At 61.1% G+C, this 55017-nt stretch carries 54 protein-coding genes and 1 other RNA gene (2 of these 55 running past the window's edge); 36 read left to right on the forward strand and 19 right to left on the reverse strand.

Going from position 1 to position 55017, the window contains the following annotated elements:
* Nucleotides 1-186, forward strand: partial view of an energy transducer TonB gene (locus AC3WQN_RS03845; protein ID WP_256587196.1) — the end only. 429 nt of this gene lie to the left of the window's left edge; only the last 186 of its 615 coding nucleotides appear in the window; the start codon falls outside the window, past its left edge; it ends in the stop codon at nucleotides 184-186.
* Between the two features lie 58 nt (nucleotides 187-244).
* Here the strand turns inward: AC3WQN_RS03845 and AC3WQN_RS03850 are convergent, their stop codons facing one another.
* On the reverse strand, nucleotides 245-1222 hold the full coding sequence (locus AC3WQN_RS03850) for an NADPH:quinone oxidoreductase family protein (RefSeq protein ID WP_103398731.1): 978 nt from the start codon (nucleotides 1220-1222) through the stop codon (nucleotides 245-247).
* Between the two features lie 158 nt (nucleotides 1223-1380).
* On the opposite strand from AC3WQN_RS03850, the gene AC3WQN_RS03855 reads away from it, so the two are divergent.
* The gene (locus AC3WQN_RS03855) at nucleotides 1381-1788 is read left to right on the forward strand and encodes a flagellar basal body-associated protein FliL (RefSeq protein WP_095081864.1); all 408 of its coding nucleotides are present in this window, start codon (nucleotides 1381-1383) and stop codon (nucleotides 1786-1788) included.
* 46 nt (nucleotides 1789-1834) lie between these two features.
* Here AC3WQN_RS03855 and AC3WQN_RS03860 read toward each other — a convergent pair whose 3' ends face one another.
* Nucleotides 1835-2287, reverse strand: coding sequence for an EVE domain-containing protein (locus tag AC3WQN_RS03860; RefSeq protein ID WP_103398732.1), 453 nt, complete (start codon nucleotides 2285-2287; stop codon nucleotides 1835-1837).
* Nucleotides 2288-2484: 197 nt separating this feature from the next.
* Between AC3WQN_RS03860 and AC3WQN_RS03865 the strand changes: the two genes are divergently transcribed.
* Nucleotides 2485-2631, forward strand: coding sequence for a hypothetical protein (locus AC3WQN_RS03865; protein ID WP_095148672.1), 147 nt, complete (start codon nucleotides 2485-2487; stop codon nucleotides 2629-2631).
* A 3-nt stretch (nucleotides 2632-2634) separates the two neighbouring features.
* Here AC3WQN_RS03865 and AC3WQN_RS03870 read toward each other — a convergent pair whose 3' ends face one another.
* From AC3WQN_RS03870 to AC3WQN_RS03885, 4 genes are all read right to left on the reverse strand, one after another.
* Nucleotides 2635-3273, reverse strand: a complete 639-nt coding sequence (locus tag AC3WQN_RS03870) for a 5-formyltetrahydrofolate cyclo-ligase (protein ID WP_103398857.1) — start codon at nucleotides 3271-3273, stop codon at nucleotides 2635-2637.
* An 87-nt stretch (nucleotides 3274-3360) separates the two neighbouring features.
* Nucleotides 3361-3539: non-coding RNA, 6S RNA (gene ssrS / locus AC3WQN_RS03875), on the reverse strand.
* Between the two features lie 30 nt (nucleotides 3540-3569).
* On the reverse strand, nucleotides 3570-3887 hold the full coding sequence (locus AC3WQN_RS03880) for a cell division protein ZapA (RefSeq protein WP_095081860.1): 318 nt from the start codon (nucleotides 3885-3887) through the stop codon (nucleotides 3570-3572).
* Complete coding sequence (locus AC3WQN_RS03885; protein WP_007982902.1) at nucleotides 3884-4093, reverse strand: TIGR02449 family protein; 210 nt, start codon at nucleotides 4091-4093, stop codon at nucleotides 3884-3886. The genes AC3WQN_RS03880 and AC3WQN_RS03885 overlap by 4 nt, the downstream gene beginning before the upstream one ends.
* Before the next feature lie 127 nt (nucleotides 4094-4220).
* Here AC3WQN_RS03885 and AC3WQN_RS03890 point away from each other — a divergent pair, with 127 nt between their 5' ends.
* From AC3WQN_RS03890 to gcvP, 9 genes are all read left to right on the forward strand, one after another.
* Nucleotides 4221-4775: a YecA/YgfB family protein gene (locus tag AC3WQN_RS03890; RefSeq protein ID WP_103398733.1), complete on the forward strand. Its 555-nt coding sequence runs from the start codon at nucleotides 4221-4223 to the stop codon at nucleotides 4773-4775.
* Between the two features lie 28 nt (nucleotides 4776-4803).
* Complete coding sequence (pepP, locus tag AC3WQN_RS03895; RefSeq protein ID WP_103398734.1) at nucleotides 4804-6138, forward strand: Xaa-Pro aminopeptidase; 1335 nt, start codon at nucleotides 4804-4806, stop codon at nucleotides 6136-6138.
* Nucleotides 6135-7322, forward strand: coding sequence for a 2-octaprenyl-6-methoxyphenyl hydroxylase (gene ubiH, locus AC3WQN_RS03900; RefSeq protein WP_103398735.1), 1188 nt, complete (start codon nucleotides 6135-6137; stop codon nucleotides 7320-7322). The genes pepP and ubiH overlap by 4 nt, the downstream gene beginning before the upstream one ends.
* A 55-nt stretch (nucleotides 7323-7377) precedes the next feature.
* Nucleotides 7378-8595, forward strand: a complete 1218-nt coding sequence (locus AC3WQN_RS03905) for a 2-octaprenyl-3-methyl-6-methoxy-1,4-benzoquinol hydroxylase (protein ID WP_178081876.1) — start codon at nucleotides 7378-7380, stop codon at nucleotides 8593-8595.
* Nucleotides 8596-8760: 165 nt separating this feature from the next.
* Nucleotides 8761-9762 carry an extracellular solute-binding protein gene (locus AC3WQN_RS03910; protein ID WP_095145909.1) on the forward strand — a complete coding sequence of 334 codons (1002 nt, stop codon included), beginning with the start codon at nucleotides 8761-8763 and terminating at the stop codon, nucleotides 9760-9762.
* Nucleotides 9763-9961: 199 nt separating this feature from the next.
* The gene (locus tag AC3WQN_RS03915; RefSeq protein WP_103398737.1) at nucleotides 9962-11578 is read left to right on the forward strand and encodes an ABC transporter permease; all 1617 of its coding nucleotides are present in this window, start codon (nucleotides 9962-9964) and stop codon (nucleotides 11576-11578) included.
* 155 nt (nucleotides 11579-11733) lie between these two features.
* Nucleotides 11734-12816, forward strand: coding sequence for a glycine cleavage system aminomethyltransferase GcvT (gene gcvT, locus AC3WQN_RS03920; protein WP_103398738.1), 1083 nt, complete (start codon nucleotides 11734-11736; stop codon nucleotides 12814-12816).
* A 49-nt stretch (nucleotides 12817-12865) separates the two neighbouring features.
* A complete protein-coding gene (gene gcvH, locus AC3WQN_RS03925; RefSeq protein WP_103398739.1) occupies nucleotides 12866-13249 on the forward strand; it encodes a glycine cleavage system protein GcvH in 384 nt (127 codons plus the stop codon).
* A gap of 142 nt (nucleotides 13250-13391) precedes the next feature.
* Nucleotides 13392-16265, forward strand: coding sequence for an aminomethyl-transferring glycine dehydrogenase (gcvP, locus tag AC3WQN_RS03930; RefSeq protein WP_103398740.1), 2874 nt, complete (start codon nucleotides 13392-13394; stop codon nucleotides 16263-16265).
* Nucleotides 16266-16493: 228 nt separating this feature from the next.
* Here gcvP and AC3WQN_RS03935 read toward each other — a convergent pair whose 3' ends face one another.
* The 5 genes from AC3WQN_RS03935 to AC3WQN_RS03955 form a co-directional block, all read right to left on the reverse strand.
* Nucleotides 16494-16811, reverse strand: coding sequence for a DUF2388 domain-containing protein (locus tag AC3WQN_RS03935; RefSeq protein WP_103398741.1), 318 nt, complete (start codon nucleotides 16809-16811; stop codon nucleotides 16494-16496).
* Nucleotides 16812-16877: 66 nt separating this feature from the next.
* Entirely contained in the window at nucleotides 16878-17327 is a 450-nt protein-coding gene (locus tag AC3WQN_RS03940; protein WP_103398742.1) for an NfeD family protein, read from the reverse strand.
* Nucleotides 17328-17337: 10 nt separating this feature from the next.
* Nucleotides 17338-18258: an SPFH domain-containing protein gene (locus AC3WQN_RS03945; protein ID WP_095081842.1), complete on the reverse strand. Its 921-nt coding sequence runs from the start codon at nucleotides 18256-18258 to the stop codon at nucleotides 17338-17340.
* Between the two features lie 70 nt (nucleotides 18259-18328).
* The gene (gene tfpB, locus AC3WQN_RS03950) at nucleotides 18329-20110 is read right to left on the reverse strand and encodes a type IV pilus assembly ATPase TfpB (RefSeq protein ID WP_103398743.1); all 1782 of its coding nucleotides are present in this window, start codon (nucleotides 20108-20110) and stop codon (nucleotides 18329-18331) included.
* 141 nt (nucleotides 20111-20251) lie between these two features.
* Nucleotides 20252-20590: an ACT-like domain-containing protein gene (locus AC3WQN_RS03955; RefSeq protein ID WP_103398744.1), complete on the reverse strand. Its 339-nt coding sequence runs from the start codon at nucleotides 20588-20590 to the stop codon at nucleotides 20252-20254.
* A gap of 125 nt (nucleotides 20591-20715) precedes the next feature.
* Here AC3WQN_RS03955 and AC3WQN_RS03960 point away from each other — a divergent pair, with 125 nt between their 5' ends.
* A complete protein-coding gene (locus AC3WQN_RS03960) occupies nucleotides 20716-21186 on the forward strand; it encodes an Lrp/AsnC family transcriptional regulator (RefSeq protein WP_103398745.1) in 471 nt (156 codons plus the stop codon).
* Nucleotides 21187-21312: 126 nt separating this feature from the next.
* On the opposite strand, the gene AC3WQN_RS03965 is transcribed toward AC3WQN_RS03960, so the two are convergent.
* Entirely contained in the window at nucleotides 21313-22680 is a 1368-nt protein-coding gene (locus AC3WQN_RS03965) for a CYTH domain-containing protein (RefSeq protein ID WP_095081837.1), read from the reverse strand.
* Between the two features lie 156 nt (nucleotides 22681-22836).
* Between AC3WQN_RS03965 and argE the strand changes: the two genes are divergently transcribed.
* The 12 genes from argE to AC3WQN_RS04025 all read left to right on the forward strand — a co-directional run bounded on the left by argE (nucleotide 22837) and on the right by AC3WQN_RS04025 (nucleotide 35069).
* Nucleotides 22837-23985, forward strand: a complete 1149-nt coding sequence (gene argE / locus AC3WQN_RS03970) for an acetylornithine deacetylase (RefSeq protein ID WP_103398746.1) — start codon at nucleotides 22837-22839, stop codon at nucleotides 23983-23985.
* 134 nt (nucleotides 23986-24119) lie between these two features.
* Nucleotides 24120-25418: an amino-acid N-acetyltransferase gene (gene argA / locus AC3WQN_RS03975; protein ID WP_103398747.1), complete on the forward strand. Its 1299-nt coding sequence runs from the start codon at nucleotides 24120-24122 to the stop codon at nucleotides 25416-25418.
* Between the two features lie 496 nt (nucleotides 25419-25914).
* Entirely contained in the window at nucleotides 25915-27288 is a 1374-nt protein-coding gene (locus AC3WQN_RS03980) for an OprD family porin (protein ID WP_103398748.1), read from the forward strand.
* 283 nt (nucleotides 27289-27571) lie between these two features.
* Nucleotides 27572-28210 carry a peroxiredoxin gene (locus AC3WQN_RS03985; RefSeq protein WP_103398749.1) on the forward strand — a complete coding sequence of 213 codons (639 nt, stop codon included), beginning with the start codon at nucleotides 27572-27574 and terminating at the stop codon, nucleotides 28208-28210.
* Nucleotides 28211-28670: 460 nt separating this feature from the next.
* The gene (gene ssuE / locus AC3WQN_RS03990; RefSeq protein WP_103398750.1) at nucleotides 28671-29264 is read left to right on the forward strand and encodes an NADPH-dependent FMN reductase; all 594 of its coding nucleotides are present in this window, start codon (nucleotides 28671-28673) and stop codon (nucleotides 29262-29264) included.
* A gap of 91 nt (nucleotides 29265-29355) precedes the next feature.
* Nucleotides 29356-30321: a sulfonate ABC transporter substrate-binding protein gene (locus AC3WQN_RS03995; protein WP_103398751.1), complete on the forward strand. Its 966-nt coding sequence runs from the start codon at nucleotides 29356-29358 to the stop codon at nucleotides 30319-30321.
* Between the two features lie 25 nt (nucleotides 30322-30346).
* A complete protein-coding gene (ssuD, locus tag AC3WQN_RS04000) occupies nucleotides 30347-31495 on the forward strand; it encodes an FMNH2-dependent alkanesulfonate monooxygenase (protein WP_103398752.1) in 1149 nt (382 codons plus the stop codon).
* An 8-nt stretch (nucleotides 31496-31503) separates the two neighbouring features.
* Nucleotides 31504-32292, forward strand: coding sequence for an aliphatic sulfonate ABC transporter permease SsuC (gene ssuC, locus AC3WQN_RS04005; RefSeq protein ID WP_103398753.1), 789 nt, complete (start codon nucleotides 31504-31506; stop codon nucleotides 32290-32292).
* A complete protein-coding gene (ssuB, locus tag AC3WQN_RS04010; protein WP_103398754.1) occupies nucleotides 32289-33095 on the forward strand; it encodes an aliphatic sulfonates ABC transporter ATP-binding protein in 807 nt (268 codons plus the stop codon). Before ssuC ends, ssuB begins: the two co-directional genes overlap by 4 nt.
* Nucleotides 33096-33129: 34 nt before the next feature.
* Entirely contained in the window at nucleotides 33130-33345 is a 216-nt protein-coding gene (locus tag AC3WQN_RS04015; RefSeq protein WP_003213899.1) for a TOBE domain-containing protein, read from the forward strand.
* Between the two features lie 180 nt (nucleotides 33346-33525).
* On the forward strand, nucleotides 33526-33846 hold the full coding sequence (locus AC3WQN_RS04020) for a helix-turn-helix domain-containing protein (protein ID WP_103398755.1): 321 nt from the start codon (nucleotides 33526-33528) through the stop codon (nucleotides 33844-33846).
* Entirely contained in the window at nucleotides 33846-35069 is a 1224-nt protein-coding gene (locus AC3WQN_RS04025; protein ID WP_103398756.1) for a type II toxin-antitoxin system HipA family toxin, read from the forward strand. Before AC3WQN_RS04020 ends, AC3WQN_RS04025 begins: the two co-directional genes overlap by 1 nt.
* Here the strand turns inward: AC3WQN_RS04025 and AC3WQN_RS04030 are convergent.
* The 3 genes from AC3WQN_RS04030 to AC3WQN_RS04040 form a co-directional block, all read right to left on the reverse strand.
* A complete protein-coding gene (locus tag AC3WQN_RS04030) occupies nucleotides 35066-35701 on the reverse strand; it encodes a TetR/AcrR family transcriptional regulator (protein WP_103398757.1) in 636 nt (211 codons plus the stop codon). The genes AC3WQN_RS04025 and AC3WQN_RS04030 overlap by 4 nt on opposite strands.
* A gap of 91 nt (nucleotides 35702-35792) precedes the next feature.
* Nucleotides 35793-36545 (reverse strand): carbonic anhydrase, encoded by a 753-nt coding sequence (locus AC3WQN_RS04035; protein ID WP_103398758.1) that lies wholly within the window; start codon nucleotides 36543-36545, stop codon nucleotides 35793-35795.
* A 212-nt stretch (nucleotides 36546-36757) separates the two neighbouring features.
* Nucleotides 36758-38134: a glutamine synthetase family protein gene (locus AC3WQN_RS04040; protein WP_095081821.1), complete on the reverse strand. Its 1377-nt coding sequence runs from the start codon at nucleotides 38132-38134 to the stop codon at nucleotides 36758-36760.
* A gap of 278 nt (nucleotides 38135-38412) precedes the next feature.
* Between AC3WQN_RS04040 and AC3WQN_RS04045 the strand changes: the two genes are divergently transcribed.
* The 8 genes from AC3WQN_RS04045 (at nucleotide 38413) to AC3WQN_RS04080 (ending at nucleotide 47607) form a co-directional block, all read left to right on the forward strand.
* Nucleotides 38413-39204 (forward strand): gamma-glutamyl-gamma-aminobutyrate hydrolase family protein, encoded by a 792-nt coding sequence (locus AC3WQN_RS04045; protein ID WP_103398759.1) that lies wholly within the window; start codon nucleotides 38413-38415, stop codon nucleotides 39202-39204.
* A gap of 38 nt (nucleotides 39205-39242) precedes the next feature.
* Nucleotides 39243-40601 (forward strand): glutamine synthetase family protein, encoded by a 1359-nt coding sequence (locus AC3WQN_RS04050; RefSeq protein ID WP_103398760.1) that lies wholly within the window; start codon nucleotides 39243-39245, stop codon nucleotides 40599-40601.
* 53 nt (nucleotides 40602-40654) lie between these two features.
* Nucleotides 40655-42019 (forward strand): aspartate aminotransferase family protein, encoded by a 1365-nt coding sequence (locus AC3WQN_RS04055; RefSeq protein WP_103398761.1) that lies wholly within the window; start codon nucleotides 40655-40657, stop codon nucleotides 42017-42019.
* Between the two features lie 172 nt (nucleotides 42020-42191).
* Nucleotides 42192-43304 (forward strand): polyamine ABC transporter substrate-binding protein, encoded by a 1113-nt coding sequence (locus AC3WQN_RS04060; protein ID WP_103398762.1) that lies wholly within the window; start codon nucleotides 42192-42194, stop codon nucleotides 43302-43304.
* A 187-nt stretch (nucleotides 43305-43491) separates the two neighbouring features.
* Nucleotides 43492-44586: a polyamine ABC transporter substrate-binding protein gene (locus AC3WQN_RS04065; protein ID WP_103398763.1), complete on the forward strand. Its 1095-nt coding sequence runs from the start codon at nucleotides 43492-43494 to the stop codon at nucleotides 44584-44586.
* Nucleotides 44587-44660: 74 nt separating this feature from the next.
* The gene (locus tag AC3WQN_RS04070) at nucleotides 44661-45803 is read left to right on the forward strand and encodes an ABC transporter ATP-binding protein (RefSeq protein ID WP_095145963.1); all 1143 of its coding nucleotides are present in this window, start codon (nucleotides 44661-44663) and stop codon (nucleotides 45801-45803) included.
* Nucleotides 45800-46720, forward strand: coding sequence for an ABC transporter permease subunit (locus AC3WQN_RS04075; protein ID WP_095145965.1), 921 nt, complete (start codon nucleotides 45800-45802; stop codon nucleotides 46718-46720). Before AC3WQN_RS04070 ends, AC3WQN_RS04075 begins: the two co-directional genes overlap by 4 nt.
* A complete protein-coding gene (locus AC3WQN_RS04080; protein ID WP_095081811.1) occupies nucleotides 46717-47607 on the forward strand; it encodes an ABC transporter permease subunit in 891 nt (296 codons plus the stop codon). The genes AC3WQN_RS04075 and AC3WQN_RS04080 overlap by 4 nt, the downstream gene beginning before the upstream one ends.
* A gap of 427 nt (nucleotides 47608-48034) precedes the next feature.
* Here the strand turns inward: AC3WQN_RS04080 and AC3WQN_RS04085 are convergent, their stop codons facing one another.
* Nucleotides 48035-50446 carry a penicillin acylase family protein gene (locus AC3WQN_RS04085; RefSeq protein ID WP_103398764.1) on the reverse strand — a complete coding sequence of 804 codons (2412 nt, stop codon included), beginning with the start codon at nucleotides 50444-50446 and terminating at the stop codon, nucleotides 48035-48037.
* A 103-nt stretch (nucleotides 50447-50549) separates the two neighbouring features.
* The gene (locus tag AC3WQN_RS04090) at nucleotides 50550-51128 is read right to left on the reverse strand and encodes a DUF6436 domain-containing protein (protein WP_103398765.1); all 579 of its coding nucleotides are present in this window, start codon (nucleotides 51126-51128) and stop codon (nucleotides 50550-50552) included.
* A 109-nt stretch (nucleotides 51129-51237) separates the two neighbouring features.
* On the opposite strand from AC3WQN_RS04090, the gene bipL reads away from it, so the two are divergent.
* Nucleotides 51238-52185 carry a phospholipase BipL gene (bipL, locus tag AC3WQN_RS04095; protein WP_103398766.1) on the forward strand — a complete coding sequence of 316 codons (948 nt, stop codon included), beginning with the start codon at nucleotides 51238-51240 and terminating at the stop codon, nucleotides 52183-52185.
* Between the two features lie 44 nt (nucleotides 52186-52229).
* Here the strand turns inward: bipL and AC3WQN_RS04100 are convergent, their stop codons facing one another.
* Nucleotides 52230-52982, reverse strand: coding sequence for a DUF2059 domain-containing protein (locus tag AC3WQN_RS04100; RefSeq protein WP_103398767.1), 753 nt, complete (start codon nucleotides 52980-52982; stop codon nucleotides 52230-52232).
* Between the two features lie 132 nt (nucleotides 52983-53114).
* Here AC3WQN_RS04100 and AC3WQN_RS04105 point away from each other — a divergent pair, with 132 nt between their 5' ends.
* Entirely contained in the window at nucleotides 53115-53747 is a 633-nt protein-coding gene (locus tag AC3WQN_RS04105) for a 2OG-Fe(II) oxygenase (protein WP_178081875.1), read from the forward strand.
* A gap of 2 nt (nucleotides 53748-53749) precedes the next feature.
* Nucleotides 53750-54235: a 2-thiouracil desulfurase family protein gene (locus AC3WQN_RS04110; RefSeq protein ID WP_103398769.1), complete on the forward strand. Its 486-nt coding sequence runs from the start codon at nucleotides 53750-53752 to the stop codon at nucleotides 54233-54235.
* Between the two features lie 168 nt (nucleotides 54236-54403).
* Here the strand turns inward: AC3WQN_RS04110 and AC3WQN_RS04115 are convergent, their stop codons facing one another.
* Nucleotides 54404-55017 carry the 3' portion of a transporter substrate-binding domain-containing protein gene (locus AC3WQN_RS04115; protein ID WP_103398770.1) on the reverse strand. It continues 160 nt past the right edge of the window, so 614 of the gene's 774 nt are visible here — the last part of the coding sequence; the start codon falls outside the window, past its right edge; the stop codon is at nucleotides 54404-54406.

Below are 55017 nucleotides of genomic sequence, written 5' to 3' on the forward strand. Positions count from 1 at the left end.
CCCTTTCATTACACCCGAGGGCATCTGTCGAGCGTGTTTCACGCAGAGCAGTTACCGGAAACCGAGCGACTGGCGCTGATCGCCAAGTTCAATGCCAGCGTGCCGGACATTGTTGATCGCTGCCGCGAGCATCCATCGCTCAGGTACAAACGAGTGATCCCTGCAGAAATTCGCAAGTTGCTATAGAGGAAGGGGAGAAAGCGACCTGGACACCCTCTGCCGGTATTCAGGTCGCGTGTGCGATTTAGCGGACCTGTACCACCACCTTCCCAACTGCCTTGCGCTGGCCAAGATCGTTGATGGCTTGCGCAGCATTGCTGAGCGGATACACCTGGGACACCAGTGGCTTCAACTTGCCTTCGGCAAACCAGTCGAACAACTGCTGGAAGTTCGTCGCGTTGTCTTGAGGCTGGCGCTGGGCAAACGAGCCCCAGAACACCCCCACCACGGCTGCGCCTTTGAGCAGGGCCAGGTTCACGGGCAGTTCCGGGATGCGGCCGCTGGCAAAACCCACCACCAGCAGCCGACCGTTCCAGGCGATGGCGCGAACCGCCTGGTCGAACAGGTCGCCGCCGACCGGGTCATAGATCACGTCGGCACCCTGACCATCGGTCAGGCGCTTTATTTCGTCCTTGAGGCTGTTTTCGCTGTAGTTGATCAGCTCATCGGCACCGGCGGCCTTGGCCACGGCAAGTTTCTCGGCGCTACTGGCGGCGGCGATGACCCGGGCACCCATGGCCTTGCCGATTTCCACGGCAGCCAGGCCCACGCCACCGGACGCGCCCAGCACCAGCAAGGTTTCCCCAGGTTGCAACTGGCCACGCTGTTTCAGGGCATGCATCGAGGTGCCGTAGGTCATGCTGAAGGCCGCGGCGGTGTTGAAGTCCATGGACGGCGGGATCGGCAACACGTTGTAGCCCGGCACTGCCACCTGCTCGGCAAAGCTGCCCCAGCCGGTCAGCGCCATGACCCGGTCGCCCACCTTGAGGTGGCTGACCTTTTCGCCGACCGCGCTGACCACGCCCGCCGCCTCACCGCCCGGGGAAAACGGGAAGGGCGGCTTGAACTGGTACTTGCCCTCGATGATCAGCGTGTCCGGGAAGTTGACCCCGGCGGCGTGCACCTCCAGCAGGATTTCGTTCTTCTTGGCGACAGGACTGGCGACTTCTTCCAGCACCAGCGATTCGGCGAGGCCGAAGGCTTTGCACAGCACGGCTTTCATCAGGGCTATTCCTTTGGGAGTGATGGCCGATAAGTGTAGGTGTGTGAGTCAAGCGGTCAACGAGCATGCCCCGCCCTGATAGCCAGCCATAAGCTTTGCGCTTGGGCTTGTCGGGGCGGGTCGCTATGCTGGGCCGCAAACCGGATAAGGAGCGAATTGTGAAAGCGTGGATCATGTTGTTGCTGGCCCTGTCTCTGCCTGTGGCAGCGATGGCCGAAGAAGCCAAAGAGGGCGAGGCGCCGAAAGTCAGCTACATCAGCCTGAGCCCGCCGTTCGTGGGTAACTACGGCCTGGATGGCACGCCCAAACTCAAGGTCTACAAGGCCGACGTGGCACTGCGGGTGACGGGTGATGAAGCGGCCAAGGCAGTGAAGGCCAACGAACCGTTGATCCGCAACCAATTGGTTGCCCTGTTCGCCCAGCAAACCACCGAGACCATGAACAACACCGAGGCCAAAGAGAAGCTGCGCCAGGAAGCCTTGAAGCAGACCCAGCAGGTAATGAACGACGAAACCGGTAAGCCGGTGGTCGAGGATCTGTTGTTCAACAACCTGATCATTCAATAAAGCGTGTTGCTTGCCGGCGACTGCCTGTGTGCAATCGCCGCATGGCTTACGAACGCAACGCCAACACTGCCGCCCACTGCTCGGCTGTCACCGGCATCACCGATAGCCGGGAGCCTTTCTGTACCAGCGGCATGTCGGCCAGTGCGGTTTGTTGTTTGAGGTAGTCGAGTTTGAGCACGCGGGGAAACGTCTCGACGTGCGCGACATTGATCGCGCTCCAGGCGTTTTTTTCGGGCGTGGCTTTTGGGTCGTAGTAATGGCTTTCAGGCTCAAGCGCCGTCGGGTCCGGATAGGCGGCTTCGACGATCCGGCCAATCCCGGCAATCCCGGGCTCGGGGCAGCTGGAGTGGTAAAAGAAAAACTCGTCGCCGACCGCCATGGTCCGCAGGAAGTTGCGTGCCTGGTAGTTGCGAACGCCGTCCCAGCGGGCTTCGCCGAGCCGTTCAAGGCCTTTGATCGAGAGCTCGTCGGGCTCGGATTTCATCAGCCAATAGGCCATCTTTTATGCTCCGAAAAGGGCGCTGGGAAAGTCGTTCGGCCATTTTATGACAAACCGACAGTCGGTTGGCGCCAGCGTTTGCGTGTCGCTGCACGTTACCGCAGAATGCCGGACTTTTAAGCAAGACGCGGCAAGCACGGCCTGTAACGGACACCGCTGCTGACATCGTGTGTGATATGCCTTGAGGGGGGCAATCGATGAAACGCAAACCGGATTTACTATGGGTTTTGGTGATTGTGTTCGGTTTGGGCGTCGTGACCACCGGTTACGCGCAAAGCCTGTGGGCGAACAAGACCGATGCGCCGATCGAAGTCGCGCAACAGGTACCACCCTTCAAGCGTTGATGCTCAACTAACAGGTGTCGCGGCCTTCGGTGGCGCCTGGTCTGCAACATACCATCGCCTGTCAGTCACCGTTGCCTGCAAGGGTACGTCCCAGCTCGCTTGAGCCAATTTCTCGACTTTCTGGCATTCATGGGCCAGCCCCAGCAGGATCGGCTTGCGCCAATTCTTGCGGCGCGCCAGGTAGGCCAGGCTGCGGTCATAGAAGCCGCCACCCATCCCCAGTCGTCCACCGCTTTCGTCAAAACCGACCAACGGCAACAACACCAGGTCCAGCGCCCAGACCTTGCGTTGCCGGGCCGGGTTGATCCGTGGCTCGGGGATGCGGAAACGATTGGGCCGCAGCTTTTCGCCGGGACGAACACGCTGGAAAACCATTTTGGTTCGCGGCCAGGCACTGAGCACCGGCAGGTAGGTCGCCTTGCCCCGGCGTTGTGCTTCACGCAGCAGCAAGCGCGGATCGATTTCACCGTCGGTGGGCAGGTACAGGGAGATATGTCTGGCTCGACGAAACAGTGGTTGTTGCGCCAACTGCCGATATAGCCCGCGGGCGGCCTGGCGTTGCTCACTGCGCGACAGGGCGCGGCGGGCCGTGCGCAGCATGCTTCGAAGTTGCGGGCGGGAAAGCGGCGCAGGTTCGGTCATCGTCATGGGCTGTTCGAGTGTCGAGGGCACCAGGACGGTGGCGTCGTAAAAAGCCAATGCCGGCAATAACCAGCATCGGCTTGAATCAGGCTCCCCGGATGAACCGCTGTCAACTTGGCCCTTGAACCCGAAAGTTCAAGGTGGAAGATGCAGTAGGCTTTAAGGCTTTCCGTCTAGCGGACATGCACACCAGCCCAACGTGCAACCTCCAGGGTAGTGCGAATCGGCTCAGGGACATCGTCAACTGGCAAGAACCCCAGGGAGTGGCGCGAGTATACCGCAACCACCCTCAGGAATCAGCCTTTGCTGACATCCGTATCGCTGGACAGCGCCAGGTCCACGCGATCGAGCAGGTCGCGCACTTGCTCGCGGGTCGAGGCGCTGGCCTGCACGTCCGGTCGTTCCTGGCTGTGCAGCAGGTCGTGAGTGATGTTCAGCGCGGCCATCACGGCAATGCGGTCGGCCCCGATGACTTTGCCGCTGCTGCGGATTTCGCGCATCTTGCCGTCCAGGTAACGGGCAGCGCTCACCAGATTGCTGCGCTCTTCCTGGGGGCAAATGATCGAGTATTCTTTGTCGAGGATCTGCACGGTGACGCTATTGCTTGAACTCATGAGTCTTGCTCCAGGGCCTTGAGGCGCGAAATCATCGATTCGACCTTACGCCGGGCGATTTCGTTTTTTTCAATGAGGTGCGCGCGTTCCTCGCGCCAGGTTTTTTCCTGAGCTAGTAAGAGTCCGTTTTGACTCTTAAGTTGCTCGACTCGAGTAATTAGCAGTTCGAGTCTGGCCATCAGCGCTTGCAGGTCGGTGTCTTCCATACGTGTTCCACAGGATTTGTCTGATGGGCGGTAACTGGCGGTCAGCCTTTAATAGTCTTGGCGTGTCTGTCGATGTAGGATACAGGGCTTCATTCTAGACATAGCGCCGCTTGGCGCCTAGCTGCCCATGCCCATTCAGAATTCTCCGTATCAAGCCTTCGCCACCCTGCTGAGTTCCAGCGGTCATCCCGCCTCGCCCGCCGAACTGCACGGCCTGCTACTCGGTCGCAGCTGCGCCGGTGCCGGCTTCGAAGTAGACGGCTGGCTGGTCGATGCCGCCGAACTGCTCGAAGGTGAACCACAAGACAGCGTTCGCAACGCCCTGATCGGCCTGCAGGAGATGGTCAAGGGCGAGTTGACCAGCGACGACATGACCGTCGTTCTGCTGCTGCCGTCCGACGACGCGCCGCTCACCGAGCGCGCGGCCGCACTGGGCCAGTGGTGCCAGGGCTTCCTCAGCGGGTTTGGCCTGAACTGCCGTGACAGCAGCGCGCTGAGCACCGAAGCCAGCGAAGTGTTGCAGGACCTGGCGGCCATCGCTCAGGTGCAAGACGCCCTGGAAGAGTCCGACGACGGCGAAAGCGACTACATGGAAGTCATGGAGTACCTGCGGGTTGCCCCATTGCTGCTGTTCACCGAGAACAGCAAGGCGGCGCCCGCTGCCAAGCCTTCTCTGCACTGATCCGCCTGCAAGGGACCTCCATCTGCCCATGATCCATATCCCGAAATCGGAATACACCCGTCGCCGCAAGGCGTTGATGGCGCAGATGGAACCCAACAGTATCGCAATCCTGCCGGCCGCCGCCGTGGCGATCCGCAATCGCGACGTCGAGCACGTCTACCGGCAGGACAGCGACTTTCAGTACCTCAGTGGTTTTCCCGAGCCTCAGGCCGTTATCGTCCTGATGCCTGGCCGGGAACATGGCGAATACATTCTGTTCTGCCGCGAGCGCAACGCCGAACGCGAACTGTGGGACGGCCTGCGGGCCGGACAGGAAGGCGCCATCCGTGAGTACGGTGCCGACGATGCCTTCCCGATTACCGACATCGACGACATCCTGCCGGGCCTGATCGAAGGCCGTGACCGGGTGTATTCGGCCATGGGCAGCAACCCGGAGTTCGACCGGCACCTGATGGACTGGATCAACGTGATCCGCTCCAAAGCGCACCTGGGTGCCCAGCCGCCGAACGAATTCGTTGCCCTGGATCATCTGCTGCATGACATGCGCCTGTATAAATCGGCGGCAGAAGTGAAGGTGATGCGCGAAGCCGCGCGGATTTCCGCGCAGGCGCATATCCGTGCGATGCAGGCCAGCCGTGCCGGTTTGTACGAGTTCAGCCTGGAAGCGGAGCTCGACTACGAGTTCCGCAAGGGCGGGGCGAAAATGCCGGCCTATGGATCGATCGTCGCCAGCGGGCGTAACACCTGCATCCTGCATTACCAGAGCAATGACGCACTGCTCAAGGACGGGGATCTGGTGCTGATCGACGCCGGTTGCGAGATCGACTGCTACGCCAGCGATATCACCCGCACCTGGCCGGTCAACGGCAAGTTTTCAGCAGAGCAGAAAGCGATCTACGAGCTGGTGCTGGCATCGCAGGAAGCCGCATTCGCCCAGATTGCACCGAACAAACACTGGAATCAGGCGCACGAGGCGACGGTTCAAGTGATTACGGCCGGCCTGGTGCGGCTCGGTCTGTTGCACGGCGATGTCGACGAGTTGATCGCCAGCGAAGCCTACAAGGCGTTTTACATGCACCGCGCCGGCCATTGGCTGGGCATGGATGTCCATGATGTTGGCGAGTACAAGGTCGGCGGTGAATGGCGGGTGCTGGAAGTCGGCATGGCCTTGACCGTCGAACCGGGCATCTACATTGCCCCGGACAACCTGAACGTGGCGAAGAAATGGCGCGGCATTGGCGTGCGCATCGAGGATGACGTGGTGGTAACCAGACAAGGCTGTGAAGTCCTGACCCGGGGCGTGCCGAAAACGGTCGCCGAGATCGAGGCCCTGATGGCCGCGGCACGGACCCAAGCCGCATGAGCCGCGTCAATCTGGCAATCATTGGTGGCGGCCTGGTCGGTGCCAGCCTGGCGCTGGCCTTGCAGGCTGGGGCCAAGAGCCGTGGCTGGAAGATCGTGCTGATCGAACCCTTCGCGCCCGGCGACAGCTACCAGCCCAGCTATGACGCACGCTCGTCGGCGTTGTCGTTTGGCGCCCGGCAGATTTATCAACGGCTGGGCCTGTGGCAGGAAATTTCCCGTCGCGCCGAGCCGATCAAGCAAATCCATGTTTCCGACCGTGGTCGTTTTTCGACCGCGCGGCTGTCGGCCATGGAAGAGGGCGTTCCGGCCCTCGGTTATGTGGTGGAGAACGCCTGGCTGGGCCAATGCCTCTGGCAAGGCCTGGACAAGGACGTGATCAGCTGGCGCTGCCCGGCCGAAGTCACGCGCATGGAACCGCTGGAAGACGGCTACCGCCTGACCCTCAACGATGAAACCTGCCTTGAATGCGACCTCGCGGTACTGGCCGATGGCGGCCGTTCGGGGCTGCGTGAGCAATTGGGGATCGGCGTCAAGAAACGCCCGTATAACCAGAGTGCGTTGATTGCCAACATCACCCCGAGCGAAGCGCACAACGGCATGGCCTTCGAACGCTTCACCGATGACGGCCCGATGGCCCTGTTGCCGCTGCCGGAAAACCGCTGCGCACTGGTCTGGACCCGTCAGGGCATGGACGCGCAGCGCCTGGCCGACCTGGATGAGCGCAGGTTCCTCAGCGAGCTGCAGGGAGTGTTCGGCTACCGCCTGGGCTCGTTGAAACAGGTGGGTGCCCGGCATCTGTATCCCTTGTCGCTGATCGAGGCCGAAGAGCAGGTGCGTCCGCATCTGGCTGTGCTGGGCAATGCCGCCCACAGCCTGCACCCGATTGCCGGCCAGGGATTCAACCTGTCGTTGCGCGATGCCCAGGCGCTGGCTGAAGCCTTGCTCGCCAACCCGGGCTCCCCGGGTGATTTCGCCACGTTGCAGGCCTATCGCGAACGCCAGCGGCTGGACCAGAACCTGACCGTGGGCTTCTCCGATCAGGTGACCCGCTTGTTCGGCAGCACTCAGCCGCTGGTGTCCCTGGGTCGCAACATCGGCCTGCTGGGCCTGGACCTGTTGCCGCCGGCCAAACGCTGGTTCGCCCGGCAGGCCATGGGCCTGGGAACACGTTCCGATGTTTAAGAAAACCCATTACGTGCGGCTCAAGCCGCAAGCGAGACAGGCTTAAAGCATGGACATGCGCGCAGATCTGCTGATTGTCGGGGCCGGAATGGTCGGGAGTGCCTTGGCGCTGGCGTTACAGAACAGCGGGCTGGAAGTCCTGCTGCTCGATGGCAGCCCCCTGAGCGTCAAGCCATTCGATGCGCAGTCGCCGTTCGAGCCGCGGGTGAGTGCCTTGTCGGCTGCCAGCCAGCGGATCCTTGAGCGCCTGGGTGTGTGGGAAGGCGTGGTCAAACGCCGCTGCAGCCCTTACTCGGACATGCAGGTCTGGGACGGCAGCGGCACCGGGCAGATCCATTTCTCGGCCGCCAGCGTTCATGCCGAAGCCCTGGGGCATATCGTCGAGAACCGGGTGGTTCAGGATGCGTTGCTCGAGCGCCTGCACGACTGCGACCTGGGCCTGCTGGCCAATGCCCGTCTGGAGCAGATGCGCCGTTCCGGTGATGACTGGCTGCTGACCCTGGCCGACGGCCGTACGCTGCGGGCTCCGCTGGTGATCGCGGCGGATGGTGCCAACTCGGCGGTGCGTCGCCTGACCGGCGTCGCGACCCGGGAGTGGGATTACCTGCATCATGCCATCGTCACCAGCGTTCGTAGTTCGCTGCCGCACCAGATGACGGCATGGCAACGCTTTACCGATCACGGTCCGCTGGCGTTCCTGCCCCTGGAGCGTGATGGACAACAGGATTGGTGCTCGATCGTCTGGTCGACCACCCCGGACGAAGCCGAGCGCTTGATGGCGCTGGATGACCAAGGCTTCTGCCGCGAGCTGGAGCGCGCCTTCGAGGGCCGCCTGGGCACGGTGCTGAGTGCTGACCCGCGCCTCTGTGTGCCGTTGCGCCAGCGCCACGCCAAACGCTATGTGGCCGAGGGCCTGGCCCTGATCGGCGATGCGGCCCACACCATCCACCCGCTGGCCGGGCAGGGCGTCAACCTGGGTTTCCTCGATGCGGCGGTGCTGGCTGAGGTGCTATTGCAAGCCGCCAGCCGTGGCGAGCGCCTGGCGGACGTTAAAGTCCTCAGTCGCTATGAGCGCCGGCGCATGCCCCACAACCTGGCGCTGATGGCGGCGATGGAAGGGTTCGAGCGCTTGTTCCAGGCCGACCCGCTGCCGCTGCGCTGGTTACGCAATACCGGCTTGAAAGTGGTCGACCAGATGCCCGAAGCCAAGGCGCTGTTCGTGCGCCAGGCGCTGGGGTTGAGCGGTGACTTGCCGGAGCTGGCCAAGGCCTGAGGCTGATGACCCCATCGCGAGCAGGCTCGCGATGGGGCGACGAACATTCATCACGACACGCCTGTCGCGCAACATTTGGTAACGCCTGCGCGGAGGGATCGGTTGAGAAGGCAAATGTGAGTCCTTATCATTTCGACTCACTTCAAATATCGAGAGACCGCTCCCATGTTGGCACCGAAGCGTCTACTGACAGCCATTGCCCTGACCCTGATTGGTACTGCGGCGCAGGCCGCCGACGAGGTAGTGGTCTACTCCTCGCGTATCGATGAGCTGATCAAGCCCGTCTTCGATGCCTACACCGAGAAAACCGGTGTGAAGGTGAAGTTCATCACCGACAAGGAAGCGCCGCTGATGCAGCGCATCAAGGCCGAAGGTGAAAACGCCACCGCCGACCTGCTGCTGACCGTCGATGCCGGCAACCTGTGGCAGGCCGAGCAAATGGGCATCCTGCAGCCATTTACCTCCAAGGTCATCGACGCCAACATCCCGCTGCAATACCGCGCCGCGTCCCATGCCTGGACCGGTCTGAGCCTGCGCGCCCGTACCCTGGCCTACTCCACCGAGCGGGTAAAACCTTCGGAAATGACCACCTACGAAGCGCTGGCGGACAAGCAGTGGGAAGGCCGCCTGTGCCTGCGCACCGCGAAGAAGGTCTACAACCAGTCGTTGACCGCCACCCTGATCGAAACCCATGGTGCGGCCAAGACCGAAGAAATCATCAAGGGCTGGGTCAACAACCTCGCCACTGACGTGTTCTCCGATGACACCGCCGTGCTGGAAGCCATCGCTGCCGGGCAGTGCGACGTCGGTATCGTCAATACCTACTACTACGGTCGCCTGCACAAGCAGAAGCCGGCCCTGCCGGTCAAACTGTTCTGGCCGAACCAGGCTGACCGTGGTGTCCACGTGAACCTGTCGGGCATCGGCCTGACCAAGTACGCGCCGCACCCGGAAGCCGCCAAGGCCCTGGTGGAGTGGATGACCACGCCTGAAGCGCAAAAGATCTTCGCCGACGTCAACCAGGAATTCCCGGCCAACCCGAGCGTGAAGCCATCGGCGGAAGTCGAAGCCTGGGGCAAGTTCATCCCCGATACCCTGCCGGTTGAAGTGGCGGGTCTGCGCCAGGCCGAAGCCATTCGTTTGATGGACCGCGCTGGCTGGAACTGAGCCACCCGGTATACTGCGCGTGTGGCGAGGGGGCTTGCTCCCGCATGGGGGTGAAGCGCCCCCGAATTGATCGTTCCCACGCGCAACCAAGGGACGTCGCCCCGGATGCTTTGCATCCAACCCTTTCAAGCGTGACGCTGAGCGTCACCGGCCATGTGCCCACGCAGAGCGTGGGCACAATCATTTGAGAGACAGTTTTTTGGCCCATCCCGCCCAACGTCGCTGGTACCCCCTGGTCTTCGCCATCGCCGCGCTGGTCCTGTTACCGCTGAGCGTGTTGCTGCTGTCGTGGCAAACCGTCGACCTGCAAATCTGGTCCCACCTGTGGGACACCCAGATGCCACGGTTGCTGGGCAACACCCTGACCCTGATCCTCGGTGTCGGCGTGGGTGTCACGCTGCTGGGTGTGAGCCTGGCGTGGCTGACCAGCCTGTGCGAGTTCCCCGGACGCCGCTGGCTGGATTGGGCGCTGATGCTGCCGTTTGCGATCCCGGCCTACGTGCTGGCGTTCGTCTTTGTCGGCTTGCTGGATTTTTCCGGACCGGTGCAAACCCTGCTGCGGGAATGGCTGGGCAGTGGCTTGCGACTGCCACGGGTGCGCTCTACCGGTGGCGTGATCCTGGTGCTGGTGCTGGTGTTCTATCCCTATGTCTACCTGCTGGCGCGCACGGCGTTCCTGGCCCAGGGCAAGGGCCTGATGGAGGCGGCGCGGGTGTTGGGCCAATCGCCTTGGCAGGCGTTCTGGCACGTGGCCCTGCCCATGGCGCGTCCGGCCATCGGCGCGGGCGTGGCCCTGGCCTTGATGGAGACGCTGGCGGACTTCGGTGCGGTATCGGTGTTCAACTTCGACACGTTCACCACTGCGATCTACAAGACCTGGTACGGCTTCTTCAGCCTGTCGAGCGCGGCGCAACTGGCCAGCCTGTTGCTGTTGGTGGTGATGCTGCTGCTGTATGGCGAACGCCGTGCCCGGGGGGCTGCGCGGGCCACCAATGAGCGTCCGCGAGGCCAGGCGCTCTATCACCTGCGCGGACTCAAGGCGCTGGCGGCGACCACCTGGTGCGGTCTGGTGTTTGCCTGTGCGTTCGTGATTCCGCTGCTGCAACTGCTGGCGTGGTTCTGGCAGCGCGGTCGTTTCGACCTCGACGAACGGTATGCCGGGCTGATCCTGCACACCGTGTACCTGGGGGCCATGGCCGCGCTGATCACGGTCTGCGTGGCATTGTTGCTGGCGTTTGCCCGGCGCCTGGCGCCAACCCGGACGATTCGCTCCGGGATCAGCGTGGCCAACATCGGCTACGCCTTGCCCGGTTCGGTGCTGGCGGTCTCGATCATGCTTGCGTTCAGCTACCTGGACCGCGAACTGGTGGTGCCGCTGTCGGGCTGGCTGGGCGGTGCAGGCAAGCCGTTGCTGCTCGGCAGCCTGTCGGCGCTGCTGCTGGCCTATCTGGTGCGGTTCATTGCAGTGGCTTACGGGCCGCTGGAAAACAGCCTGGCGCGGATCCGGCCGTCGCTGCCTGAAGCGGCCCGCAGTCTGGGGGTCAGCGGACCGCGACTGTTTTTCAAAGTGTATCTGCCGTTGTTGCTGCCGGGCACCTTGAGTGCAGCGTTGCTGGTGTTTGTCGATGTGCTCAAGGAAATGCCTGCCACCTTGCTGATGCGCCCGTTTGGCTGGGACACGCTGGCGGTACGGGTCTTTGAAATGACCAGTGAAGGCGAGTGGGCGCGGGCTTCATTGCCGGCCTTGACCCTGATTCTGGTGGGCCTGTTACCGGTCATCGGCTTGATCCGTCGCTCCGCTCATCGCATCGGTTAGGTGTCAGTCCTACACCTTGCGGCTACAATGCGCGGCATTCGGTGCGGATCGTCCTTCAGACAGGGTAACTGAAACTGGCTGAAAGCCTTATATTTCAAGGCTTTCACTCATGCAGTGCCTGTCCGCACCTTCGCCAAGCCCGGAAGGAGAAACCCATGGGACAGCGTACGCCTCTGTATGACCTTCATCTCGCACTCGGTGCGAAGATGGTCGATTTTGGCGGTTGGGATATGCCATTGCATTACGGCTCGCAGGTCGAGGAACACCATCAGGTGCGCCGCGATTGCGGGGTTTTCGATGTATCCCATATGACCGTGATCGATGTCAGCGGCCCCCAGGCCAAGGCCTGGCTCCAGCATTTGCTGGCCAATGATGTCGAACGCCTGCACAGCAATGGCCGTGCCTTGTACAGCACCATGCTCAATGAGCGCGGCGGGGTGGTCGACGACATGATCGTCTATCGCCTGGAAGACACTTACCGCCTGGTGGTGAACGCCGCCACCCGCGATCAGGACCTGGCCTGGATGCACGCCCAGCTCGGCGACTTTCACGTGCAACTGCACGAGCGCAGCGAACTGGCGATGCTGGCGATTCAAGGCCCGCACGCCCGGCAAAAGATCGCCGAACTGGTGACCCAGTCACGTGGCGCCCTGATTCAGCAACTCAAACCCTTCGAAGGCCAGTGCGACGGTGACTGGTTCATTGCCCGTACCGGCTACACCGGTGAAGATGGCCTGGAGATCGCCCTGCCGGCCGCTCAGGCGCCCGCGTTCTTCAACGACCTGGTGGGGGCCGGTATCTCGCCGATTGGCCTCGGTGCCCGCGACACACTGCGCCTTGAGGCCGGTATGAACCTGTACGGCCAGGACATTCACCAGGATGTTTCACCGCTGGCCTCCAACATGGCCTGGAGCATCGCCTGGGAGCCGACCACTCGTCAGTTCATCGGTCGCGCCGCGCTGGAAGCCGAACAGAACGCTGGCGTGCAACAAAAACTGGTGGGCCTGGTGCTCGAAGAGCGCGGGGTTTTGCGTGCGCATCAGGTGGTGCGTATCGCCGATGTTGGCGAAGGGGAGATCACCAGTGGTAGTTTCTCTCCTACGCTGAGCAAATCGATCGCCCTGGCTCGGGTGCCAATGGCAACCGCCGACCGGGCAGAAGTGGAAATCCGTGGCAAGTGGTACCCGGTCCGGGTGGTTAAACCGACCTTCGTGCGTCATGGCAAAACCTTGATCTAACCTTTTCTGGCGGACAACGACCGCTGCCATTTTTTTGAGGATACAGAACATGAGCGATATCCCAACCGACCTGCGTTATGCCGAAAGTCACGAATGGGCCCGTCTGGATGAGGATGGCGGCGTGAAAGTGGGGATTTCAGACCATGCTCAGGAAGCCTTGGGTGATGTCGTGTTCGTCGAGCTGCCAGAAATCGGCAAAGTGTTCGCCGCCGGTGATGCCGCGGGTGTAGTCGAGTCGGTCAAGGCCGCTTCGGATATCTACTCGCCAGTCTCCGGTACAGTCATTGCCATTAACGAAGCGTTGGCCGACAACCCGGAACTGGTCAACAGCGCACCCTATGACAGCTGGTTCTTCAAACTCGAGCCAAGCGATACCTCTGAACTGAACAATCTGCTCGCTGCCTCTGACTACAAGGCGGCCATCGGCGAGTAATGTTCGCTGCGCAGGGGCGGCCGAAGGCTGCTCCTGCACCGATCGCGTATGACGCCTTCTTCAAGGGCACTGTGACATCGACTGCTATGCTGGTTTGACCGTATCGCATCGACGCAGAGCGCCAATCAAGAGAGAGCCCGTCATGTCCCAGCTGCCCACTTTGAGCCAGTTACGCGACCCCAATGTCTTTCTGCGACGCCACCTTGGGCCGGACACCGCCGAACAGCAGGCGATGCTCGACAGCCTGGGGCTTGGCAGCCGGATCGAGTTGATCGAGCAGACCGTACCGCCGGGGATTCTCCTGAATCGCGAACTGGAGTTGCCGCCAGCGCTGGATGAAGAGGCCGCGCTGGCAAAACTGCGCGGCTATGCCGATCAGAACCAGGTCTGGACCAGCCTGATCGGCATGGGCTACCACGGCACCCTGACGCCCGCGGTAATCCTGCGCAACGTGCTGGAAAATCCGGGCTGGTACACCGCCTACACCCCGTACCAACCGGAGATCGCCCAGGGACGACTCGAAGCCCTGCTCAATTTCCAGCAACTGACCATCGACCTGACGGGCCTGGAGCTGGCCAACGCATCGTTGCTCGATGAAGCCACGGCGGCGGCCGAGGCCATGGCACTGGCCAAGCGCGTGGCGAAGTCGAAAAGCAATCTGTTCTTCGTCGACGAACACTGCCATCCGCAGACCATCTCCGTGGTGCGGACCCGGGCTGAAGGCTTTGGCTTCGAACTGATCGTCGACTCGGTGGATAACCTCAAGCAGCACCAGGTATTCGGTGCGCTGCTGCAGTACCCCGATACCCACGGCGAGATCCGTGACTTGCGCCCCCTGATCGCTCACCTGCACGCTCAGCAGGCATTGGCCTGCGTGGCGGCTGACTTGTTGAGCCTGCTGTTGCTGACTCCGCCGGGTGAAATGGGCGCGGACGTGGTGTTCGGCTCGTCCCAGCGGTTTGGCGTGCCAATGGGTTATGGCGGTCCGCACGCGGCGTACTTTGCCAGCCGTGATGAGTACAAGCGGGCGATCCCCGGACGGATTATCGGCGTCTCGAAAGACGCCCGTGGCAACGTTGCGCTGCGCATGGCCCTGCAAACCCGTGAACAACACATTCGCCGCGAGAAGGCCAACTCGAACATCTGCACCGCACAGGTGCTGTTGGCCAATATCGCCAGTTTCTACGCGGTCTACCATGGCCCGCAGGGGCTCAAGCGCATCGCGCAGCGGGTCCATCGGCTCACCTGCATCCTCGCTGCGGGACTTGAGCGCAAAGGTGTAAGCCGGCTCAACCCGCAGTTCTTCGACACCCTGACCCTGGAGGTCGGTGGCAGCCAGACCGCAATCATCGAAAGCGCCAAGGCCGCGCAGATCAACCTGCGCATTCTCGGGCGCGGGCAGATCGGCTTGAGCCTCGACGAGCAGTGTGATGAAAGCACCGTGGCCAAGCTGTTCGATATATTCCTCGGGGCCGATCATGGGCTGGAGGTGGCCGAGCTGGACAACGAACCGCTGCCGTCCGGGATTCCTCAGGGGCTGATGCGCACGACGCCGTATTTGCGCCATCCGGTGTTCAACGCCCATCACAGCGAAACCGAGATGCTGCGTTACCTCAAACAGCTGGAGAACAAGGACCTGGCGCTCAACCAGTCGATGATCCCGCTGGGCTCCTGCACCATGAAACTCAACGCCACCAGCGAAATGATCCCCATCACCTGGCCCGAATTCGCCAACCTGCATCCCTTTGCACCCAAGGAACAGGCGTTGGGCTACGGGTTGATGATCGAGGAGCTTGAGCGTTGGTTGTGTGCGATCACCGGTTTCGACGCGATCTGCATGCAGCCCAACTCTGGCGCCCAGGGTGAATACGCCGGGTTGCTGGCGATCCGCAAGTACCATGAAAGTCGTCAACAGGGCTCACGGGATATCTGTCTGATCCCGGCTTCAGCCCACGGCACCAACCCGGCGTCGGCGCAGATGGCCGGCATGCAGGTGGTGATTGTCGATTGCGACGAGGCCGGCAACGTCGACCTCGAGGACTTGAAGGCCAAGGCGATGGAGGCCGGCGACAAGCTTGCCTGCCTGATGGCCACGTACCCCTCGACCCATGGCGTATACGAAGAAGGCATCAGCGAAATCTGCGAAGTGATCCACAGTCATGGCGGCCAGGTATACATGGATGGCGCCAATCTCAATGCCCAGGTGGGGCTGGCACGCCCGGCGGACATCGGCGCCGACGTTTCCCACATGAACCTGCACAAGACCTTCTGCATTCCTCACGGGGGTGGGGGGCCGGGCATGGGACCGATCGGTGTCCGCGCCCACCTCGCGCCCTTCGTGGCCAATCACCCGGTGGTACCGATCGAAGGGCCGGACCCGCAAAATGGCGCGGTCAGTGCCGCGCCCTGGGGCAGTGCGAGCATTCTGCCGATCAGCTGGATGTACATCGCCATGATGGGCCCGCAACTGGCCGATGCCAGCGAAGTGGCGATCCTCTCGGCCAACTACCTGGCAGAGCATTTGTCCGGGGCGTTCCCGGTACTCTTCAGCGGGCGCAACGGGCGGGTAGCCCATGAATGCATCCTCGACCTGCGACCGCTCAAGACGCTGACCGGGATCAGTGAAGAAGACGTGGCCAAGCGCTTGATGGATTACGGCTTCCACGCGCCGACCATGTCCTTCCCGGTGCCGGGCACCTTGATGGTCGAACCTACCGAGAGTGAATCCAAGGCGGAATTGGATCGCTTTATCGGCGCGATGCTGAGCATCCGGGCGGAAATCTCCGAGGTGCAGAACGGCAACTGGTCCGCCGAAGACAACCCGCTCAAACGCGCGCCCCATACCCTGGCGGACCTCATCGGTGTTTGGGACCGGCCCTACAGTATCGAAACGGCAGTGACCCCGGATGCACACACCAGGGCCCACAAGTATTGGCCGACGGTGAACCGGGTGGACAACGTCTACGGCGATCGCAATCTGTTCTGTGCCTGTGTGCCGGTGGATGAGTACCGCTGACAGGCGCGGGGTGACGAACGCATGCCCTGTGGCGAGCGAGCTTGCTCGCGCTGGGCTGCGCAGCAGCCCCAAAGCCGGCACCGAGTTGTATCTGCAGCCTGCAATAGTCCTGTCGGGGGGCGCTTCGCACCCCAGCGCGAGCGAGCGCCCTCGCCATGGTCTGAAGTCGATTTCAGCGGATAAAAAAATGCCGCTCATGTGAGCGGCATTCTGTATTGCATCAATGAATCACTGTTGTGCGACGGCGTTCTTCGCCAGGATCGCGTTGGCCAACTCCATGTCGGTGGCCTTCAGGCCCGGGTTGTCGGCGCGTACTTTTTGCATCGCGGACTCGAGGAACGGCCCGCGAATGTTGCCGTCACTGGCGACAAAGCTGCCGGCATCGTCCTGGGCGGCGACGATCATCTTGTGATCCTTGAAGGTCAGGTAGGTGGACGCAGTGGTCGCACCGGAGGAAATGACTTCCTGCCAGAAGCTATCAGCCATTGCAGACCCTGCAGACAGGGATAGCAAGGCGAGGGTGGCAGTGGCCAGTTTGAAACGCATGGGGTGACTCCAGTTTGGGTTAACTGGCGGCTTTGATCGCAGTTACCCCAAACGAGTTCCGTGCCTTCAATCGGCGTGTTCAACCTTGAGCATCACCCCCTCCAGACCCACTACCCGGACCCTGGCACCTGCTGGTGAATCAGGCCCCTTGGCGATCCAGACACCATCCGCCACCTTGATCTTGCCGCGGCCGTCGACGATCGCCTCATGCACCACAAAGACGTTGCCGACCAACTCCTGTCCGCGCAGGTTGAGGTGGGGTTGATCGCTGACCCGAACCACACTGTGCTGGCGGCGCCACCAGTACAGGGCGGTCAGGATCGACAGCACGCCGAACAGCAGGAGCTGCAATTCCCAGGACAGTTGGGGCATGACAAAGGTCAGCACACCCACTGCCGCTGCGGCGAGCCCGATCCACAGCAGGTAACCGCCGGCACCGAACACTTCCAGGATCAGCAGGAGCGTACCCAGCGCCAGCCAGTCCCAATACGACAGGTGTTGTAGAAATGCCCACATAACGCGTGCCTCAGGCCTTTTTGCTGTCGAACGTGGCTTTGACGATCTCGCCGATACCACCTATCGCGCCAATCATCTGGCTGGCTTCGAGCGGCATCAGGATCACTTTGCTGTTGTTGGCCGAGGCCAGTTGGCCCAGGGCGTCGATGTACTTCTGTGCGACGAAGTAGTTCACCGCCTGCACGTTGCCGGTGGCAATCGCTTCGGACACCACCCGGGTCGCCTTGGCTTCCGCTTCGGCCTGACGCTCACGAGCCTCGGACTCCAGGAACGCCGCCTGACGACTGCCCTCGGCCTCGAGGATCTGCGCCTGCTTCTTGCCCTCGGCGGTCAGGATGGCCGAGGCTCGCAGGCCTTCGGCTTCGAGGATTTGCGCGCGCTTGATCCGCTCGGCTTTCATCTGCCCGGACATTGCCGCCATCAGGTCGGCGGGCGGGCTGATGTCCTTGATCTCGATCCGGGTAATCTTGATACCCCACGGTGCAGTGGCTTCGTCGACCGTGCGCAGCAGTCGTTCGTTGATGGCGTCACGCTGACTGAGCATCGCATCCAGCTCCATCGAGCCGAGTACGGTACGGATGTTGGTTTGCAGCAGGTTGCGTACCGCATGTTCGAGGTTGTTCACCTCATAGGCGGCCTGCGCGGTATTGACCACCTGGAAGAAGCACACGGCATCGATCTGCACCGTGGCGTTGTCGGCGGTGATGACTTCCTGCGGCGGGATGTCCAGCACGCTCTCCATCATGTTGATCTTGCGCCCGATGCGGTCCATCACCGGGATGATGACGTTCAGGCCGGGGTTGAGGGTGGTGGTATAGCGGCCGAATCGTTCGACCGTCCATTGATAGCCCTGGGGCACAACCTTGAAGCCCATGAGCAGGATGGCGACCACCAGGGCGAGGAACAGCAAAAGTACACTACCGATCTGCATGAAAAATCCTTGTTCAAGTCAATAAAGGGGTAGGCCTGAGTGTAGCGGCGTGATGGCCAGTTGGGGCCTACTACTTCTGTTCACTTTGTTGCGTTACCCGCAGCACTTCTTCAACCGTCGTCAGCCCCGCCGCCACTTTCTGCGCACCGGACAGCCGCAGGCTGCGCATGCCGTCCTGATACGCCTGGCGACGGATGGCCAGCAGGTCGGTGTCCGGGGTGATCAGGGCTTTAAGGGCGTCGGTCAGTGGCATGATTTCGTAGACCCCGGCGCGGCCGCGATAGCCGGTGTCGCGGCATTCCAGGCAGCCAACGGCGCGCTGGGCGTTGCTGGGCAATGGCGCTTGCCAGGGGCGCGTCAGGGTGTGCCAGTCGTCTTCGGTGAGGCTCAAGGGGGCTTTGCAGTGCGGGCATAAGGTTCGCACCAGACGCTGGGCCATGACCCCGAGCACGGTGGCCTTGATCAGGTAGTGTGGTATGCCCAGTTCCAGCAGGCGGCTGATGGCGCCCGGGGCGTCATTGGTGTGCAGGGTCGAGAGCACCAGGTGACCGGTGAGTGCCGCCTGTATAGCCATTTCAGCGGTTTCCAGGTCACGGATCTCGCCAATCATGATGATGTCCGGATCCTGCCGCATCAGGGCGCGCACGCCGCTGGCAAAGGTCAGGTCAATGTTGTGCTGGACCTGCATCTGATTGAACGCAGGTTCCACCATCTCGATCGGGTCTTCGATGGTGCACAGGTTGACCTCTGGCGTCGCGAGTTTCTTCAGGGTGGTGTAGAGCGTGGTGGTCTTGCCTGAACCGGTGGGGCCGGTGACCAGAATGATGCCGTTGGGCTGGCGAGTCATGTCCTGCCAACGGCGCAGGTCGTCGACGGAAAACCCCAGTTGGTCGAAGTCCTTGAGCAGCACCTGCGGGTCGAAGATCCGCATGACCAGCTTTTCCCCAAAGGCGGTGGGCAGTGTCGACAGCCGCAGTTCCACTTCACCGCCGTCCGGGGTCCTGGTCTTGACCCGGCCGTCCTGGGGTTTGCGTTTCTCGGCGACATTCATTCGCCCCAGGCTTTTCAGGCGGCTGACCATGGCCACGGTGACCTGTGGCGGGAACTGATAGACGTTATGCAGTACGCCGTCGATGCGAAAGCGCACGGTGCCTTGCTCGCGCCGGGGCTCGATGTGGATATCGCTGGCGCGCTGGCCGAACGCGTACTGGAACAGCCAGTCGACGATGTTGACGATGTGCGCATCGTTGGCGTCCGGCTCCTGGTCGCTGGCGCCGAGCTTGAGCAGCTGTTCGAAGTTGCCCAGGCTGTTTGTCTGCTGGTCGGTGTGGCTGGCGCCACTCACCGATTTGGCCAGGCGATAAAACTCCACGCAATAGCGCTGGATATCGGTTGGGCTCGCCACCACGCGTTTGATTGGGCGCTGCAGTACGTGGACCAGGTCGGCTTCCCAACCGCGTACGTAAGGCTGCGCGCTGGCCACGACCACGGCGTCGCGATCGATGGCGACGGCCAGAATCTTGTGGCGCTGGGCAAAGGCGTAGGACATCAGCGGGGTGATGTGCGCGACGTTGATTTTCAGCGGGTCGATGCGCAGGTACGGCTGGCCGGCCTGTTGCGACAGCCACAGGGTCAGGCTTTCCAGGTCCAGGCGCTTGCCGGGGCGGTGCAGGTCGTCGAAGTGTTGGCTGGCGAGAAATTCCAGCGGGTGCAGCTGGCTGTTGGCGGCGTTGCGTCGAGCGCCGAGCGCCTGTTCGGCGGTGTCCTGACTGATGAAACCCTGGGCGACCAGGTCGCGCAGCAGGTCATTGAGATCCAGCCAGCGATCCTGAGTGGCGAGTTGAACGGACATCCGGACTCCTTAGAGAAACGATCCTGCACCTGTGGTGTAGAGGGGTGCGTCTCTGACCACGGATTGCCAAGAATAGTCCCCGTCGGTGCCGACCGTTCGGCCGCTGCCCAAACAAGCATTGCGGGATTTTACCGGCGTGTTTCAGCCCGCCGCCTGCACGGGCTGCGCCCAGTGTGAGTCGGCCGCTTGCAGGTCTACCGAGCACACGCTGATCAGGTTACGCAGTTTTTCCGCGATCACCTGGGCGCGGTGCCAGCTCAAGCCGTCCATGACGATATCGAGTGCCAGCAGGTCGTCCCGGCGCTCTACGTTGACCGCTTGTGGCACCAGGAACTGCAGCGCAAACAGGTTCAGTGCCCGGCACAGCAGGTCCGGCTCGGCTTCGGCGAGCAATTGGTAGCGCACGCGGCAATGGGCGTTGTTGACGTTCCAGACGTCGGCACGGGGGGAGCAAGGGCTGACGGCTTCGAGCGGGGGCATGGTTTTTCTCCAGATCAATGGAGAAATTTTTACATTCGGTGCCGGGTATTTCTTATCTATGATGGGCGTTATTGCTGATTTATAGAATTGTTCTATTCGTCAGATCACTGATCTTGAGGTTTTTTATGCATAGCGAGCTGGATACGTACGACCGCAAGATTCTGGCGCTGCTGCAAGAGGACGCTTCGCTGTCCAGCGCGCAGATTGCCGAGCAGGTCGGGCTATCGCAATCGCCGTGCTGGCGGCGCATCCAGCGGATGAAGGACGAGGGTGTGATTCGCGCGCAGGTGACCTTGCTCGACCGCAAGAAAATCGGCCTCAACACGCAGATCTTCGCCGAGGTCAAACTCAACGCCCACGGGCGTTCGAACTTCACCGAATTCACCGATGCGATACGCGGTTTTCCGGAAGTGCTGGAGTGTTATGTGCTGATGGGGGCGGTGGATTTTCTGCTGCGGATCGTGACGGCGGACATCGAGGCCTATGAGCGCTTCTTCTTCGAGAAGCTGTCGATGGTGCCGGGGATCCAGGAGGTCAACTCGATCGTGGCCTTGTCCGAAATCAAGTCCACGACGAGTCTGCCGGTAGTGCGCTGACCCGACACTGATCGTTCCCACGCTCTGCGTGGTAATGCCTCAAGGGACGCTCTGCGTCCAGGTGACGCGGAGCGTCACCGGCTGCATTCCCACGCGGGAGCGTGGGAACGATCATCATCGCGATGATTACAGACGCAGCAGAGTCTTCCACGCGCGGTTCTGGTACACCGCAATCGCCTGCTGCTTGCGGGCATCGAGGACCTCGTCGGTGATCGACTCGTTGGCCAGGTGCGCCAGCTTGTTCAGTTCACCGTACAGGCGGTCCATTTCCGGGATGTCCAGCACGCCACGGGCGTGGTGCAGCCAGGCCTGGATGCGCTCGATGCGTGGCAGTTGCTCGGCCAGGTCTTCCGGCTGTTGCTGGTAGCGTTGCAGTTGCAGCGAGGTCGCCTCTTCGCCCAACAAGCGTGGCAGCCAGTTGCCCAGTTGCGCGGCGCCCTGGCGATTGCCACGGGTGTTGCGGTCGGTAGTCCAGGTGCGGGCCAGCAACCAGCGCGAGGCGTTCAGCGAGAACTGACCCCAGCGTGGGTCTTCGAGCTCTTCGAGGAACTGCTCCGGCGCGGCCTTGCGCACGTCTTCATCGTCCATGCCGGCTTGAACCAGCGGACGCCAGTCTTCGAGCAAGGCATCCAGAGCGACGCGCAAGTCGTGGGTCGACTGGCGTGGTGCCGCCTGGCCAAGGCTGGCGATCAGCGCGCGCAGTTCGGCGAGGTGCTCCACCCAGTCCAGCAGCAGGCGCCAGTGGCCATTGAAGCGATATTGCTCGGCCAGACGCTGGCTGCTGCCCAGCAAGTGCCAGCTCAGGGCGGCGAAGGCGTCGTCCAGTGGCATCTCGAAACTCAGTTCCGGCGCCGGCAAGCTCAGCGAGTAGCTGTTGGCGTCGAACAGGCGATAACCGCGTTCGGCCTTGCTGATGTCACACGGCATCAGCGCCAGGGTTGCGGCCAGCTCGGCGGCCAGTTCCAGCAACGCCGCCGGCTCGCCTTCGCGCAGTTCCAGTTCCAGCTCGCAGATTTCTTCCTTCTGCTTGCCCGCTACTACGTGGCCCAGGTCCAGAGCGGCTTCGATGACGACTTTGGCCTTGCCACGGCCCCATGCAATTTCAGCGTACTCGCGCACGAAATCGGTGGTGAAGATTGGCTTGAGGGTCTTTTTGTCCAGTTCGGCCAGTTCTTCAGGCCAGCATTCGCCGTCCAGTTTCTTCACGTCGAGCTTGGCTTTGGGCAGGTTCCAGTTGTGCTCGTTCCGCTCGGACAGGCCGGCGACACTCTGGCCGCGGGTCTTGAGGGTCTGAATCACCTCTTCGCCGTCACGGCGCAGGCGCAGGGCAACCTTGGCCAGGGCCAGGTCACGCTCTGGCGTGTCGAAGTACTGGTTCATCAACTCACGGCGTTCCCAGCCACTTTTGTTGCGTTTCTTCAGTAATGGATGCTCGCGCAGGGCAGCGAGGGTTTCGCGGCTGACGCGGAGTTTGATTTCGGTTTCTTTCTGCATGGCCGGAAAATCCAGGATCGGGAGCGCAGCCGGGGGAATGTGTGGCTGCCAAGGCCGTGCAGTGTACAGCACTCACCCGGGCTACGCGCCGCGACGGTTTATTCCTGTCACCGGATGGTTCTATGATGGACTTCACTTCGGGAGTTGGAGTCAGCGATGCCTTTGCCGTCCATGAAAGACCAGTTCGCTGCACTGATCGCCACGCCGTCCGTCAGTTGCACCCAAGCCCATCTGGACCAGTCCAACCGTCCGGTCATCGACCTGCTGGCCACCTGGCTCGGTGACCTGGGTTTTGCCTGTGAGATCCAGCAGGTCAGCCCCGGAAAATTCAACTTGCTCGCCAGCTTCGGCTCCGGCCCGGGCGGCCTGGTGCTGGCCGGGCACAGCGACACGGTGCCATTCGATGGCGCCCTGTGGCAGACCGACCCGCTGAAACTGACCGAAGCCGACGGGCGCTGGATCGGCCTGGGCAGCTGCGACATGAAGGGCTTTTTCGCCCTCGCCATCGAAGCCGTGTTGCCCTTGCTGGACAAACCGTTCAAACAACCGCTGATGATTCTCGCCACCTGTGACGAGGAAAGCTCGATGTCCGGTGCCCGGGCCCTGGCGGCGGCCGGCAGGCCGTTGGGCAGGGCGGCGGTGATCGGCGAGCCGACGGGGCTCAAGCCGATCCGCCTGCACAAGGGCGTGATGATGGAGCGTATCGACATCCTTGGCCAAAGCGGCCATTCCTCTGACCCCAGGCTGGGCCACAGCGCACTGGAGGCCATGCACGATGCGATGGGTGAATTGCGTGGACTGCGGTTGCTCTGGCAACGCGAGTTCAATAACCCGCAATTCGGCGTGCCGCAACCGACGCTGAACTTCGGCTGTATCCACGGCGGCGACAACCCGAACCGGATCTGCGGTCAGTGCTCGCTGGAGTTCGACCTGCGACCGTTGCCGGGCATGGACCCGCAGGCGTTGCGTGCGGCGATCCGGCAGAAGCTTGAGCCGATTGCCGAGCGCCACCAGGTGAAGATCGACTATGCGCCGCTGTTCCCTGAAGTGCCGCCATTCGAGCAGCCCGAAGACAGCGAATTGGTGCGGGTGGCCGAACGATTGACCGGCCACAGTGCCGAAGCAGTGGCGTTCGGCACCGAAGCGCCTTATCTTCAGCGCCTTGGCTGCGAAACCGTGGTGCTGGGCCCGGGCGATATCGCCTGCGCTCACCAGCCGGGAGAATTCCTTGAAATGTCACGTTTGCAGCCTACCGTGCATCTATTACGTCAACTGATCGAACATTACTGCCTGGTCCCGGCTTAAATCCCGGGGCAATCCACCCGTATTCATGAGGAGAGCGCGCGTGTCGCCAAGCCTGTTCCGACGATAACCATCAGCCCGCTGTGCGTCTTGCTTCGTCTTTTTTTCGGCTGCTATTTATTACAGGTGCAGGTGTTATGCCCGATTACGTCAACTGGCTTCGTCACGCGTCCCCTTACATCAACGCTCACCGCGATTGCACCTTCGTCGTCATGCTGCCTGGCGATGGCGTCGAACACCCGAACTTTGGCAACATCGTCCACGACCTGGTGCTGTTGCACAGTCTGGGGGTGCGGCTGGTGCTGGTCCACGGTTCGCGCCCGCAAATCGAAACCCGCCTCGCCGCGCGCGGCCTGACCCCGCACTATCATCACGGGATGCGCATCACCGATGCCGCCACCCTGGAGTGCGTGATCGATGCGGTCGGTCAACTGCGGATTGCCATCGAGGCCCGTCTGTCGATGGACATGGCGTCCTCACCGATGCAGGGTTCGCGCCTGCGGGTGGCCAGCGGCAATCTGGTGACGGCACGGCCGATTGGCGTGCTGGAAGGCGTCGATTATCACCACACCGGCGAAGTGCGCCGGGTCGACCGCAAGGGCATCAACCGCCTGCTGGACGAACGCTCCATCGTACTGCTGTCGCCGTTGGGTTACTCGCCCACCGGGGAAATCTTCAACCTGGCCTGCGAAGACGTCGCCACCCGCGCCGCCATCGACCTGGGGGCGGATAAGTTGCTGTTGTTTGGCGCCGAGATGGGCCTGATCGACGAGAACGGACGTCTGGTCCGCGAATTGCGTCCGCAACAGGTGCCGGCGCACTTGCAGCGCCTGGGTGCCAACTATCAGGCCGAGCTGCTGGATGCCGCCGCCGAAGCCTGCCGGGGCGGTGTTGGCCGTAGCCACATTGTCAGTTATGTCGAGGACGGCGCGTTGTTGACCGAGCTGTTCACCCGTGACGGCGGCGGTACGCTGGTGGCCCAGGAGCAATTCGAACTGCTGCGCGAGGCGGCCATCGAAGACGTTGGCGGTTTGCTGGATCTGATCAGTCCTCTGGAAGAGCAGGGGATTCTGGTGCGCCGTTCACGCGAAGTGCTGGAGCGCGAAATCGAGCAGTTCAGCGTGGTCGAGCGTGAAGGGATGATCATTGCCTGTGCGGCGCTGTACCAGATCGCCGACTCGGACGCCGGTGAACTGGCCTGCCTGGCCGTGAACCCGGAATACCGTCACGGTCGTCGCGGCGATGAACTGTTGGAACGGATCGAAAGCCGGGCTCGCGCCCAAGGGCTCAAAACCCTGTTTGTCCTCACCACGCGCACCGCGCACTGGTTCCGTGAGCGCGGCTTTGTGCCGAGCAGCGTAGAGCGTCTGCCATCGGCGCGGGCGTCACTGTACAACTACCAGCGCAATTCGAAGATCTTCGAAAAAGCCCTCTGAACGGATCGCTGCAGCCTTCGCCTTTGCCTCAAAGGTGAAGGCCGACGGCGTTCGTTCGTCTGGATGTCAGAAAAGTCCGAATCGATACATAGACTGTAACAATTGCCCCGGAAGATGCGCGCTCGGCAAACGGGCGTCGCTTTTTTGATCGGCCTTGACGAATATCAATGACAGATTTCATCAAACGATCTAAAAAAACTTAAGCAAATACCATTTAGGAATTAACCAGATTGCCGATACCCTGCATCCGGTTTGCTTGAGACGGGTTTGTATATTTCCGAATCGCATGAAAAACTACGAAATAATTCTTTTTAGGTTTATGGAAAGCTCATTAACCTGAACGGACCCAATGAGTGCGGTTAGACCATGGTCGTAGACACACCTTGTTACGATTGACTTGGCAGTCACGGTCTGGCGCTAATCGCACAGCTGTGGATCCGGGGCGTTAGACCCTGGACCTAAGAAACACAAAAATTAGAAACGAGAGGAGTGAAACATGAACAAGTCCACCTTGGCCCTGGCAGTGGCCGTAGGGGTTGTCGCGCAGCAGGCAGGCGCCGCTGGTTTTATCGAAGACAGCAAGGCCACCCTGGGTCTGCGCAACTTCTACATCAACACCGATAACCGTGATAACAACACCAAGGCTGCCGGTGCACAGAATAAGAACGAAGAGTGGGGCCAAGGCTTCGATCTGCGTTTCACCTCGGGTTACACCCAAGGTACTGTTGGTTTTGGTCTTGATGCCATCGGCCTGCTGGGCGTGAAACTGGATTCCGGTGGTGGCACCAACGGCGCGACCGCTACCTCGTACGGCGGTACTGTGTTCCCGAGCAAGTCCAACGGTGAAGCCGTTGATAACTTCTCGAGCCTGGGCCTGACGGCCAAAGCCAAGATTTCCCAGACCGAACTGAAGCTCGGCACCCTGCAGCCAAAACTGCCGGTGATCGTGACCAACGACGGTCGCCTGCTGCCGCAAACCTTCCAGGGCGGCCAGATCGCCACCAACGACATCAAGGACCTGACCCTGATCGGTGGCCAGATCGAGCACGCCAAAGGCCGTAACTCCAGCAACAACGAAGAGTTGTCCATCGCGGGCGCCAACAGCCCTACCGCTTCGGGTCGCGACAGCAACAAGTTCATCTACGGCGGCGGTGACTACAAGATCACCAAGGACCTGACCGCGCAGTACTACTACGGCAACCTGGAAGACTTCTACAAGCAGCACTTCCTGGGCCTGGTACACAACTGGTCGATCGGCCCGGGCGTGTTGAAGACGGACTTGCGTTACTTCAACAGTGGCGATGACGGTGCCAACGGCCACGATCCGGCCTACTACACCACCGGTGACTACGGCACGGGTATCACCAAGGGCAAGGTTGACAACAACCTGTTCAGCGGCCTGTTCCTGTACAGCGTTTCCGGCCACACCTTCGGTGGTGGTTACCAGGTCAGCAACGGTGACAGCGATTTCCCTTGGCTGAACCAGGGTGATGGCTCGTCGGCTTACCTGACCACTGACTCGCAAATCTCCAAGTTCGCCCGTGCCGGAGAGCGTACCTGGCAAGCTCGCTACACCTATGACTTCGCCAAGGTGGGTGCACCAGGCCTGACCGCCGGTGTGGTCTACCTGCGTGGTGACAATATCGACACTTCGGGTAGCGTGGGCACTAGCAAGCCACAGACCAAAGTCAACGCCACTGGCGCAAGCGAGTGGGAACGTGACCTGACCGTGGCGTACGTGATTCCTCAAGGCCCGCTGAAAAACCTGGGTCTGACCTGGAAGAACGCGATGTGGCGCAACGACATCCCGGGTCAACGCGACCAGGATGAAAACCGCCTGATCGTCAGCTACTCGATTCCGCTGTTGTAACAGCGCGCTTCGTCAGCTGTAAAAAAGCCCCGCCAGGCGTGAGCCTGGCGGGGCTTTTGTGTTTCAGAAAGGTCTACCCCCGTAGACCCTCCCTTGCTTCCCTCTCTACAGCAACTCAGGCCTTCTCGAACCTGGGGCGCAGCGTGGCCGTTGCACGCGGGCGCGTCCAATGAATAGATTTTTAATATCTCTATATGATCTAAGTAGATCATTATTTATTCTTTTTAATGTGTTTGAACACCGGGCACAGTAGGTTCATCACGCACTGACCAGGAGCAGCACCATGAGCCTCAGACTGGGCGACATCGCCCCCGATTTCGAACAGGATTCCAGCGCCGGTATCATTCGTTTCCACGAGTGGTTGGGCGACAGCTGGGGCGTGCTGTTTTCCCATCCGGCGGACTTCACCCCGGTGTGCACCACGGAGCTGGGGTTTACCGCCAGGCTCAAGGAAGACTTCGCCCGGCGTGGGGTCAAGGCCATTGCGTTGTCGGTCGACCCAGTGGACTCGCACCACCGATGGATTGAAGACATCAACGAAACCCAGGACACCCTGGTCAATTTCCCGATCCTCGCCGATGCCGACCGCAAGGTGTCTGACCTCTACGACCTGATCCATCCGAATGCCAACGACACCCTGACCGTGCGTTCGCTGTTCGTCATCGATCCGAGCAAAAAGGTTCGGCTGACCATCACCTATCCGGCCAGTACCGGACGCAACTTCCACGAGATCCTGCGGGTGATCGACTCTCTGCAACTCACCGACCACTACAAGGTGGCCACACCGGCCAACTGGCAGGACGGTGATGAGGTGGTGATCGTGCCGTCGCTCAAGGATGAAGACGAAATTGCCAAGCGCTTCCCCAAAGGCTATCGCGCCGTGAAGCCTTACCTGCGCCTGACGCCACAGCCCAACCGGTAGTCCATTATCGGGATGCGGTTCACCATGTAGGACAGCACCGTACACCGTGGCGAGCGAGCTTGCTCGCGCTGGGGTGCGAAGCGCCCCCAACAAGGCCCCGCAGGCTTTCAGACAAAGCCCGGTGATCGATTTGGGGCTGCTGCGCAGCCCAGCGCGAGCAAGCTCGCTCGCCACGGGAAGCGCTCTGCATGTGCGTACGCACACATTGTTCGACTTGCCCGCGATGGCGACTTTCAAGGCGCCACGGGATCCAGAGTGAACCAATTCACAAAGCAGGGGGGGTTCAGGCCGTTTCGACGGCCTTTTTTTGGTCTGCGGAAAGTCTGTCACAATATTCTTTTATGGAATAAACAAATGAATAAATATGATTTATAGATATAAAAATCACCTGTTAAGGTCACCTCAATCGAAGCGAGATCGCAAGCCGCGAATCGCCCATAACACGCAAGGAATCAACCCGATGCTGGTCGTCTCACTCGGAGGAAGTCCCAGCCAACGCTCCCGTTCCGGGGTGCTGCTGGATCGCTCCCAACGCTGGTTGCAACAACAAGGAGTGGAAGTGGTGAGTTATCAGGTACGGGACTTCCCGGCCGAAGACTTGCTGCACGCCCGCTTCGATAGCCCGAAGGTGATCGACCTGCTGCAACAGATTGAAAACGCCGATGGCCTGTTGATTGCCACGCCGGTCTACAAGGCGTCTTTCTCCGGCGCGCTGAAAACCCTGCTGGACCTGTTGCCCGAGCGTGCCCTGAGCCACAAGGTCGTATTGCCGATGGCCACTGGTGGCAGCATTGCCCACATGCTGGCGGTGGATTACGCGCTCAAACCGGTGCTGTCGGCGCTCAAGGCGCAGGAGATGCTCCACGGCATCTTCGCCGAGGACAGTCAGATCGCATACGGCCAGGGCAACGCCCAGGCGCAGCTGACACCGGCACTGGAGCAGCGTCTGCACGAAGCGCTGGAGCAGTTTTTCAGCGCCATGGCCCGTCGGCCGAAGCCGCTGGATTCGGGTCTGCTCAATGATCGTCTGTTAAGTGCTCGCTGGAGCATCTAAGCCTTACCCGAAAGTAGAAGTACTGGCCTTACTCGCCCGCTAACGGGCAAGCAGGTGCAGCCATAACCCCCACTGCAAAAAGGAGAGCGCCATGCGCCCTGTCATTTTGCGTCGCGGTCTGGTCGCTCTGTTTGCTGCGGCTGTGTCCTTCGGCGCCATTACTCAAGCCCAGGCCGAGACCTTACGAATCGGCTATCAGAAATACGGCACCCTGGTGCTGCTCAAAGCCCGCGGCACCCTGGAAAAAAGCCTCGCTGCCCAAGGCGTCGACGTGCAGTGGACGGAGTTTCCCGGCGGCCCGCAGTTGCTTGAAGGCTTGAACGTCGGCTCCATCGATTTCGGCGTGACCGGCGAAACGCCGCCGGTGTTCGCCCAGGCCGCCGGCGCGGATCTGCTCTACGTCGCCTACGAACCGCCCGCGCCCCACAGTGAAGCGATCCTGGTGCCCAAGGACTCCCCGATCACGTCGGTGCAGGATCTCAAGGGCAAGAAAGTCGTGCTCAACAAAGGCTCCAACGTGCACTACCTGCTGGTGCGCGCCCTGGAAGACGCCGGCCTCAAGTACACCGACATCCAGACCGTCTTCCTGCCACCGGCCGATGCCCGCGCCGCCTTCGAGCGCGGCAGCGTCGATGCCTGGGTGATCTGGGACCCGTACCAGGCGGCTGCCGAACAGCAGCTGCAAGCACGCACCCTGCGCGATGGCCAAGGCATCGTCGACAACCACCAGTTCTATCTGGCGACCAGGCCCTACGCCGAGCAGCACCCGGCCGTGATCAAGACCCTGGTGGAGCAGGTTCGTGCCGTCGGTGAATGGTCCAAGGCCAACCCCGTCGAGGTGACCAGGCAGGTCTCGCCACTGATTGGCCTGCCAGCGGACATCACCCTGACCTCCATGAAACGCCAGGGCTTTGGCGCGCACTTCCTCACCCCGGACGTCGTCGCGGCGCAGCAGAAAATCGCCGACAGCTTCTACCAACTCAAGTTGATCCCCAAGCCCCTGAGCATCAAAGACGTGATCTGGACACCACCGGCGACTGTTGCCAACGCGCAGTAATTCCATTTCCCAAGGAGACCACTCCATGAGCCTCAATATTTTCTGGTTCCTGCCCACCCATGGCGACGGCCATTACCTTGGCACCGCCGAAGGCGCCCGCGCCGTCGATCACGGGTACCTGCAGCAAGTCGCCCAGGCGGCGGATCGCCTGGGCTTTGGCGGGGTGCTGATTCCCACCGGGCGCTCCTGCGAAGACTCCTGGCTGGTGGCGGCCTCGCTGATCCCCGTCACCCAGCGCCTGAAGTTTCTGGTTGCGCTGCGTCCCGGGATCATTTCCCCGACGGTGGCGGCGCGTCAGGCCGCGACCCTGGATCGGTTGTCCGGTGGCCGGGCGCTGTTCAATCTGGTGACGGGGGGCGACCCGGAAGAATTGGCCGGTGATGGCTTGTTCCTCAGTCACGAGGAGCGTTATCAGGCGTCGGTGGAATTCACCCGGATCTGGCGTCGAGTGCTGGAGGGCGAGACGGTGGACTACGACGGTCAGCACATCAGCGTGAAGGGCGCGAAATTGCTCTATCCGCCGATCCAGCAACCACGTCCGCCGCTGTATTTCGGAGGATCCTCAGAGGCGGCCCAGGATCTGGCCGCCGAACAGGTCGAGATGGTCCTGACCTGGGGCGAGCCGCCGGCTGCGGTGGCCGAAAAAATCCAGCAGGTCCGGGACAAGGCCGCGAAGCTGGGACGCACCGTGCGCTTTGGGATTCGTCTGCACGTGATTGTGCGTGAAACCAACGCCGAAGCCTGGCAAGCCGCGGATCGCCTGATCTCCCACCTGGACGACGACACCATTGCCCGCGCTCAAGCCTCGCTGGCGCGCTTTGATTCGGTGGGCCAGCAGCGCATGGCGGCCTTGCATGGTGGCAGTCGCGACAACCTGGAAGTCAGCCCGAACCTGTGGGCCGGCGTGGGCCTGGTGCGTGGCGGGGCGGGGACGGCGTTGGTCGGCGACGGTCCGACCGTGGCGGCACGGGTCAAGGAGTATGCGGCGCTGGGCATCGACACCTTCATTTTCTCCGGTTATCCCCATCTGGAGGAGTCCTACCGGGTGGCTGAGCTGTTGTTCCCGCACCTGGACGTCGAGCGCCCGGAGCTGCCCAAAAGCGGTGGCTACGTCAGCCCGTTTGGCGAAATGGTGGCCAACGACATCCTTCCCAAAGCCGTGTCCCAGAGCTGAGGCGCGCCATGAAGAGGGAAACCTTTATCCACAGCCTCGCACCCTGGGCACTGCCGGTGTTGCTGTTGGCGATATGGCAGTTATCGGTGTCGGCAGGCTGGCTGTCGACGCGGATACTGCCGGCGCCCAGCGCGGTCATCGAGGCGGGCGTAGGCCTGGTGCGCAGTGGCGACATCTGGAAACACCTGGCGATCAGCGGCTGGCGTGCCGGCATCGGTTTCGTGATCGGCGGTGGCCTTGGCCTGGCGCTGGGGTTCATCACCGGGCTGTCGAAGTGGGGCGAACGCCTGCTCGACAGTTCGGTACAGATGATCCGCAACGTGCCGCACCTGGCGCTGATTCCACTGGTGATCCTGTGGTTCGGCATTGATGAGTCGGCGAAGATTTTCCTGGTGGCCCTGGGCACTTTGTTCCCGATCTACCTCAACACCTACCACGGCATCCGCAACGTCGACCCAGCCCTGGTGGAGATGGCGCGCAGTTATGGCTTGAGTGGTTTCAGCCTGTTCCGCCAGGTGATTCTGCCGGGCGCGCTGCCATCGATCCTGGTGGGGGTGCGGTTTGCCCTGGGCTTCATGTGGTTGACCCTGATCGTTGCTGAAACCATCTCCGCCAGCTCCGGTATCGGTTATCTGGCGATGAACGCCCGGGAGTTTCTGCAGACCGATGTGGTGGTGCTGGCGATTGTTTTGTACGCGGTGCTTGGCAAGCTGGCCGACCTCGCCGCCCGTGGGCTGGAGCGCGTGTGGTTGCGTTGGCATCCGGCCTATCAAGTAGCCAAGGGAGGTGCGGCATGACGGCTCAACAACCACCGCGCCTGCTGCGCGGGATTCCACTGGCGGTGCGCAAGCTGCAAAAAACCTTTGGTGCGCGGCACGTACTGCGAGACATCGATGTGCACATTCCGGCCGGTCAATTCGTCGCGGTGGTGGGGCGTAGCGGCTGCGGTAAAAGCACTTTGCTGCGCTTGCTCGCCGGCCTCGATCAACCGACGGATGGCGAGCTGTTGGCCGGATCCGCGGAGCTCAGCCAGGCGCGGGAAGACACCCGCCTGATGTTTCAGGAAGCGCGTCTGCTGCCCTGGAAGAAAGTGATCGACAACGTTGGCCTCGGCCTCAAGGGTGACTGGCGCCAGAAAGCGCTGGACGCTCTGGATGCCGTAGGGCTGGCGGATCGCGCCAATGAATGGCCGGCGGCGTTGTCCGGTGGGCAGAAGCAACGGGTGGCCCTGGCCCGGGCGCTGATCCACCAACCGCGCTTGCTGTTGCTGGATGAGCCGCTGGGCGCCCTGGATGCCCTGACCCGCATTGAAATGCAGCAACTGATCGAGCGGCTCTGGCAGCAGCACGGCTTCACTGTGTTGCTGGTGACCCATGACGTCAGTGAAGCGGTGGCGATTGCCGACCGGGTGCTGCTGATCGAAGAGGGCGAGATTGGCCTGGACCTGCACGTCGACTTGCCGCGCCCTCGGGCGCGTGGCTCCCATCGGCTGGCGGCGCTGGAAACCGAAGTCCTCAACCGTGTGCTGTCACTGCCTGGCCAGCCACCGGAACCTGAACCTGTTTCACCCTTGCCCACGCAATTGCGCTGGGCTCAATAACTGCAGTTTTATCCCAACGACAGGAATCACCATCATGACAATCAAGGCCATCAACGTTCGCAACCAGTTCAAAGGCACCATCAAGGAAATCGTCGAAGGCGACGTGCTCTCGGAAATCGACGTACAGACTGCCTCCGGCATCGTCACCTCGGTGATCACCACGCGCTCGGTCAAAGAGCTGGAGTTGGTGATCGGCAGTGAAGTCATCGCCTTCGTGAAATCCACCGAGGTGTCGATCGCCAAATTGTAAGCGCGTGCGCCACGAGCAACCCCGAAGGGTGTGAACCCTTCGGGGTTTTTTATACAGTGCTTGAAAGCGCCTGCCAGGTTGTCTTAACGGTGTTTCAGGCTGATTTTTCAGTCATTCTTGATGGTTTAATGAGTGCTATAGTGCTGCTTAATTGATTTTAGCGGCAACAAAGTGCGTGTTATGAGCGAGTTCTTTCCTATCGAATGCGCCGACAGGCTCCATGCCATAGGCCTTCTGGTCAAAAACAGGCGTCTTCAGAACAGGCAGCGCCAGAAAGATCTCGCGTTGTCCGTGTCAATTTCCGAGCGAACGCTGCGCAAGATAGAAGCGGGGGATGCCTCTGTAGAGCTACGATCATTCATGTTGGTGCTGTGGCATCTGGGCCTCACGTTCGATGTTTTTCAGACCTTGGATGCGCATGAGTTGGCTTCCCGCACCCCGGCCCATGACGTGCGTCCTGCCCAGCGTGTTCGGCTACCCAGGTCGAAGGGAGATTTCTGATGTCTCGGGCTTACATCTACATGGAGCATCCCGAAACCGGGGAGGTCCTGACGCTCGGTCGATTGAGCATCAGCAATGGCCATGGCGAGTTCGTTTATGACCCCGAGTATGTCGCCACTCAAGGCTGGGTGCCTGATCACATTCGTTATCCGTTGCGGACCCAACCCTTTACATCGATTACGAAGAACCGTGGCGTACCCGGTTTTATCAATGATGCGATGCCCGATGGATGGGGCGAACGTGTGCTGCAAGACCTCCATCGAGGCGACCTGGGGCCGATCGACTACTTGCTCAAATCCCCCAACAACGATCGTGCCGGTAACCTGATGGCCGGACTGACCCGGCATCCACCCGCCGCGGTAGGGCAAGAAGCGTTGCCTACGCTCAAGGGGCTAGCGCCATTTATCGAGGCGACGCAAGCGATCTTCGATAACCAGCTGGATGATGAGACGATTAGAACGCTCAAACTGCGCAAGCAGCGGTCCTCCCTTGGCGGTGCCAGGCCCAAGCGTACCTTGCAGGATCAAGGCGAGCTGATACTGGTCAAGCCGCGTGATCGTTATGACGTTTGTGATGTTCCGGCGCTGGAACATGCCTGCATGACGTTTGCCTCACTCAAGGGGTTGAACGTTGCGAGGACGGCGCTCTATGCCGGAACACCCTCAACGCTGCTGGTGAAACGCTTCGACCGCCTTCCACCTGCGGATACCGGGCGGCGTGTACCCATGTTGAGTGCGCTGACGTTGCTGGACGCTGAATGGGTAACCAATGATCACAGCGCTTGGGTCTATGCCGGCCTGGCCAATGAGATGAAGCGTCGGGGCGTGCCGGATCAAGATTTGCGTGAGCTCTTCATCCGTATGTGTTTCAACGCCTTGGTCGGCAATGACGACGATCACCCGAAAAACCACGCGATCCTATGGCTGGGGGGGCGCTGGAGGCTGGCACCTATGTACGACGTGGTACCGGGTCTTGATGGATCCTCCCCCCCTTATCTTTCAATGGCTGTCGGCAGGTTGGGGCGAGTCATCAGTCGAGAAAACATGCTGAGTCATTGCACGCATTTTGCGCTGACCCGGCAGCAGGCGGCTGATTGTCTGGATGAGGTGATCAGCTGGGAAACAGATCTTCGCCAGCACTATGCGGGCCTGCTTGAAGGGGTGGAACTGGAGTTGGCCCTGGCTGCGATTGGATCGAACCGGATGCGGGTTGTCTCCGTTTAACCCGGCATGCGCTTGGGTAGATAGGGCGGCAGATACAACCCAAGGTACGCATCGAACACCCGCATCCCTTCCTCGGCCATGCGCGGGGTGATCTGCCCGTGCTGCTGGACCGAGCGTGCGTAAACACGGTCGCCCAGTTCCATGGCCAGGGCAAACACGTCGACGTCCTTGGGCAATGCCGGCAGTTCGAAGTGGTGGTCGAAGAGTTTGTGCATCAGGTCGCCCAATTCGATGTCGTGCTGACGGTCGGCCTGGGTGACCTCGGTCAGGCCATGCTGGGCGAGGATCAGTTGGCGGGCGGCGGCATCTTCGCTGTAGATCGCGAGCATGCGCTGCTCCACCAGCCGCGACAGGTCACGCCAGCCACTGAGGGTGCCGTGGTCGATAGGCGCTTGCAGGCAGGCGCGGAACGCGGCGTGGACGTCGGCAGTCAGGGCTTCGAGCAGGGCCGGGACGCTGGCGAAGAAATGGTAGACGGAGGAGGGCGGGATCTCCGCGCGCTCGGCGACACTGTAGATCGACAAACTGGCCACGCCCTCGGCGGCCAGCAGCGTGCGGGCGGCATCGAGTATCGAGTCGATTCGCGCCTGGCTGCGGGCGCGGGGTTTACGAAGAGTGGCGGGCCGGGTCATTGAAGTCTCCTGCGAAGGCAGCGGGCATTGTACGAGGCGACTCGCCCCTTGTCTGTACAGGCCCACTGCGCCGCTTGGCCGCCAGCGTGGCTTAGCCGTCGACCTGCACGCTCCGGCCATTCAAGGGTTGGACCGGACGTGCGTTCATCGGATACAGCGCCTGGAAAGCCTCCAGTTGTGCCCGGGATATCTGCACCGCAGTGGTCAGCACATTCCAGCGCACGCCTTCAGTACAGGGTGGGGTAGTCAGAGAACCCATGTAGGAATAGGCGTTGTGGGTGGCGGGCAATAAATCGGCAATGTTCAGTGTCTCCAGGGTCGCCGTGCCACCCTCGTCTTTTGGCATGGCTGCCAGGATCGACTCCAGCGTCGGGTTATGTGCGCCCTCTTCAAACAGCAAGGCCACAACGGCCAGTTCACCTGCGGTGTTGCGATGAACCAGATGCGCATTCAGAGGATAGGAGCGGCCCTGGATCTTTTCTTCGCTGGGCGTATGGAAGTGCAATTGCACGAGCGAATAGGCGCCGGAGGTCAGGGTGATACCGCCCGGGTCCGTCGGCGATACCTGGATCGTATGACCGTTGTTCAGCACGGCGGCTGCGCTTGGGCGATAAGTGAAGGTTGGGGGTTCGACTCCAGCCTTCATCGCGTCATGAATGTCGATTGGCGACTGTTCTTTACCGGACGTGCAGAGTCTGAATTCGCTCTTCAGTTCGCTCCAGCTCTCCGGACCGGTGGGTGCGGTGTAGCCCCATTCGGCAGTGTCGGCGGTGTTGGCCCAGGCGGTGGCGCACAAACCGGCGGCGATCAGGGTCATGGCTGTGCCTGGTAGCAGTTTTGTCATGCTTGTTGTTCTCAGCAGTCAGGTAGGAAACCGGTCAAGTTCCGGGGGCCTGAAGTGTGAACTTGCGGGTAGGCAATCGATGTAATCCGTGTCTGACGGTTTTGTAAGATATATCCACTGATAATGGCGGTAAGACCAAACGATGGATGGCGGGCACAAAAAAAACGCCGCCAGCTGCAAGGCTGACGGCGTTCGTTTTTACTGCAGCCCGCTTAGACGGTATGCAGGTACCAGTTGTACTCGAGGTCGGAGATGGAGTGTTCGAACTCCTCCAGCTCGCTCTCTTTACAGGCCACGAAGATATCGATGTATTTCGGATCGATGTACTTGGCCATGACTTCGCTGTCGTCCAGCTCACGCAGTGCATCGCGCAGGTTGTTCGGCAGGCTTTGCTCGTTCTGCTCGTAGCTGTTGCCTTCGACCGGAGCACCCGGCTCGATCTTGTTCACCAGGCCGTGGTGCACACCCGCCAGGACCGAAGCCATCAGCAGGTACGGGTTGGCATCGGCGCCGGCCACACGATGTTCGATGCGCACGGCATCGGAGGAACCGGTCGGTACGCGGATCGCTACGGTACGGTTGTCCAGGCCCCAGCATGGCGAGTTCGGCACGTAGAACTGTGCACCGAAACGACGGTAGGAGTTGACGTTCGGGCAGAGGAAGGCCATCTGCGCCGGTAGGGTCTCGAGCACACCGCCGATCGCGTGACGCAGTGCGGCGTTCTGCTCGGGATCCTCACTGGCAAAAATATTCTTGCCGTCTTTATCAAGGATCGAGATGTGGACGTGCAGACCGTTACCCGCCTGGCCTGGGTAAGGCTTGGCCATGAAGGTGGTGTCCATCTCATGGTCGTAGGCGATGTTTTTGATCAGACGCTTGAGCAGTACCGCGTAGTCGCAGGCCTTGATCGGGTCGGCAACGTGGTGCAGGTTCACTTCGAATTGCGCCGGAGCACTTTCCTTGACGATGGCGTCGGCAGGGATGCCTTGCTCTTTCGCACCTTCCAGGATGTCCTGGAGGCAGTCGACGTATTCGTCGAGGTCGTCGATCAGGTAGACCTGTGTCGAGTGCGGGCGTTTACCGGAAACCGGCGAGCGAGGTGGTTGCGGGCGACCGTTCACGTTCTCCTGGTCGATCAGGTAGAACTCCAGTTCGAAGGCGGCGCAGATGGTCAGGCCCATTTCGTCGAACTTGCGCACTACATTGGCCAGCACTTCACGCGGGTCGGCGAAGAATGGCTCACCTTCGAGTTCGTGCATGGTCATCAACAGTTGCGCGGTAGGGCGCTTCTGCCAAGGCTCATTGCACAGGGTGTCAGGGATTGGATAGCAGATTCGGTCAGCATCACCGATGTCCAGGCCCAGGCCGGTGCTTTCCACCGTCGAGCCATTGATATCCAGAGCAAATAGAGAGGCCGGCAGGTTGATGCCTTTCTCGTAAACCTTGTGGAGGCTGGTGCGTTCGATGCGCTTGCCGCGCACCACACCATTCATATCCGCAATCAGAAGGTCAACGTACAGAACCTCAGGATGTTCCTTAAGGAACGCGTTCGCTTCGTTAAGCTGAACGGCACGCGGGGGTACCGACATGATGCAACACCTTTGTTGTTAAAAATATCAATCATTGATCTTTTCAGATTCCAGTCAACCCCAACGGCATGCCGAAGTCAAGCGAGGCCTTAATTGCCCTAAAAAAGCGCTCGAATGGCATTTTTGGGGCAGTTTGGGGCGTTTTTATGCCTTTCACTTCTTTCGTAGCAGCCTGTTTGAGCGGGCCGTGTTGTATTTTTTACGGGGGTGTTGTGTAAAAAAATGAACAAGGCTAAGCTCGATTCAAACCCATAACAGCAATAATACCGGGGTGCTTCATGTCTCGCCTGCCGTTAATCGGCGTCACCGCCTGCTCCAGGCAGATCGGTCTGCATGCTTATCACATCAGTGGCGACAAGTACGTTCGTGCAGTGGCCACGGCAGCTAGAGGCTTGCCGGTAATTGTGCCGTTGCTGCCGGAGCTGCTGTCCCCGTCCGATATTCTGGACGGTCTGGATGGCATCCTGTTTACCGGTTCACCTTCCAATGTAGAACCTTTTCACTATAGCGGGCCTGCGAGTGCGCCGGGAACCGCCCATGATCCTGCGCGCGATGCCACCACCCTGCCGTTGATTCGCGCCGCGGTGGCCGCAGGCATCCCGGTACTGGGAATTTGCCGTGGCTTTCAGGAGATGAACGTCGCATTCGGTGGCAGCCTGCACCAGAGCGTCCACGAGGCCGGTCCCTTCATGGATCACCGTGAAGACGACAGCCTGCCGCTGGAAGGGCAGTACGCCCCCAGCCACCCGATGCATATCCAGCCCGGTGGCGTGCTCGCGAGCCTGGGCCTGCCGAGCGTGATTTCAGTCAATTCGATTCATGGTCAGGGCGTTGAGCGTCTGGCGCCGGGCCTGCACATCGAGGCGTTGGCGCCCGACGGATTGATCGAGGCGCTGTCTGTCAAGGACGCAGAGATCGAGGGAGGCCAGGCTTTTGCCTTGGGGGTGCAATGGCACCCCGAATGGCAGGTAAGCTCCAACCCTCACTACCTTGCCATCTTCCAGGCATTTGGCGATGCCTGTCGCAAGCGGGCAATACAACGCGACGCGGACGCGTCAAACAACGCCTGACTCTTAATGAGGTCAGGAAACCCAGCCCAGAGGCATTTATGAGTAACAACCTCGACCAGCTCACCGATTGGTTGAAAGACCACAAGATCACAGAAGTCGAATGCATGATTGGCGACTTGACGGGGATCACCCGTGGCAAGATTTCGCCAACCAACAAGTTCATTGCCGAAAAAGGCATGCGCCTGCCCGAGAGTGTGCTGCTGCAAACAGTGACGGGCGACTATGTCGAAGACGACATCTATTACGAACTGCTCGACCCGGCCGACATCGACATGATCTGCCGTCCGGACGAAAACGCCGTGTTCCTCGTACCGTGGGCCATCGAACCGACCGCCCAGGTGATTCACGACACCTACGACAAGCAAGGCAACCCGATCGAGTTGTCGCCGCGTAACGTGCTCAAGAAGGTACTCAAGCTCTATTCCGACAAGGGTTGGCAGCCAATCGTGGCGCCGGAAATGGAGTTCTACTTGACCAAGCGTTGCGAAGACCCGGACTTCCCGTTGCAACCGCCAATTGGCCGTTCCGGCCGCCCGGAAACCGGTCGTCAGTCGTTCTCTATTGAAGCAGCCAACGAATTCGACCCATTGTTCGAAGACGTCTACGACTGGTGCGAACTGCAAGAACTGGATCTGGACACCCTGATCCACGAAGACGGCACGGCGCAGATGGAAATCAACTTCCGTCATGGCGACGCGCTGTCCCTGGCCGACCAGATTCTGGTGTTCAAGCGCACCATGCGCGAAGCAGCGCTCAAGCACAACGTGGCGGCGACCTTCATGGCCAAACCCATGACCGGCGAGCCGGGCAGTGCCATGCACCTGCACCAGAGCATTATCGACCTCGAAACTGGCAAGAACGTTTTCTCCAATGAAGACGGGACCATGAGCCAGCTGTTCCTCAATCACATCGGTGGCTTGCAGAAGTTCATCCCTGAGTTGCTGCCGCTGTTCGCGCCCAACGTCAACTCGTTCCGCCGCTTCCTGCCGGACACCTCGGCGCCGGTGAACGTGGAGTGGGGCGAAGAGAACCGTACCGTGGGCCTGCGGGTGCCGGATGCCGGGCCGCAAAACCGTCGGGTGGAAAACCGTCTGCCGGGCGCCGACGCCAACCCGTACCTGGCGATTGCCGCGAGCCTGCTCTGCGGCTACATCGGCATGGTCGAAGGCATCAACCCAAGTGCACCCGTGGTTGGACGGGGTTACGAGCGGCGCAACCTGCGTCTGCCGCTGACCATCGAAGACGCACTGGATCGCATGGAAAACAGCGCCACTATCGAGAAATACCTGGGCAACAAATTCATCACTGGCTACGTCGCGGTCAAGCGGGCCGAGCATGAAAACTTCAAGCGCGTGATCAGTTCGTGGGAACGAGAGTTCCTGTTGTTCGCCGTCTGATACGCCGGGTGCGGCCCTCAAAAGCCGCACTCTCACCTCATTAGGAGAGCTTTATGACCAGCAACAACCCGCAAACCCGTGCATGGCAAACCCTGAGCAACGATCACCACCTGGCGCCGTTCAGCGACTTCAAGCAGCTTAAAGAGAAAGGCCCGCGCATCATCACCAACGCCAAGGGCGTTTACCTGTGGGACAGCGAAGGCAACAAGATCCTCGACGGCATGGCCGGCCTGTGGTGCGTGGCCATCGGTTACGGTCGCGACGAGCTGGCCGATGCCGCCAGCAAGCAGATGCGTGAGCTGCCGTACTACAACCTATTCTTCCAGACCGCTCACCCACCGGTGCTGGAACTGGCCAAGGCCATCGCCGACATCGCCCCGGAAGGCATGAACCATGTCTTCTTCACCGGCTCCGGTTCCGAAGGCAACGACACCATGCTGCGCATGGTTCGCCACTATTGGGCGATCAAGGGCCAGCCGAACAAGAAGGTCATCATCAGCCGTAAAAACGGTTACCACGGTTCGACCGTGGCCGGCGCCAGCCTGGGCGGCATGACCTATATGCACGAACAGGGCGACTTGCCGATCCCGGGCATCGTGCACATCGCGCAACCGTACTGGTTCGGTGAAGGCGGCGACATGACACCGGATGAGTTCGGTATCTGGGCGGCCAACCAGCTGGAAGCCAAGATTCTCGAGGTCGGTGTCGACAACGTCGGCGCCTTCATCGCCGAGCCGATCCAGGGTGCCGGCGGCGTGATCGTTCCGCCAGAAAGCTACTGGCCGCGCATCAAGGAAATCCTTGCCAAGTACGACATCCTGTTCGTCGCCGACGAAGTGATCTGTGGTTTCGGCCGTACCGGTGAGTGGTTCGGTAGCGATTTCTACGACCTCAAGCCCGACATGATGACCATCGCCAAGGGCCTGACCTCCGGCTACATCCCGATGGGTGGCCTGATCGTGCGCGATGAAGTGGTCGAGGTGCTGAACGAAGGCGGCGATTTCAACCACGGCTTCACCTACTCCGGCCACCCGGTTGCCGCGGCAGTGGCGCTGGAGAACATCCGCATTCTGCGCGAAGAGAAAATTATCGAGCGCGTTCATGCAGAAACGGCACCGTATTTGCAAAAGCGTCTACGGGAACTGAGCGATCACCCGTTGGTGGGCGAAGTCCGTGGCGTCGGCTTGCTGGGTGCCATTGAACTGGTTCAGGACAAGGCCACGCGCAAGCGTTACGAGGGTAAGGGTGTCGGCATGATTTGCCGGCAGTTCTGCTTCGACAACGGCCTGATCATGCGCGCAGTGGGAGACACCATGATCATCTCGCCGCCGCTGGTGATTACACCGGCGGAAATCGACGAGCTGGTGACCAAGGCGCGTCAGTGCCTGGACTTGACCCTGAGTGCATTGCAACGCTAAGTGCTAGGCTCTGAGCGAAGGGGAATACAGGCCCTTTCGCTCAGGGAGATCAGAAAGCTTGGCCTTTCCTTGAAAGACCGCCACTGAACTTGCCAGACTAGCCATAGTTCCAGTTGCCCGGGTTCGGCCGCGGAACAGGTGGTTCAAAAAAGAACAATTTGGAGCATTACGCATGAAGGCACTAGGTAAAAAGCTCGGTGGCAAGACACTGCTCGCCATGTCCCTGCTGGGGCTGATGGCTGGCGCGGTCCAGGCTGATGACAAGGTACTGCACGTATACAACTGGTCTGACTACATCGCACCGGACACCGTCAAGAAGTTCGAAGACGAGTCGGGCATCAAAGTTGTCTATGACGTCTTCGACAGCAACGAAACCCTGGAAGCCAAGTTGCTGGCAGGCAAGTCCGGCTACGACATTGTCGTACCCTCGAACAACTTCCTGGCCAAGCAAATCAAGGCCGGCGTCTACCAGAAGCTGGACAAGTCCAAGCTGCCTAACTGGAAGAACCTGAACCCCGACCTGCTCAAGGCCGTCTCGGTCAGCGACCCGGGCAACGAACATGCCTTCCCGTACATGTGGGGCTCGATCGGTATCGGTTTCAACGCCGACAAGGTCAAGGCCGCCCTGGGTGCCGATGCACCGACCAACTCCTGGGATCTGCTGTTCAAGCCGGAAAACGCGGCCAAGCTGAAATCCTGTGGCATCAGTTTCCTCGACTCGCCCACCGAGATGATCCCGGTGGCGCTGCACTACCTGGGCTATCCGACCGACAGCCAGGACAAGAAACAACTGGCCGAAGCCGAAGCGCTGTTCCTGAAGATCCGTCCTTCGGTGGGCTACTTCCACTCGTCCAAGTACATCTCCGACCTGGCCAACGGCAACATCTGCGTGGCCGTGGGTTACTCGGGTGACATCTACCAGGCCAAGGCCCGCGCGGCTGAAGCCGGTGACAAGGTCAAGGTCAGCTACAACATTCCGAAAGAAGGTGCAGGCAGCTTCTACGACATGGTCGCCATCCCCAAGGATGCCGAGAACGTCGAGGGCGCCTACAAGTTCATGACCTTCCTGATGAAGCCGGAAATCATGGCTGAAATCACCAACGCCGTACGTTTCCCGAACGGTAACGCGGCCGCCACGGCACTGGTCGACAAAGACATCACCAGCGACCCGGGTGTTTATCCACCGGCGGATGTACTGGCCAAGCTGTATGCGATTGCCGACTTGCCGGCCGCCACCCAGCGGATCATGACCCGTAGCTGGACCAAGATCAAATCCGGTAAATAAGCCGGTTTGAAGCACTATCCTGTTGCCGTCGTCGCGCTGACGGCGGCATCAGGAACAATTAAATGACAGAAAGTTTTGCTGGATCGGTTTATCGAGGGTAAGTTGCGCGCCGGTTTTGTTGCTGGGCAGCCACGGCTGTCATGTAACGCTGGGCAACTTGGGCCCAACTATTTAAGAGGACCATCACTTGCCTATTTCTTTGTTTCGCAAAGCCATGCTGGTTGGCGCCGGCCTGACACTCGCCGTCAGTGTGCAAGCCGCACCCACCGTGCATATTTATAACTGGTCGGACTACATCGGCGAAAACACCCTGGCGGACTTCGAAAAAGCCACGGGCATCAAGCCGGTGTATGACGTGTTTGACTCAAATGAAACCCTGGAAGGCAAGTTGCTGGCCGGGCGTACCGGTTATGACGTGGTCGTGCCGTCCAACCACTTCCTGGGCAAGCAGATCAAGGCCGGGGCATTCCAGAAGCTCGACAAGTCGCAGTTGCCCAACTACGCCAACCTTGATCCGGTGCTGCTCAAGCGCCTGGAACAGAACGACCCGGGCAACCTGTATGCCGTGCCGTACCTGTGGGGCACCAACGGCATCGGTTACAACGTCGACAAGGTCAAGGCCGTACTGGGCGTCGACAAGATCGACTCCTGGGGTGTGTTGTTCGAGCCGGAAAACATCAAGAAGCTGCAAAGCTGTGGCGTAGCCTTCCTGGACTCCGCCGATGAAATGATGCCGACGGTCCTCAACTACATGGGCCTGAATGCCAACAGCACCAACCCCGAGGACTACAAGAAGGCGGAAGCCAAGCTGCTCGCGGTACGGCCTTACGTGACCTACTTCCATTCCTCCAAATACATTGCAGACCTGGCCAACGGCGACATTTGCGTGGCGATCGGTTTCTCCGGCGACATCTTCCAGGCCAAGGCGCGTGCAGCCGAAGCTGGCAAGGGCGTGAACATCGCGTACTCGATTCCGAAAGAAGGCGGCGCGTTGTGGTTCGACATGCTGGCGATTCCCAAGGACTCGTCCAACGTCAAGCAAGCCAATGCGTTCATCAACTACTTGCTCAAGCCTGAGGTGATTGCCCAGGTCAGCGATTACGTCGGCTATGCCAACCCGAACCCTGCGTCGGACAAGCTGATGGATCAGTCGATTCGCGAAGACGAGTCGGTGTATCCGCCACAAATGGTCCTCGACAAGACCTACGTGTCGGTCGAGCTGCCACCGAACATTCAACGCTTGATGACCCGCAGCTGGACCAAGGTCAAGTCGGGTAAATAGTGACAAAGGCTCAACCTATCCAAGGTTTCGCCCGTATTGGGCGAACTGCACTCTTTTTGTTGGGAGTTTCGTAAATGGCAGTTGCCTCCGGCGCCTATAAGAAAGCCCTCGAGGGCGACCAGACACCTAAGCAGGTGCTGGTCAAAATCGACCGGGTCACGAAGAAGTTCGACGAGACGATTGCCGTGGACGATGTGTCCCTGGAAATCAAGAAAGGCGAGATCTTCGCCCTGCTCGGCGGTTCGGGATCGGGCAAATCGACCTTGCTGCGCATGCTCGCAGGGTTCGAACGGCCTACGGAGGGACGCATTTTCCTCGACGGCGTGGACATCACGGACATGCCGCCGTACGAGCGCCCGATCAACATGATGTTCCAGTCCTATGCCCTGTTCCCGCACATGACGGTGGCGCAGAACATTGCCTTTGGCCTCAAGCAGGACAAGATCCCGACGGCCGAGGTCGACGCCCGAGTGGCCGAGATGCTCAAGCTGGTGCAGATGAGCCAGTACGCCAAGCGCAAGCCGCACCAGCTCTCCGGCGGTCAGCGCCAGCGTGTGGCCCTGGCCCGCTCCCTGGCCAAGCGCCCGAAGCTGTTGCTGCTCGACGAACCAATGGGCGCGCTGGACAAGAAACTGCGCTCGCAGATGCAGCTGGAGCTGGTGGAAATCATCGAGCGCGTGGGCGTGACCTGCGTCATGGTGACCCACGACCAGGAAGAGGCCATGACCATGGCCGAGCGCATCGCGATCATGCACCTGGGCTGGATCGCCCAGATCGGCAGCCCGATCGACATCTACGAAACCCCGACCAGCCGCCTGGTCTGCGAGTTCATCGGCAACGTCAACATCTTCGAAGGTGAAGTGGTGGACGACGCCGAGGGCCATGCGCTGATTACCTGCAAGGACCTGGATCGCAACATCTACGTGGGGCACGGTATCAGCACCTCGGTGCAGGACAAGTCGGTGACCTACGCGATTCGCCCGGAAAAACTGCTGGTCACCGCAGAAATGCCGACCTGCGAACACAACTGGTCGAGCGGCAAGGTGCATGACATTGCCTACCTGGGCGGGCACTCGGTGTTCTACGTCGAGCTGCCGAGCGGCAAGCTGGTGCAGTCGTTCGTGGCCAACGCCGAACGTCGCGGGCAGCGTCCGACCTGGGGCGATCAGGTCTACGTCTGGTGGGAAGACGACAGCGGCGTGGTACTGCGCTCATGAACATGCGAAAGCTCAAGCGCCGACTCAGTCGAATAATTCCCGGTGGCCGTCAGCTGGTCATCGGGGTTCCGTTCCTCTGGCTGTTCCTGTTCTTCATGTTGCCGTTCTTCATCGTGTTGAAGATCAGCTTCGCCGAAGCGGACGTGGCCATTCCTCCGTATACCGAGATCTATAGCTTCGTCGAGCAGAAGCTGCAGCTGCTGCTCAACCTCGGCAACTACGTGATGCTCAGCGAGGATGAGCTGTACATCGCCGCTTACCTCGGCTCGTTGAAGATGGCGCTGATCAGCACCATCCTCTGTTTGCTGATCGGCTACCCGATGGCCTATGCCATTGCCAGTGCGCGCAAGGAAATGCAGACCGTGCTGGTGCTGCTGATCATGATGCCGACCTGGACCGCGATCCTGATCCGCGTGTACGCGTGGATGGGCATCCTCAGTAACAACGGGCTGCTCAATGGCTTCCTGATGACCATGGGCTGGATCGACGAACCGCTGCAGATCCTCAATACCAACCTGGCGGTCTATATCGGCGTGGTCTATTCCTACCTGCCGTTCATGATCCTGCCGCTGTACGCCAACCTGGTGAAGCACGACACCAGTCTGCTGGAAGCCGCCTCGGACCTGGGTTCGAGCACCTTCAACAGCTTCTGGAAGATCACCGTGCCGCTGTCGAAAAACGGCATCATTGCCGGCTGCATGCTGGTGTTCATCCCGGTGGTGGGTGAGTTCGTGATCCCGGAACTGCTGGGCGGTCCGGAAACCCTGATGATCGGTAAAGTGCTGTGGCAAGAGTTCTTCAACAACCGTGACTGGCCGGTGGCGTCTGCCTTGGCTGTGGTGATGCTGGCAATCCTGATTGTGCCGATCATTCTGTTCAACCGCAGTCAGGCCAAGGAAATGGAGGGTAGAGAATGAAGCGCTTCCGTTTCTCCAGCCTGATGCTGGTGCTGGGCCTGTTGTTCATCTACCTGCCGATGCTGATCCTGGTGATCTACTCGTTCAACGCCTCGAAACTGGTAACGGTCTGGGGCGGCTGGTCGATCAAGTGGTACGTCGGCCTGCTGGACAACTCCCAGCTGATGGGTTCGGTGGTGCGCTCGCTGGAAATCGCCTGCTACACCGCGATTGCAGCGGTGGCCCTGGGCACCCTGGCGGCCTTCGTACTGACCCGGATTACCCACTTCAAGGGCCGCACGCTGTTCGGTGGCCTGGTCACCGCGCCGTTGGTGATGCCGGAAGTGATCACCGGCCTGTCGCTGTTGCTGCTGTTCGTGGCCATGGCGCAGATGATCGGCTGGCCGCAGGAGCGTGGCATCGTCACCATCTGGATTGCCCACACCACGTTCTGCGCCGCCTATGTGGCGGTGGTGGTGTCGGCGCGGCTGCGTGAGCTGGACCTGTCCATCGAAGAGGCGGCCATGGACCTGGGTGCGAAGCCGTGGAAGGTGTTCTTCCTGATCACCATCCCGATGATCGCGCCATCGTTGGCGGCGGGCGGCATGATGTCCTTTGCGTTATCCCTGGATGACCTGGTGCTCGCCAGCTTCGTGTCCGGTCCGGGTTCCACCACCCTGCCGATGGAAGTGTTCTCGGCGGTGCGCCTGGGCGTGAAGCCCGAGATCAACGCCGTGGCCAGCCTGATCCTGCTGGCGGTATCGATCGTGACCTTCCTGGTCTGGTTCTTCAGCCGTCGCGCCGAAGAAAACCGCAAGCGTGCGATCCAGCAAGCTATCGAGGAAAGTGCCGCCGATTCCTGGAAACAACCGGACGTGCGCCGGGCCCAGGCGCCGGAAGCGGCTTAAGCCCGCGGTACAAAAATCTATGGTCACCCCCACACCCTGCGAGGGCTACGCTTTCGCAGGGTGTGGGGGTGACCATCTCATTAACCTCGCTCCCGGTATCGGGCGCGAGGTTTTTTTACGTCTGCGGTTTGGCGTATCCGATGCCATGGGATTGCAGGTTTTGGGGCCGCGCGCGGCCCAGCGGGAGCAAGCTCCCTCGCCACAGAGGCGGGTATCAGCCGTTCAATGCATCATGGGCTTCCAGTGCCCGTAGCGAGTAAACGTACACAGCCTTGGCTTCATCCAGGGCCATGTAGGCCTTGGTCATTTTCGGGTTGCTGTTGCCCGGTCCGCCCGGACAGTCGTCCGGGCGTCGCCAATGAACGCCATCGACACACTGATCGCAGCTTTTTTCGGCATTGCCCGCGGTCCCGCAGGTTTGCCGCCGCTACTGCACGCCCCGCGCCGGCAGCAGTTTCAAGGTGCTGCGGGTATTGGCAGTCACTTCTTCTTCGCTGAAGTGCGCTTGATGGTAGATACCTTCGACATAGGCTTCGGCCTGGTCGGCGTAGTGCGGGTCGAACGGCACGCCGCTCTGGCCGACCGGGTTGATGGTCAGGCCGTGGGCGGGGTCGGCGAAATCGATGATGCGTCGGGTCGACGGGCCGTAGGTCACGGGCCACGGCGCCGGTCCGATCTTGGCCGAGAGGTTGTTCGGCACCTCATGAGTGCCGGGGGCCTCGAACGGGCCGACGTCGAAGATGCGCTCCAGGGGCTTTTGCGTGCCCAGCGGATGGTTATGGGTCAGGGTATGGGCCTTGCCCCATTGCCATTGGGAGGCATCCGGGCCGAGGGTGCTTTTCAGGTGCGCCAGGCTGGCATTCCAGGCGGCCTTGACCACGTCGGCACGGGTTTCCCTGACCGGTGTGGCGCGGTTGTCCCACCACGGTGAATCCGCGTTCGCCGCCAGCCGTGGCAGCGCGGCATCGATCACCCGGGTCGAGAGCAGGGTGTCGAAAAAGCTGTTGCCGAGTTCATCGTGCAGTGCGCCATCGGCCAGGTTGAACAGAAACTGGTTGAACAGCGTGGCGCTGACGGACTCCAGCGGGTAGTCGCCTTTCCACAGGGCCAGTTGTTCCACCCATTTCAGCTCCTGCGGGTCGCTGACCGCTTCACGCAATACCGGCAACAACGGCGCCAGGAGGCGAGGGCCGTAGCCCGTGGTGGTGCCCAGTTGCAGTTTCTGGGTGGCGTCGATGTCCCACTTCAGGTTCTTGTCGCTGAGCTGAAGGTTAAGCTGCTGGCCACGGTCGGCCAGGTTGTAGTAGCCGGGAATCTCCATGCCTGTCGGCGAGACCGGCTGGAAGTTGGCCGAGACGATGTAGCCGCGCGCCGGGTTTTCTTCCTGCGGGTTGGCGCTGAACGGGTAGAAGCCTTCTTTGTCGGCCTGGTGGGTGCTGCCGTCGAGGATGAAGCCAGGCTTGACCCCGGCCGGACGCTTGGGCAGTTGTGCCGCGGCCCACCAGCCGATATCGCCCTTGGCGTTGGCCCAGACGATGTTCAGCCCGGGTGCCTGCACCTTGGCGGACGCGGCGCGGGCCTTGGCCAGGGTGTCGGCGCGATTGAGCTGGTAGAAGCCTTCGAGGATCGGGTTCTGGGTGTCGAGGAACGCCCACCACATGGCGATCGGGGTCTTGCCGGCGTTGGCGCCGAGCACGTCGTTGATGATCGGCCCGTGGGGCGACTGGCGCAGGGTGAAGTTGACCGGCGCCTGGCCCTTCACGGCAATCTGCTGCTCGGTCGTGACCAGGTCGACCCACTTGTCGCGGTACCAGACCTGATTGGGATTATCCGGGTTGACCTTCTCGGCGATCAGGTCGAGGTCATCATTTTGGAACATCGTCAGGCTCCAGCCGAAGTCCAGGTTGTGACCCAGGAATGCGAAGGGCACCAGTGCCTGATGGTGACCATAGAGCTCCAGGCCCGGCGCCGACAGCTCGGCTTCGTACCACACCGCCGGCGTCGAGAAGCGAATGTGCGGGTCACCGGCCAGCAAGGGTTTGCCACTCTTGGTGTGGTTACCGGCAATTACCCAGGCGTTGCTGCCTTCGAATTGCGGCAGGCCGTTGTCGGCCAGCGCTTGCTCGCTCAGGCGGGCAATGGCGTTGAGGTCTTGCCAGTCACTGGCGCTGAGGGATGGGGCATTGGGGGTGTGCTGGTGGGCCAGCACGCCCTTGGGCTGCCAGTCGAGGTCGAAGATATTCAGGTAGTCGTGGCCTAACTGATCACGCACGTAGGTCATTACCGGTTCGGTGCGAAAGGCCGCGGCAAAGCTGTAGGCCATGTAGCCGGCGACGCTGACGCTGTCCTGCGCGGTGAACGGGCGCTTGCGGATGCCCAGCACGTCGAACTCCACCGGTGCGGCGTGAGTGTCCTGATACTGGTTGATCCCGTCCAGGTAGGCTTGCAGGGCCTTCCACGCCGGGGATTGCTTGTCGAGCGCGGCCACGTAGCTGTCGGCGCGCTCACGGATGCGCAGGCTGCGAAACAGCTTGTCGGTGTCGAGCAACTTGGGACCGAGGACTTCGGCCAGTTCGCCCCGGGACAGGCGGCGCATGGCTTCCATCTGGAACAGTCGGTCCTGGGCCTGCACATAGCCGAGGGTGCGGTACAGGTCGAGTTCGCTTTCGGCGCGAATGTGCGGCACGCCGCGCTCGTCGTAACGCACCGTCACCGACCCTTCCAGATGCTGCAACTGCACCAGGCCCTGACGCGAAGGCTGCTTGCTGTACACGTACCAGCCAGCGCCGACGATGAGGGCCGCAAGCAATGCAGCCAGTAGGGTCAGGACGCGTTTCATGGGAACTCCTTGTTCTTTTTATGGGTGCCGCCAGCCAGGGCGATCACATTTAGCACAGACCTTGTGCGTCGGGCATCACCTACCTTGAAAAGTCCTGAATGCCCTACTGCGGTTCACTGGCCCACGGGCAATAGCAGCCCACCGCCAGGGTGTGGGTGGCGCTGACGGGACGGTCTTCGCTCAGGGCTTGCAGGATGGGTTCGATAAAACTGTTGCTGGAGTTGCACGTCAGGCCTTCGCTGTAAGGCCCGAAATACGCCAGTTTGCCGCTGCGATCCCAGATCGCCACCGCAGGGCTGGCGGGGATCTGTTCCGAGCCTGGGAGGATTTCCAGGGTTTTCAGGCTGCTCAGGGTGCCGGGCAACTGCCCCTGGCTGCCAGGCTTCTGGACCGCGTAGAACTGCACGCCTTGTGGTGCGTAGTGCGTCAGCAGCTCGGCCAGGTGTTGTTGATTGCCGACGTTGCATGGGCACGCCGGGTCCCAGAAGTGCACGACGCGAATCGCACCGGGGCCGGCCAGGTGCTCGGGAAGGCGCAAGGGGTCGCCGGAAAATACCGCCGTGTGCGAGCTGAATGCCCGCAGGTAGCGCCCCTGAAACCAGTCGTACGCCGCCCACAGCACGCCGGCGCATATCAGGGCGAGCAGGGCGGCAAGCAATGTCGTGCGGGAGTGCGGGCGCATACGAAACCATCCTTGAAGGTCGCGTAGCTTGCCATGCTTGCCACGACAGATGAATATCGCAGGCCCATAAAGTCTGTTTCGCGCGCCGCGCTTTGCCTGGAAACCCGCCATGCCTGCCACCTTCGATCCCGATCACCTGCGCGCCAGCCTGCGGCCTCTGGCACAGGCGCAGCCGCTGTCGGTGGAGGCCCGGGCCTACCGGCATTTCTACGGGCTGGATTTCCCGGGGCGCACGCTGCGCACGGGGCTGGGCCGTTTCGAGGTGGACGGTTATGAACTGGTCAGCCAGCTCTGGTGGCCCGAGGGGGCGAAGGCGACGCTGTTTCTGTTTCACGGCTTCTATGATCACACCGGGCTGTACCGGCATGTGATCGAGTGGGCGCTGGATCAGGGCTTTGCCGTGATTGCTTGCGACCTGCCGGGGCACGGATTGTCCAGCGGCGAGCGTGCCAGCATCCGGGATTTTTCCGAGTACCAGGACACGCTGCAAGGGGTCTTCACCGAGGCGCGATCCGTTGACCTGCCACAGCCGTGGCATCTGTGCGGGCAGAGTACTGGCGGGGCGATCGTGATCGATCATGTGCTCAATCAGGGCGCGAACAGTCCGGCCCAGGGCCAGGTGATTCTGCTGTCGCCCCTGGTGCGGCCACGGGCCTGGGGCTGGTCGCAGTTCAGTTATTACCTGCTCAAGCCGTTCGTCAAAGGCATCGCCCGCCGCTTCAGCGAGAACTCCAGCGACCCGACGTTCTTGCCCTTTCTGCAGGCCGATCCGCTGCAGCCACAACGTTTGCCGACCGCCTGGGTCGGGGCGCTGGCGCGCTGGATCAAGCGCATCGAAGCGGCCCCGCGCAGCAGTCGTACGCCGTTGATCGTTCAGGGGCAGTCAGACATGACGGTGGATTGGCAGCACAACCTTGAGGTGCTGGCAGGCAAGTTCGAACGCCCGCAGGTGTTGAAACTGCCCTCGGCCCGCCATCATCTGGCGAACGAAACCCAAGCGTTGCGCCAGGAGTATTTCGGGTTTCTGACCAAGCGGATGAAGGGCTGGAATCGCTAGCGCCTGTTGCGATTTGCCGACAGCGGTCGTCCAGGCACCGAAGATTACGGGTTGAGGCTCGAGGTACTCTGGCCCACTGCCAACCCCGCGCGAATCGCCGCCAGTGCCGCCTGATAGTAAGCCTTGCCTTGCGGCGACTCGGCGAACGTGGCGAACTCTTCAAGCTCCGGATCGGACAGGTCGCGATACACGTAGAGCAAGGTGTTGTTCAGATCGCTGCCAATTTGCTCCATCAAGCGCTGGCGCTGGCCGTTCAACATGCCTTGGGCCTGACCGCCGCCGAGCAGGCCGGGAATCATCTGGCTCAGGCTGTCCGCCGCCACGCCGGCGATTGCCAGGCTGACTTCGGCACCGGCTTCGCGTGCGGGCAGGGCCTGGGCCAAGTGCCCGATGATCAACTGGCGGGTGTCGCTGGCTTCCATTTTCGGCAGGCCCTTGGCGTTTTTCGCCAACTGGTCGCGGCGGGTCGCGAGCAACTCGGCGGCGATGATCTTGCGCCCCAGCGGTGACTGGAAGAAGCTCAGCGCCGGTTTCGGATCCGGGAGGTTTTTGCGCAGTTGCGCTTCGGCGCGGCGATCCATGGCCTGCGGCGCAAAGCGTTGATTGCTGTTATTGACCAGTGCCTGGAACACTGCCGGCGGCAAGCTGCTTTGGTAGCGCTGCTGGGCGGCGGTCAGGGCATCGTTAAAATGCGCGCGCTGCTCGGGCCAACCGGCGACCTTGTATAACTGGTCGTGGCCGTCTGCCCAGGCGGGAAAAGTGCAGAGCATCAACAGTGAAAAAAGCAAACGGCGCATAGGGACTCCTGTCGGCAGGCGACTATTCTCCGGGGCCAGACACAGGTTGTCGAGAATTCGTATCAGGATCGTCAGCTTATCCGACGATCCTCCGCTATGCGGTGCTGTCGGATTTTCTGGCGCAGGAATACTATGCGCGCCATGCACATACCCTCTGATCACCCGCTGCTGTTACGTATCGTTGACGACCTGGCTGCGCGCGGCTGGTCGCAGCAGAATATTTTCCTGCCTCAGGGGCTGACCACCGAGCTGGCGGCTGAATGCCGCAAGCGTGCGGCCGAGGGTGAACTGGCGCCGGCTGCGGTAGGGCGCGGGCCGTTCTCGGAGATTCGCGAAGGTATCCGTGGCGATCACATTCAGTGGCTGGAGCCCGGGCAAGCCGAGGCTTGTGATCGCTATCTGGGCTTGATGGACAGCCTGCGCGAGGCATTGAATCGCGGCTTGTTCCTGGGCCTTGAGGATTTCGAAAGCCATTTCGCCCTGTACCCGCCCGGGGCGTTCTACCTCAAGCATGTCGACCGTTTTCGCGACGACGACCGGCGCATGGTCTCGGCGGTGATCTACCTCAATGATGCCTGGTTGCCGGAGCATGGCGGCCAGTTGCGGATGTACCTGGAGGAGGGCGCCGGACATGATGTGGTGCCCACGGGTGGCTGCCTGGTGGTGTTCCTGTCAGGCGAAGTGCCCCATGAAGTCCTGCCCGCGACCCGCGAACGCCTGTCATTGACCGGCTGGTTTCGCCGGCGGGGCAACGAGCCGTTCTGATCATGCAAAAAATCCTTGTGAGCCGTTGTCTGCTGGGGCACCGCGTCCGTTACGACGGCGGCGCCAGCGGGCCGTTCAATCAGTTGGAGCAGTGGATCGCCGAAGGTCGGGTAATCGCCTTGTGCCCGGAAGTCGCCGGCGGCTTGCCGACGCCTCGGGCAGCGGCGGAGATTCCCGGTGGCCAGGGTGTCCAGGTGCTCGAGGGTACGGCCCGAGTGATCACGACTGAGGGCGAGGACGTCAGTGACGCGTTCCTCTCGGGCGCACGACAGGCACTGGAGTTGGTGCAACAGCACGGCATCCGCATCGCCGTGCTCAAGGCCAACAGCCCGTCCTGCGGCAACCTGCTGACCTATGACGGGACCTTCAGCGGGGTCAAGGTCAGCGGCGAGGGGGTCACCGCAGCCTTGTTGACCCGCCACGGCGTGCGGGTGTTCAACGAGTTGCAACTGGCCGAGGCGGCAATCGCATTGGCTGCGCTGGACTGACATCAAGCGCATAACCTGTGGCGAGGGAGCTTGCTCCCGCTCGAGTGCGCAGCAGTCGCAAAAAACATTAAGCGAGATGTGCCTGACAGAGCTCGATTGCAGGTTTTAGGGTCGCTACGCGACCCAGCGGGAGCAAGCTCCCTCGCCACAGGAGAGGATCTCGAGCTCTTACAGTTTTGGCGGCTGGCTTGCGTCCATGCCGAACCACTTCTGCGACAGTTTCATCAGCCGGCCGTCTGCCTTGAGTCGTTGCAACGCGCGGTCGATGCCGGCCTGGAAAGCCGGGTTACCCTTTTGGAACGGAATCGCCAGGCTCAAGGTCGGACCGACCCTGGCCCCTTCCTTGACGGGCAAGCGGCTGTCACGAATGGCGTAGGGAATCAGCAGGCGATCACTGATGGCCGCATCGAGCTGTTTTCCCGCCACGTCCTTGAGCGGCTGTTGCGCGTCGGGGTAGCTGCGCAGGTCAATGCCCTCGACGCTGCGCGCCTGATCGACGAACTGACTGCCTTGCGCAACGCCCAGTGCCTGTCCCTTGAGCGCCAGCAATGAGCCGAGCGGGCGTTGTTCTTCCTCGCGCACGATCAATTGTGCGCTCGAATAGCTATAAGGTTCGCTGAAGTCGAAACGATCCTTGAGTTCCGGGGTCAGTGCTATGTGATTGATCGCGACGTCGTATTTGCCGCTTTCAACACCCGGCAGCAGGTCGGTGGAATCGGTGACAACGAAATCGGCGCGCACATCCATCTCGCTGGCCAGCAGTTGGCCGAGTTCGACTTCGA

Source organism: Pseudomonas sp. FW300-N1A1, from assembly GCF_058789115.1.

What these genes read in the sequence shown, in the direction of transcription:
- AC3WQN_RS03850 (WP_103398731.1), bottom strand. Translation starts at nt 1,222, where the DNA reads ATGAAAGCCGTGCTGTGCAAAGCCTTCGGCCTCGCCGAATCGCTGGTG.
- AC3WQN_RS03860 (WP_103398732.1), bottom strand. Translation starts at nt 2,287, where the DNA reads ATGGCCTATTGGCTGATGAAATCCGAGCCCGACGAGCTCTCGATCAAA.
- AC3WQN_RS03865 (WP_095148672.1), top strand. Translation starts at nt 2,485, where the DNA reads ATGAAACGCAAACCGGATTTACTATGGGTTTTGGTGATTGTGTTCGGT.
- AC3WQN_RS03870 (WP_103398857.1), bottom strand. Translation starts at nt 3,273, where the DNA reads ATGACCGAACCTGCGCCGCTTTCCCGCCCGCAACTTCGAAGCATGCTG.
- AC3WQN_RS03880 (WP_095081860.1), bottom strand. Translation starts at nt 3,887, where the DNA reads ATGAGTTCAAGCAATAGCGTCACCGTGCAGATCCTCGACAAAGAATAC.
- AC3WQN_RS03885 (WP_007982902.1), bottom strand. Translation starts at nt 4,093, where the DNA reads ATGGAAGACACCGACCTGCAAGCGCTGATGGCCAGACTCGAACTGCTA.
- AC3WQN_RS03890 (WP_103398733.1), top strand. Translation starts at nt 4,221, where the DNA reads ATGCCCATTCAGAATTCTCCGTATCAAGCCTTCGCCACCCTGCTGAGT.
- pepP (WP_103398734.1), top strand. Translation starts at nt 4,804, where the DNA reads ATGATCCATATCCCGAAATCGGAATACACCCGTCGCCGCAAGGCGTTG.
- ubiH (WP_103398735.1), top strand. Translation starts at nt 6,135, where the DNA reads ATGAGCCGCGTCAATCTGGCAATCATTGGTGGCGGCCTGGTCGGTGCC.
- AC3WQN_RS03905 (WP_178081876.1), top strand. Translation starts at nt 7,378, where the DNA reads ATGCGCGCAGATCTGCTGATTGTCGGGGCCGGAATGGTCGGGAGTGCC.
- AC3WQN_RS03910 (WP_095145909.1), top strand. Translation starts at nt 8,761, where the DNA reads ATGTTGGCACCGAAGCGTCTACTGACAGCCATTGCCCTGACCCTGATT.
- gcvT (WP_103398738.1), top strand. Translation starts at nt 11,734, where the DNA reads ATGGGACAGCGTACGCCTCTGTATGACCTTCATCTCGCACTCGGTGCG.
- gcvH (WP_103398739.1), top strand. Translation starts at nt 12,866, where the DNA reads ATGAGCGATATCCCAACCGACCTGCGTTATGCCGAAAGTCACGAATGG.
- gcvP (WP_103398740.1), top strand. Translation starts at nt 13,392, where the DNA reads ATGTCCCAGCTGCCCACTTTGAGCCAGTTACGCGACCCCAATGTCTTT.
- AC3WQN_RS03935 (WP_103398741.1), bottom strand. Translation starts at nt 16,811, where the DNA reads ATGCGTTTCAAACTGGCCACTGCCACCCTCGCCTTGCTATCCCTGTCT.
- AC3WQN_RS03940 (WP_103398742.1), bottom strand. Translation starts at nt 17,327, where the DNA reads ATGTGGGCATTTCTACAACACCTGTCGTATTGGGACTGGCTGGCGCTG.
- AC3WQN_RS03945 (WP_095081842.1), bottom strand. Translation starts at nt 18,258, where the DNA reads ATGCAGATCGGTAGTGTACTTTTGCTGTTCCTCGCCCTGGTGGTCGCC.
- tfpB (WP_103398743.1), bottom strand. Translation starts at nt 20,110, where the DNA reads ATGTCCGTTCAACTCGCCACTCAGGATCGCTGGCTGGATCTCAATGAC.
- AC3WQN_RS03955 (WP_103398744.1), bottom strand. Translation starts at nt 20,590, where the DNA reads ATGCCCCCGCTCGAAGCCGTCAGCCCTTGCTCCCCCCGTGCCGACGTC.
- AC3WQN_RS03960 (WP_103398745.1), top strand. Translation starts at nt 20,716, where the DNA reads ATGCATAGCGAGCTGGATACGTACGACCGCAAGATTCTGGCGCTGCTG.
- AC3WQN_RS03965 (WP_095081837.1), bottom strand. Translation starts at nt 22,680, where the DNA reads ATGCAGAAAGAAACCGAAATCAAACTCCGCGTCAGCCGCGAAACCCTC.
- argE (WP_103398746.1), top strand. Translation starts at nt 22,837, where the DNA reads ATGCCTTTGCCGTCCATGAAAGACCAGTTCGCTGCACTGATCGCCACG.
- argA (WP_103398747.1), top strand. Translation starts at nt 24,120, where the DNA reads ATGCCCGATTACGTCAACTGGCTTCGTCACGCGTCCCCTTACATCAAC.
- AC3WQN_RS03980 (WP_103398748.1), top strand. Translation starts at nt 25,915, where the DNA reads ATGAACAAGTCCACCTTGGCCCTGGCAGTGGCCGTAGGGGTTGTCGCG.
- AC3WQN_RS03985 (WP_103398749.1), top strand. Translation starts at nt 27,572, where the DNA reads ATGAGCCTCAGACTGGGCGACATCGCCCCCGATTTCGAACAGGATTCC.
- ssuE (WP_103398750.1), top strand. Translation starts at nt 28,671, where the DNA reads ATGCTGGTCGTCTCACTCGGAGGAAGTCCCAGCCAACGCTCCCGTTCC.
- AC3WQN_RS03995 (WP_103398751.1), top strand. Translation starts at nt 29,356, where the DNA reads ATGCGCCCTGTCATTTTGCGTCGCGGTCTGGTCGCTCTGTTTGCTGCG.
- ssuD (WP_103398752.1), top strand. Translation starts at nt 30,347, where the DNA reads ATGAGCCTCAATATTTTCTGGTTCCTGCCCACCCATGGCGACGGCCAT.
- ssuC (WP_103398753.1), top strand. Translation starts at nt 31,504, where the DNA reads ATGAAGAGGGAAACCTTTATCCACAGCCTCGCACCCTGGGCACTGCCG.
- ssuB (WP_103398754.1), top strand. Translation starts at nt 32,289, where the DNA reads ATGACGGCTCAACAACCACCGCGCCTGCTGCGCGGGATTCCACTGGCG.
- AC3WQN_RS04015 (WP_003213899.1), top strand. Translation starts at nt 33,130, where the DNA reads ATGACAATCAAGGCCATCAACGTTCGCAACCAGTTCAAAGGCACCATC.
- AC3WQN_RS04020 (WP_103398755.1), top strand. Translation starts at nt 33,526, where the DNA reads ATGAGCGAGTTCTTTCCTATCGAATGCGCCGACAGGCTCCATGCCATA.
- AC3WQN_RS04025 (WP_103398756.1), top strand. Translation starts at nt 33,846, where the DNA reads ATGTCTCGGGCTTACATCTACATGGAGCATCCCGAAACCGGGGAGGTC.
- AC3WQN_RS04030 (WP_103398757.1), bottom strand. Translation starts at nt 35,701, where the DNA reads ATGACCCGGCCCGCCACTCTTCGTAAACCCCGCGCCCGCAGCCAGGCG.
- AC3WQN_RS04035 (WP_103398758.1), bottom strand. Translation starts at nt 36,545, where the DNA reads ATGACAAAACTGCTACCAGGCACAGCCATGACCCTGATCGCCGCCGGT.
- AC3WQN_RS04040 (WP_095081821.1), bottom strand. Translation starts at nt 38,134, where the DNA reads ATGTCGGTACCCCCGCGTGCCGTTCAGCTTAACGAAGCGAACGCGTTC.
- AC3WQN_RS04045 (WP_103398759.1), top strand. Translation starts at nt 38,413, where the DNA reads ATGTCTCGCCTGCCGTTAATCGGCGTCACCGCCTGCTCCAGGCAGATC.
- AC3WQN_RS04050 (WP_103398760.1), top strand. Translation starts at nt 39,243, where the DNA reads ATGAGTAACAACCTCGACCAGCTCACCGATTGGTTGAAAGACCACAAG.
- AC3WQN_RS04055 (WP_103398761.1), top strand. Translation starts at nt 40,655, where the DNA reads ATGACCAGCAACAACCCGCAAACCCGTGCATGGCAAACCCTGAGCAAC.
- AC3WQN_RS04060 (WP_103398762.1), top strand. Translation starts at nt 42,192, where the DNA reads ATGAAGGCACTAGGTAAAAAGCTCGGTGGCAAGACACTGCTCGCCATG.
- AC3WQN_RS04070 (WP_095145963.1), top strand. Translation starts at nt 44,661, where the DNA reads ATGGCAGTTGCCTCCGGCGCCTATAAGAAAGCCCTCGAGGGCGACCAG.
- AC3WQN_RS04075 (WP_095145965.1), top strand. Translation starts at nt 45,800, where the DNA reads ATGAACATGCGAAAGCTCAAGCGCCGACTCAGTCGAATAATTCCCGGT.
- AC3WQN_RS04080 (WP_095081811.1), top strand. Translation starts at nt 46,717, where the DNA reads ATGAAGCGCTTCCGTTTCTCCAGCCTGATGCTGGTGCTGGGCCTGTTG.
- AC3WQN_RS04085 (WP_103398764.1), bottom strand. Translation starts at nt 50,446, where the DNA reads ATGAAACGCGTCCTGACCCTACTGGCTGCATTGCTTGCGGCCCTCATC.
- AC3WQN_RS04090 (WP_103398765.1), bottom strand. Translation starts at nt 51,128, where the DNA reads ATGCGCCCGCACTCCCGCACGACATTGCTTGCCGCCCTGCTCGCCCTG.
- bipL (WP_103398766.1), top strand. Translation starts at nt 51,238, where the DNA reads ATGCCTGCCACCTTCGATCCCGATCACCTGCGCGCCAGCCTGCGGCCT.
- AC3WQN_RS04100 (WP_103398767.1), bottom strand. Translation starts at nt 52,982, where the DNA reads ATGCGCCGTTTGCTTTTTTCACTGTTGATGCTCTGCACTTTTCCCGCC.
- AC3WQN_RS04105 (WP_178081875.1), top strand. Translation starts at nt 53,115, where the DNA reads ATGCGCGCCATGCACATACCCTCTGATCACCCGCTGCTGTTACGTATC.
- AC3WQN_RS04110 (WP_103398769.1), top strand. Translation starts at nt 53,750, where the DNA reads ATGCAAAAAATCCTTGTGAGCCGTTGTCTGCTGGGGCACCGCGTCCGT.